At 28.6% G+C, this 57,671-nt stretch carries 53 protein-coding genes (2 of these 53 cut by a window edge); 41 read left to right on the forward strand and 12 right to left on the reverse strand.

The features are described 5' to 3' along the window. The 10 genes from Q3287_RS08545 to Q3287_RS08590 form a co-directional block, all read left to right on the forward strand. Positions 1-2,419: the 3' portion of a sigma-54-dependent transcriptional regulator gene (locus Q3287_RS08545; protein ID WP_407963873.1), read on the forward strand. 149 nt of this gene lie to the left of the window's left edge; the window shows 2,419 of its 2,568 coding nt (coding positions 150-2,568); its start codon lies beyond the left edge, outside the window; the stop codon is at positions 2,417-2,419. A gap of 181 nt (positions 2,420-2,600) precedes the next feature. Next, complete coding sequence (locus Q3287_RS08550) at positions 2,601-3,053, forward strand: PTS sugar transporter subunit IIA (RefSeq protein WP_222153459.1); 453 nt, start codon at positions 2,601-2,603, stop codon at positions 3,051-3,053. A gap of 23 nt (positions 3,054-3,076) precedes the next feature. Then, the gene (locus Q3287_RS08555) at positions 3,077-3,574 is read left to right on the forward strand and encodes a PTS sugar transporter subunit IIB (protein WP_054268946.1); all 498 of its coding nucleotides are present in this window, start codon (positions 3,077-3,079) and stop codon (positions 3,572-3,574) included. Positions 3,575-3,576: 2 nt separating this feature from the next. Next, positions 3,577-3,978, forward strand: coding sequence for a PTS mannose transporter subunit IIC (locus Q3287_RS08560; protein WP_407963874.1), 402 nt, complete (start codon positions 3,577-3,579; stop codon positions 3,976-3,978). 17 nt (positions 3,979-3,995) lie between these two features. Beyond that, positions 3,996-4,484, forward strand: a complete 489-nt coding sequence (locus Q3287_RS08565; RefSeq protein ID WP_054268948.1) for a PTS sugar transporter subunit IIB — start codon at positions 3,996-3,998, stop codon at positions 4,482-4,484. 26 nt (positions 4,485-4,510) lie between these two features. Further along, positions 4,511-5,266: a PTS sugar transporter subunit IIC gene (locus tag Q3287_RS08570; protein WP_021383017.1), complete on the forward strand. Its 756-nt coding sequence runs from the start codon at positions 4,511-4,513 to the stop codon at positions 5,264-5,266. Continuing rightward, a complete protein-coding gene (locus Q3287_RS08575; RefSeq protein WP_054268950.1) occupies positions 5,266-6,114 on the forward strand; it encodes a PTS system mannose/fructose/sorbose family transporter subunit IID in 849 nt (282 codons plus the stop codon). The genes Q3287_RS08570 and Q3287_RS08575 overlap by 1 nt, the downstream gene beginning before the upstream one ends. Positions 6,115-6,160: 46 nt before the next feature. Beyond that, positions 6,161-6,640 (forward strand): L-2-amino-thiazoline-4-carboxylic acid hydrolase, encoded by a 480-nt coding sequence (locus Q3287_RS08580; RefSeq protein ID WP_054268951.1) that lies wholly within the window; start codon positions 6,161-6,163, stop codon positions 6,638-6,640. A gap of 62 nt (positions 6,641-6,702) precedes the next feature. Further along, positions 6,703-8,010 (forward strand): M20 family metallopeptidase, encoded by a 1,308-nt coding sequence (locus tag Q3287_RS08585; RefSeq protein WP_223152939.1) that lies wholly within the window; start codon positions 6,703-6,705, stop codon positions 8,008-8,010. A gap of 16 nt (positions 8,011-8,026) precedes the next feature. Further along, positions 8,027-8,350 carry a hypothetical protein gene (locus Q3287_RS08590; RefSeq protein WP_167639809.1) on the forward strand — a complete coding sequence of 108 codons (324 nt, stop codon included), beginning with the start codon at positions 8,027-8,029 and terminating at the stop codon, positions 8,348-8,350. A gap of 199 nt (positions 8,351-8,549) precedes the next feature. Here Q3287_RS08590 and Q3287_RS08595 read toward each other — a convergent pair whose 3' ends face one another. Continuing rightward, the gene (locus tag Q3287_RS08595) at positions 8,550-9,371 is read right to left on the reverse strand and encodes an MBL fold metallo-hydrolase (protein ID WP_054268954.1); all 822 of its coding nucleotides are present in this window, start codon (positions 9,369-9,371) and stop codon (positions 8,550-8,552) included. 277 nt (positions 9,372-9,648) lie between these two features. On the opposite strand from Q3287_RS08595, the gene Q3287_RS08600 reads away from it, so the two are divergent. The 10 genes from Q3287_RS08600 to Q3287_RS08645 all read left to right on the forward strand — a co-directional run bounded on the left by Q3287_RS08600 (position 9,649) and on the right by Q3287_RS08645 (position 21,250). Next, positions 9,649-11,022 (forward strand): sigma 54-interacting transcriptional regulator, encoded by a 1,374-nt coding sequence (locus tag Q3287_RS08600; RefSeq protein WP_167639825.1) that lies wholly within the window; start codon positions 9,649-9,651, stop codon positions 11,020-11,022. A gap of 229 nt (positions 11,023-11,251) precedes the next feature. Further along, positions 11,252-12,319, forward strand: a complete 1,068-nt coding sequence (ord, locus tag Q3287_RS08605; RefSeq protein WP_407963875.1) for a 2,4-diaminopentanoate dehydrogenase — start codon at positions 11,252-11,254, stop codon at positions 12,317-12,319. Positions 12,320-12,353: 34 nt separating this feature from the next. Next, on the forward strand, positions 12,354-12,662 hold the full coding sequence (gene ortA / locus Q3287_RS08610) for a 2-amino-4-oxopentanoate thiolase subunit OrtA (protein WP_407963876.1): 309 nt from the start codon (positions 12,354-12,356) through the stop codon (positions 12,660-12,662). Then, a complete protein-coding gene (gene ortB, locus Q3287_RS08615; RefSeq protein ID WP_407963877.1) occupies positions 12,655-14,085 on the forward strand; it encodes a 2-amino-4-oxopentanoate thiolase subunit OrtB in 1,431 nt (476 codons plus the stop codon). The genes ortA and ortB overlap by 8 nt, the downstream gene beginning before the upstream one ends. A gap of 77 nt (positions 14,086-14,162) precedes the next feature. Next, positions 14,163-14,537, forward strand: a complete 375-nt coding sequence (locus Q3287_RS08620; protein ID WP_021382945.1) for an ornithine aminomutase subunit alpha — start codon at positions 14,163-14,165, stop codon at positions 14,535-14,537. Then, positions 14,531-16,738 carry a D-ornithine 4,5-aminomutase subunit OraE gene (gene oraE / locus Q3287_RS08625; protein WP_407963878.1) on the forward strand — a complete coding sequence of 736 codons (2,208 nt, stop codon included), beginning with the start codon at positions 14,531-14,533 and terminating at the stop codon, positions 16,736-16,738. Before Q3287_RS08620 ends, oraE begins: the two co-directional genes overlap by 7 nt. Further along, positions 16,728-18,137 carry a GlmL-related ornithine degradation protein gene (locus tag Q3287_RS08630; RefSeq protein WP_167639805.1) on the forward strand — a complete coding sequence of 470 codons (1,410 nt, stop codon included), beginning with the start codon at positions 16,728-16,730 and terminating at the stop codon, positions 18,135-18,137. Before oraE ends, Q3287_RS08630 begins: the two co-directional genes overlap by 11 nt. Then, on the forward strand, positions 18,122-19,186 hold the full coding sequence (gene orr, locus Q3287_RS08635; protein ID WP_407963879.1) for an ornithine racemase Orr: 1,065 nt from the start codon (positions 18,122-18,124) through the stop codon (positions 19,184-19,186). The genes Q3287_RS08630 and orr overlap by 16 nt, the downstream gene beginning before the upstream one ends. Positions 19,187-19,215: 29 nt before the next feature. Continuing rightward, positions 19,216-20,637 carry a Na+/H+ antiporter NhaC gene (nhaC, locus tag Q3287_RS08640; RefSeq protein ID WP_054268962.1) on the forward strand — a complete coding sequence of 474 codons (1,422 nt, stop codon included), beginning with the start codon at positions 19,216-19,218 and terminating at the stop codon, positions 20,635-20,637. Positions 20,638-20,893: 256 nt separating this feature from the next. Continuing rightward, positions 20,894-21,250 (forward strand): VOC family protein, encoded by a 357-nt coding sequence (locus tag Q3287_RS08645; protein ID WP_219673834.1) that lies wholly within the window; start codon positions 20,894-20,896, stop codon positions 21,248-21,250. Between the two features lie 64 nt (positions 21,251-21,314). Here Q3287_RS08645 and Q3287_RS08650 read toward each other — a convergent pair whose 3' ends face one another. Then, positions 21,315-22,637: an MATE family efflux transporter gene (locus Q3287_RS08650; protein WP_054268969.1), complete on the reverse strand. Its 1,323-nt coding sequence runs from the start codon at positions 22,635-22,637 to the stop codon at positions 21,315-21,317. Positions 22,638-22,757: 120 nt separating this feature from the next. On the opposite strand from Q3287_RS08650, the gene Q3287_RS08655 reads away from it, so the two are divergent. The 3 genes from Q3287_RS08655 to Q3287_RS08665 all read left to right on the forward strand — a co-directional run bounded on the left by Q3287_RS08655 (position 22,758) and on the right by Q3287_RS08665 (position 26,927). Beyond that, positions 22,758-23,654, forward strand: a complete 897-nt coding sequence (locus Q3287_RS08655; protein WP_054268970.1) for a LysR family transcriptional regulator — start codon at positions 22,758-22,760, stop codon at positions 23,652-23,654. A gap of 225 nt (positions 23,655-23,879) precedes the next feature. Beyond that, on the forward strand, positions 23,880-24,734 hold the full coding sequence (locus Q3287_RS08660; RefSeq protein WP_054268971.1) for a helix-turn-helix transcriptional regulator: 855 nt from the start codon (positions 23,880-23,882) through the stop codon (positions 24,732-24,734). 78 nt (positions 24,735-24,812) lie between these two features. Next, entirely contained in the window at positions 24,813-26,927 is a 2,115-nt protein-coding gene (locus tag Q3287_RS08665) for a HelD family protein (RefSeq protein ID WP_407963880.1), read from the forward strand. Between the two features lie 261 nt (positions 26,928-27,188). On the opposite strand, the gene Q3287_RS08670 is transcribed toward Q3287_RS08665, so the two are convergent. After that, positions 27,189-29,432, reverse strand: a complete 2,244-nt coding sequence (locus Q3287_RS08670; protein WP_407963881.1) for an ATP-binding cassette domain-containing protein — start codon at positions 29,430-29,432, stop codon at positions 27,189-27,191. 331 nt (positions 29,433-29,763) lie between these two features. Here Q3287_RS08670 and Q3287_RS08675 point away from each other — a divergent pair, with 331 nt between their 5' ends. The 5 genes from Q3287_RS08675 (at position 29,764) to Q3287_RS08695 (ending at position 35,732) form a co-directional block, all read left to right on the forward strand. Further along, complete coding sequence (locus tag Q3287_RS08675; RefSeq protein WP_054268973.1) at positions 29,764-30,480, forward strand: hypothetical protein; 717 nt, start codon at positions 29,764-29,766, stop codon at positions 30,478-30,480. A gap of 27 nt (positions 30,481-30,507) precedes the next feature. After that, positions 30,508-31,446 carry a CDD family class D beta-lactamase gene (gene blaCDD, locus Q3287_RS08680; protein WP_407963882.1) on the forward strand — a complete coding sequence of 313 codons (939 nt, stop codon included), beginning with the start codon at positions 30,508-30,510 and terminating at the stop codon, positions 31,444-31,446. 291 nt (positions 31,447-31,737) lie between these two features. Next, positions 31,738-32,244, forward strand: a complete 507-nt coding sequence (locus tag Q3287_RS08685; protein WP_054268975.1) for a GNAT family N-acetyltransferase — start codon at positions 31,738-31,740, stop codon at positions 32,242-32,244. Positions 32,245-32,391: 147 nt separating this feature from the next. Then, positions 32,392-33,075: an ABC transporter ATP-binding protein gene (locus Q3287_RS08690; protein WP_054275778.1), complete on the forward strand. Its 684-nt coding sequence runs from the start codon at positions 32,392-32,394 to the stop codon at positions 33,073-33,075. Further along, a complete protein-coding gene (locus Q3287_RS08695) occupies positions 33,072-35,732 on the forward strand; it encodes an ABC transporter permease (protein WP_407963883.1) in 2,661 nt (886 codons plus the stop codon). Before Q3287_RS08690 ends, Q3287_RS08695 begins: the two co-directional genes overlap by 4 nt. Before the next feature lie 193 nt (positions 35,733-35,925). Here the strand turns inward: Q3287_RS08695 and Q3287_RS08700 are convergent, their stop codons facing one another. The 3 genes from Q3287_RS08700 to Q3287_RS08710 all read right to left on the reverse strand — a co-directional run bounded on the left by Q3287_RS08700 (position 35,926) and on the right by Q3287_RS08710 (position 38,524). Next, entirely contained in the window at positions 35,926-37,107 is a 1,182-nt protein-coding gene (locus tag Q3287_RS08700; protein WP_407963884.1) for a sensor histidine kinase, read from the reverse strand. Next, positions 37,107-37,769, reverse strand: a complete 663-nt coding sequence (locus tag Q3287_RS08705) for a response regulator transcription factor (protein WP_407963885.1) — start codon at positions 37,767-37,769, stop codon at positions 37,107-37,109. The genes Q3287_RS08700 and Q3287_RS08705 overlap by 1 nt, the downstream gene beginning before the upstream one ends. A 116-nt stretch (positions 37,770-37,885) precedes the next feature. Then, positions 37,886-38,524, reverse strand: a complete 639-nt coding sequence (locus Q3287_RS08710) for a TetR/AcrR family transcriptional regulator (RefSeq protein WP_054268980.1) — start codon at positions 38,522-38,524, stop codon at positions 37,886-37,888. Positions 38,525-38,703: 179 nt separating this feature from the next. Here Q3287_RS08710 and Q3287_RS08715 point away from each other — a divergent pair, with 179 nt between their 5' ends. The 5 genes from Q3287_RS08715 to Q3287_RS08735 all read left to right on the forward strand — a co-directional run bounded on the left by Q3287_RS08715 (position 38,704) and on the right by Q3287_RS08735 (position 42,790). Beyond that, positions 38,704-39,309, forward strand: coding sequence for an MBL fold metallo-hydrolase (locus Q3287_RS08715; protein ID WP_407963886.1), 606 nt, complete (start codon positions 38,704-38,706; stop codon positions 39,307-39,309). A gap of 103 nt (positions 39,310-39,412) precedes the next feature. Continuing rightward, the gene (locus tag Q3287_RS08720) at positions 39,413-40,138 is read left to right on the forward strand and encodes a PadR family transcriptional regulator (protein ID WP_054268982.1); all 726 of its coding nucleotides are present in this window, start codon (positions 39,413-39,415) and stop codon (positions 40,136-40,138) included. A 99-nt stretch (positions 40,139-40,237) separates the two neighbouring features. Then, entirely contained in the window at positions 40,238-40,996 is a 759-nt protein-coding gene (locus tag Q3287_RS08725; protein ID WP_407963887.1) for an ABC transporter ATP-binding protein, read from the forward strand. A gap of 4 nt (positions 40,997-41,000) precedes the next feature. Next, on the forward strand, positions 41,001-41,741 hold the full coding sequence (locus Q3287_RS08730) for an ABC transporter permease (protein ID WP_054275785.1): 741 nt from the start codon (positions 41,001-41,003) through the stop codon (positions 41,739-41,741). Continuing rightward, a complete protein-coding gene (locus Q3287_RS08735; RefSeq protein WP_407963888.1) occupies positions 41,741-42,790 on the forward strand; it encodes an ABC transporter permease in 1,050 nt (349 codons plus the stop codon). The genes Q3287_RS08730 and Q3287_RS08735 overlap by 1 nt, the downstream gene beginning before the upstream one ends. Before the next feature lie 118 nt (positions 42,791-42,908). Here the strand turns inward: Q3287_RS08735 and Q3287_RS08740 are convergent, their stop codons facing one another. After that, the gene (locus Q3287_RS08740) at positions 42,909-43,568 is read right to left on the reverse strand and encodes a CatA-like O-acetyltransferase (RefSeq protein WP_407963889.1); all 660 of its coding nucleotides are present in this window, start codon (positions 43,566-43,568) and stop codon (positions 42,909-42,911) included. Further along, positions 43,561-44,139: a TetR/AcrR family transcriptional regulator gene (locus Q3287_RS08745; protein WP_407963890.1), complete on the reverse strand. Its 579-nt coding sequence runs from the start codon at positions 44,137-44,139 to the stop codon at positions 43,561-43,563. Before Q3287_RS08745 ends, Q3287_RS08740 begins: the two co-directional genes overlap by 8 nt. A 372-nt stretch (positions 44,140-44,511) precedes the next feature. Between Q3287_RS08745 and Q3287_RS08750 the strand changes: the two genes are divergently transcribed. Next, positions 44,512-46,560 carry a penicillin-binding transpeptidase domain-containing protein gene (locus Q3287_RS08750; protein WP_407963891.1) on the forward strand — a complete coding sequence of 683 codons (2,049 nt, stop codon included), beginning with the start codon at positions 44,512-44,514 and terminating at the stop codon, positions 46,558-46,560. Positions 46,561-47,533: 973 nt separating this feature from the next. Continuing rightward, positions 47,534-49,750, forward strand: a complete 2,217-nt coding sequence (locus Q3287_RS08755) for an EAL domain-containing protein (protein ID WP_407963892.1) — start codon at positions 47,534-47,536, stop codon at positions 49,748-49,750. Positions 49,751-50,176: 426 nt separating this feature from the next. On the opposite strand, the gene Q3287_RS08760 is transcribed toward Q3287_RS08755, so the two are convergent. Both Q3287_RS08760 and Q3287_RS08765 read right to left on the reverse strand, forming a co-directional pair. After that, positions 50,177-51,976: a BlaR1 family beta-lactam sensor/signal transducer gene (locus Q3287_RS08760; RefSeq protein ID WP_167639790.1), complete on the reverse strand. Its 1,800-nt coding sequence runs from the start codon at positions 51,974-51,976 to the stop codon at positions 50,177-50,179. Between the two features lie 2 nt (positions 51,977-51,978). Beyond that, positions 51,979-52,365, reverse strand: a complete 387-nt coding sequence (locus tag Q3287_RS08765) for a BlaI/MecI/CopY family transcriptional regulator (RefSeq protein WP_054269009.1) — start codon at positions 52,363-52,365, stop codon at positions 51,979-51,981. A 236-nt stretch (positions 52,366-52,601) separates the two neighbouring features. Between Q3287_RS08765 and Q3287_RS08770 the strand changes: the two genes are divergently transcribed. From Q3287_RS08770 to Q3287_RS08780, 3 genes are all read left to right on the forward strand, one after another. Next, positions 52,602-53,279, forward strand: a complete 678-nt coding sequence (locus Q3287_RS08770) for a flavodoxin family protein (protein WP_407963893.1) — start codon at positions 52,602-52,604, stop codon at positions 53,277-53,279. 11 nt (positions 53,280-53,290) lie between these two features. Next, positions 53,291-53,716: a MarR family transcriptional regulator gene (locus tag Q3287_RS08775; protein ID WP_074179993.1), complete on the forward strand. Its 426-nt coding sequence runs from the start codon at positions 53,291-53,293 to the stop codon at positions 53,714-53,716. 68 nt (positions 53,717-53,784) lie between these two features. Continuing rightward, positions 53,785-54,564 carry an EFR1 family ferrodoxin gene (locus Q3287_RS08780; protein WP_407963894.1) on the forward strand — a complete coding sequence of 260 codons (780 nt, stop codon included), beginning with the start codon at positions 53,785-53,787 and terminating at the stop codon, positions 54,562-54,564. 231 nt (positions 54,565-54,795) lie between these two features. Here Q3287_RS08780 and Q3287_RS08785 read toward each other — a convergent pair whose 3' ends face one another. After that, entirely contained in the window at positions 54,796-55,419 is a 624-nt protein-coding gene (locus Q3287_RS08785; RefSeq protein ID WP_207713573.1) for a uracil-DNA glycosylase family protein, read from the reverse strand. Between the two features lie 119 nt (positions 55,420-55,538). Next, positions 55,539-55,796 (reverse strand): hypothetical protein, encoded by a 258-nt coding sequence (locus Q3287_RS08790; protein WP_407963895.1) that lies wholly within the window; start codon positions 55,794-55,796, stop codon positions 55,539-55,541. 204 nt (positions 55,797-56,000) lie between these two features. Here Q3287_RS08790 and Q3287_RS08795 point away from each other — a divergent pair, with 204 nt between their 5' ends. The 3 genes from Q3287_RS08795 to Q3287_RS08805 all read left to right on the forward strand — a co-directional run. Further along, positions 56,001-56,513 carry a hypothetical protein gene (locus Q3287_RS08795; protein WP_407963896.1) on the forward strand — a complete coding sequence of 171 codons (513 nt, stop codon included), beginning with the start codon at positions 56,001-56,003 and terminating at the stop codon, positions 56,511-56,513. A gap of 258 nt (positions 56,514-56,771) precedes the next feature. Beyond that, positions 56,772-57,476 carry a lantibiotic protection ABC transporter ATP-binding protein gene (locus tag Q3287_RS08800; RefSeq protein ID WP_407963897.1) on the forward strand — a complete coding sequence of 235 codons (705 nt, stop codon included), beginning with the start codon at positions 56,772-56,774 and terminating at the stop codon, positions 57,474-57,476. After that, on the forward strand, positions 57,473-57,671 hold the start of the coding sequence (locus tag Q3287_RS08805; protein WP_054275800.1) for a lantibiotic immunity ABC transporter MutE/EpiE family permease subunit. The gene runs 572 nt beyond the window's last position; 199 of the gene's 771 nt are visible here — the first part of the coding sequence; it begins with the start codon at positions 57,473-57,475; its stop codon lies beyond the right edge, outside the window. The genes Q3287_RS08800 and Q3287_RS08805 overlap by 4 nt, the downstream gene beginning before the upstream one ends.

Genomic DNA, 57,671 nt, shown 5'->3' on the forward strand with positions numbered 1-57,671 from the left:
TAGTAAGGAATTAAATCAATTAATAAAGGAAAGTATTATTATAAAGATAAAAGGAAAACCTGTTCAGTACTTATATAAAGAAAGTATTGAGAGTATTTTAGGAAAGACACTAAATAAAGGGATATTTGATAATATTAACTCTATAAACGAATATAGTGAGAATGATTCTATCAAAGATGAGTATATTGTAGATAGCATAAAAAAAGAGGACAATATTTTTAATTTAATAGGGTATGATGGAAGTTTAAAGTCCCAGATAGAGCAAGCTAAAGCAGCAGTAATATATCCACCTAAGGGTTTGAGTACATTAATAATAGGACCTACAGGAGTTGGTAAATCTATATTTGCAGAATATATGTATAAGTATAGCTTAACTATAAAAGAAGATAGTGATAATGCACCATTTATCATATTTAACTGTGCTGATTATTCTGATAATCAGCAATTATTATTAGCGCAACTTTTTGGATATGTAAAAGGGGCATTTACTGGAGCTGATAAAGATAAGTATGGTATTGTACATGAAGCTAATAATGGGATATTGTTTTTAGATGAAGTTCATAGGTTATCTGCAGAGGGACAAGAAATGCTATTTCTGCTTATGGATAAAGGTATATATAGAAGGTTAGGAGAGACTAATAAGGTACATGAGTGTAGGGTTATGATAATTGCAGCTACTACAGAAGATCCACAAACAGCAATGTTGGAAACGTTTTTAAGAAGAATACCTGTAACTATAAAGATTCCGTCTTTAGAGGAAAGAGGCTTTCAGGAGAGAATGAGGCTTATATGTTATTTTTTTAAAGAAGAAAGTATTAGGATTGGTGTTAAGTTAAAGGTTTCAAAAGAAGTTATTAAGGCATTTATTTTATATAAGTGTAAGGGAAATATAGGACAATTAAAAAGCGACATACAATTAATTTGTGCAAGAGCTTTTTTAGACTATATGACCTATAAAATGGAATGTGTATATGTAAGACTTTCTCTTCTACCAAACAATATTAGAGAGTCATTGTATGGAAATAACAGAAAAGAGGAGTTTGTACAGAATTTCAGTTTTATTGGGAAAGATGATATTATTTTTTTACCAGAAGAAAAGAATTTTGAAAGTGAAAATTTATTAATAGAAAATAAAAAATATGATTTAGATTTCTATGGAATGATAAAAGAAACTTGGGATAAACTTCAACAAGAAGGCATTAAAGAGTCACAAATTAGAAGCTTTATAGATGAAGATATACAGAAGTATTCCTATAATTTAATGAATACTTTTATATATAATAGTAGTAATCAAACAGCTTATAACAATATTGTTAATGATTCAATTGCAACTACTGTGAAGTATATTTTACAAAAGCATGATAAATGGAGTAGAAAAGAAGGATTAGATAAATTAATAAAAGCTATAGCCTTACACATTCAGAATTTAATTGAAAGAATAAAGATTGGGAACATAGTAAAACATCCTAATAAAGATGAAATTATGAAGGAAAGAGCATATGAATATGACATAGCAAAAGAAATATTATCTAACATGTCATTAATGTATGGGGTTGAGTTTCCAGAAGATGAAGCAATTTTTTTAGCAACGTTTCTTTATTTATCTTATGTGGGATTAAATGAGGAAAGTATAGCAATATTAGTTATAATGCATGGTGAATCTACAGCATCTAGCATGGTGAATGTAGCTAATACTTTACTGGATTGTAACCATGCAGTGGCAATCAATATGGGGCTAGAAGATAGAGTTCAGGATATTTTAGTCCAAGCTGTAGAAATAGCTAATGAAATTGATAAAGGAAAGGGAGTTTTAATTTTAACTGATATGGGATCTATTTTAACATTTGCTAAAGTTATTCATGATGCTACTGGAAAAGAAGTAAAAGCAATAGATATGGTAAGTACACCTATTGTAATAGAAGCAACTAGAAAGGCTCTAACTCCTGAAATGACATTAGAGAAATTATATTTTAATATTATAGAATCTATAAAGAAACATTATGGAGATATGGAAATTACATATGCTGAAAAAGATAATGGTGGTAGATATTTTGATAGATTACTAATTGACAATATTAGCAAGACTTTGACCTTTTTAAATGGGGAAAAAGCTTATTTTATATTAAAAGAAGTAATTAATAGGATTAGTGAACATTATTCTTTAGTAATTCAAGATGAGCTTTTAGTAAAGTTTATATTTCATTGTTCATGTATGATTGAAAGAATAATAATAAAAGAGTCTTTAGTTTATAAATCATACGAAGAAAGAATTAGTAGAAGTAAAGAATTATATTTAGTTATAAAAGAAAATTTTAAGCTTGTAGAAGAGACATTCGATATAATTATTTCAGATATGGAATATGCAAATATATTAGATATATTTGAATCACAATATGATACAGATAAATTTAAAAGTTGATACAAAATTTAAAAATAGCCAAAAGGCTATCTTTTTTTTACTTTTTTTGATACAGATTTGATACAGGTCTGAAAAACATTTTGATACATATTGAAAGAATAAGTTTTTTTAATAAATTAAGCAAAAAGGGTTGGTTAAATCTTGCAGAATAGCCACTTGTTATTGATACACATACGTTGGCATGGCAATTGCTTATATAAAAAGTGACAAAAAAAGTGAGGTGAGATTGGTGATAGGTATAATAGTTATGACTCATGGGAGTTTTAGTGAAGAAATTATAAAAAGCTGTGAACTTATTGCAGGACCAGCAGAAAGAACAGCAGCAATTAAACTAAATAGGAATGATAATATTGAAGACTTAAATAGAAATTTTGTAGAAAAGTTAAATGAATTAGATGAAGGTGACGGAGTTTTAGTATTAGCTGACCTATTAGGAGGTTCGCCAAGTAATGTCGCAAGTTTAAACCTTAAAAAAGGTGGAGACTTTCATGCACTTACTGGAGTAAACCTTCCAATGCTACTTGAAGCTTTAATTAATAGAGAAGGAAAAAATCTAGAGGAGTTAGCAGATGCATGTATTGAAGCTGGAAAAACTGGTATAAACAATATTAATAAAGTTCTTAGCTCAATGTAATATAAAAAGGAGTTCGATTAAAAATGTCTTTAGTGGAATATTGCAGATGTGATGATAGATTAATACATGGTCAAGTGATATATAAATGGGTTAGGCATCTAGGTGTTAAAAAAATAGTAGTGGTAGATGATGAAACAACCAATGATGTTATTTCTAAAGGTTTAATAAAAATGGCAGCACCAAAGAATATTGATTTATCAATATTAACTGTAAGTGAATCAAGGAGGTATTTTTATAATAACCAAGCTGATGATAACGTTTTTGTATTAATTAAAAACTTAGATACTGCAAATAGAATGATAGAGGAAGGAATCGATATTAAAAAACTTATTATTGGAAGAATACCTACAGGGATAGGAAAAAAGAAAATATCTCAAAATGTATACATTAATAAAAAAGAGTTTCTTTTAATATATGAATTTATTAAAAAAAATATTAATGTATCAATTCAAATGGTACCTGATGATGATGAAGTAGAATTAAATCACAGTATTAATCGCTATAAAGGAGAGTTTGTTTAGTAATGAATAGATATAAGGCAATCATACTCTGCCATGGAACTTGGGGAGAGGTATTAGTAGAAGAAGCGAATGAAAATTTTGGATTGTCAAATCAATACGAAGTTTTATCACTAAGCTCTGAAAAAGATGTTTCTGTATTCATGAAAGAGGTTGAAGAAGTAGTAGATAAAGAAGATGTGAAAATTATAATATCAGATCTGTATGGGGGTTCTACATCAAGTGTTGCAATAGCTGTTGCTATAAGAAGAGGAATAGATGCCATAAATGGACTTAGCTTACAGACAATTTTAATCGTAGATGAAGAATTAAGCAAAGAAGACAAAGTACATACATTACCAGAAAGAATTGTGAAAAAAAATAATAACCTTTGTGTAGATTTGATTAAAGAATTTAAAAAAATATAAATTATGAGGTGGATATAATGTCAAAAATAACATTAGTAAGAGTAGATCACAGATTAATTCATGGACAAGTTATAACAAAATGGGTGAAAATCGCTCAAGCTCAAAAAATAATAATAGTTGATGACTTCTTAGGTCAAGATGAATTTATGGCTGATATATATAGAATGGCAGCACCATCAGGAGTAGAAGTATCTATTTTAACAGCAGAAGATGCAGGACAAGCATTCCAAAACAATACTTTAGGAGATAAAAATATATTTATTCTATTTAAGAACGTTGATATGGCAAGTAAAGCGTATAAGGCCGGACTTAAATATGAAAAGATTCAATTAGGAGGCATTCCAAATGAAGCAGGAAAGAAGATGGTATTTACAGCTGTTTCATTAGGAAATGAAGATGTAGAACAACTAAATGAACTTAATGAAGAGGGGGTTGAAATAGTTCTACAAGTTATACCAGAGGAATCATCTATGACATATGAAAATGCATTAAAGAAATTTAAATAGAAATTATAAATAAGGAGGAATTATAAATGGAATCTGTTTTGATGTTGGCAATTGTAACAGGATTATGGTATTGGTTTGCAGCAGGTCTTGCAGGATATACTCTTTTCTCAACACTAAAGTCACCTTTATTTATAGGTTTTAGCCTTGGATTACTTTGGGGTGATGTAACAACTGGTATGATTGTTGGTGCAAGTATAGAAATGGTTTATCTAGGAATGGTTGCAGCAGGAGGAAATATTCCATCTGATAAATGTTTAGCTGCTCTTATTGCAATACCAGTAGCACTTCAAACTGGTGTTAATGCAGAAGTTGCAGTATCTATTGCAGTACCTTTAGGTGTTATAGGAGTATTAGTTAATAACTTAAGAAGAACTGGTAATGCTGTATTAGTTCATAAGGCAGATAAGTATGCTGAAGTAGGTAATACAAAAGGTATCTGGAGATGTGCAACACTTTACTCTTTAATATTTGGATTTTTTTTGAGATTTCCAATAGTTTTTGTATGTAACTTTTTTGGAGCAGATTTAGTTCAATCATTATTAGATGTTATACCACAATGGTTAATGAATGGATTAACAGTAATGGGTGGTATATTACCTGCATTAGGTTTTGCAACAACAATATTTACTATAGGTAAAAATAAATTCTTACCAATGTTTATTATAGGATTTTTTATGGTTCAATATTTTAAAATATCAATTACTGCAGCTGCAATATTTGGTGTTTGTATAGCTCTTTTAGTTACATTTATGAAAGAAGATAAAAGGGTAGGTGAAGTATAATGCAAGATATTAAAAATGAACAAGGTACAACTGAAGTTAATAAGATAAGAGTACTTACGAAAAAAGATGTAACAAAAACATATCTAAGATGGTGGTGGACAGCAGAATTATCTAACTCTTTTGAAAGAATGCAAGCATTAGCAGTTTGTGCAAGTTTCACTCCAGCTTTAGAAAAGTTGTATAAGAAAAAAGAAGATTTAGTAGATGCATTAAAGAGACACTTACAATTTTTTAATACTCAAGCTATATGGGGAGGGTTAATTCATGGTACAGTTTTAGCTATGGAAGAAGAAAAAGCTACTGAAGGAAAAATCCCAGGAGAAGTTATTTCAGGTGTTAAGAATGGTCTTATGGGACCTTTGGCTGGAATTGGAGATACTTTAGATTTTGGTACATTTCAAACAATATTCCTAGCTTTAGGTGCTTCATTTGGTGCAGAAGGAAGTGTTATAGGTGCATTTTTCCCAATAATGTTTAGTATATTACTATTTTGTGAAGGCTATTATTTATTCCATTTAGGATATTCTTTAGGTAGAGATTCAATTAAGAAAATTCTATCAGGTGGTATTGTCAATAAGATAATTGATGGTGCTTCAATTCTAGGAATGTTTATGATGGGAGCATTATCTGCAACTACAGTTAAGCTTTCAACACCATTATCATTTAATATTGGTGGTAAAGCAATTGTTGTTCAAGATACATTAAATATGATTGCTCCAGGCTTATTACCACTTGGTGTTGTATTCTTTGTATATTGGGGAATGAAATACAAGAAGTGGACAATAACTAAGCTGTTAGTAATTTTAGTTGTAGTAGCATTAGTAGGATCATTCATTGGAATATTCTAATTTACAATGATTAAAATATAGAATTTAATTTTAGGAGGAGAAAGAAATGTCAGAAAAAATGTATACAGAAAAGGAATATTTAGAAGGAATTAGGGGAGCAACAGGAGAAAGAGCAGTATGGTTCTATCTTCTTATGAAAGAAGCTGAAAAATTAGGAGTTAATCCAGATGATATATGTAAAGAAGCAATATACGGATTTGGTAAAATGAGAGGTCAAAAATATAACGTAGCAGATACTCCAGGAAAAATGGCGGAAATGTTATATAATAGTAAAGGACAAAAAGTGTTTGAAATGGAATTAGTAGAAAATACAGATGAAAATGGAGTTTTAAAATTCCATCACTGTCCATTAGATGCTGCTTGGAAAGAATATGGATTAAATAAAGAAGAAAGAAAAGAAATTTGTAGATTAGCTTGCTATGGTGATTATGGAAGAGTTGATTGTGCACGAGGTGTTAGATTAGAGTTTGCTCAAAAATGTGCTCATGATGATGAAGTTTGCGAGTTAGTATTTACAAGAAAATAGTTTTTAATGTAAAAGCCTGTCCTTATGGACAGGCTTTAAAAAAACAGAAAGTAGGTTGATTTATGGATATAAGCAGAAGTGTAGATAATAGCTTAAATAGAACAGTAGAATTCCTAAAAGAATTAATAAAAATTGATACACAACAAGGTGAACCTATTTCACAATGTCCTTTTGGTATAGGACCTAAAAAATCTTTAGAAAAAACTTTAGATTACTGCGCTAGTTTGGGTTTTAGCGTTAAAAATATTGATAATTATATTGGATATGCAGAAATTGGAGAAGGAGAAGAATTAATAGGAATTCCAATGCATTTAGATGTAGTTCCACCAGGAGATGGGTGGAGTGTAGATCCATTTTCGGGAACAGTAATTGACAATATTATTTATGGAAGAGGTGCCATAGATAATAAGGGCGCTGTATCTATGCTTATACATGTATTGAAAAACATAGAGGATGTGTACCCTACAATTAATAAAAGAATAAGATTAATTTTTGGTACAAATGAGGAAACAGGTATGGAGTGTATCAAATATTATCTAGATAAAGGTGAAGAAATTCCAAGTATGGGCTTTACTCCAGATGCTATGTATCCAGTGGTTAATGGAGAAAAAGGAAGAGTTCATATAAGGATAGAAAAAGAGATTAAAATTGATATAAGTAAACCTTACATAATAGTGAGGGGAGGAACTAAAGAAAATGTTGTTCCATCTTATTGTACTGCAAAAATTATTAATGGAATTATTTCAGAGTTGACTACTAAAGGAGTAGCTACGCATGCAAGTAATCCTGAAAAGGGAGAAAATGCTATATCTAAAATGGTAATAAAGATAGTTGAAGATAATATGGATTTTCAGTATAGAGAAGATATAGAATTAATTTCAAAATACCTTTGTAGTGACTATTATGGAGATGCATTGGGAATTAATCAATATGATGAGGTATTCAAAAGCACTACTTTAAATTTAGGAATATTAAAAGCAAATGAGGAAAAAATCATATGTGAACTAGATATAAGGTATGGCAAAAATATAGATTTAAACAATATAATACATAGATTCAAAAAGTTTTTTTGTAATGGTTGGAAAATAAAGATTATTACTCATAAGGACTTACATTATGTGGATGAGAATAATTTAGTACTTAAAAAGTTATTAGAAGCATATGAAGAAATAACAGATGAAAATGGATATACAATTGCTATGGGTGGTGGTACATATGCAAGTTGGTTTAAAGATATGGTGGCGTTTGGACCTAAGTTCTTAGCGTATAAAACTGGCGGTCATGGAGCAGATGAAAGAGTATCGATAGAGCATATACGAAAGAATATGGAGATATATACCTTGGCTTTAATAAAACTATTAGAATTGTAAAAGGATAAGAGATATTATGTGCAAATATATAGATATCTTAAAAATAGAGGTTGTTTCTGCAGAAGGGTGTACTGAACCAATAGCTATAGTATATGCAATTTTCCGTGCTTTAGGACAGATAAAAGGAGAGATAAAACAAATTCAACTTTATTTAAGTACGAACATAATTAAGGATGCATTAGAGGTAAGTATACCTGGAACTGGGAAAATAGGAATAGAAATAGCAGCAACACTTAGTAAAATTATTAAAAAATCAGAAAAAAAGTTAGAGATATTATCTAATTTTACTAAAGATAAATTAGATAAGGCTAATGAAATAGTTGATAATAAAATTATGTAAAATTGTATCTTATTATTAATTTTGTAATATAATAAAAGCAAGAAGAACTACAATCTGTTTAGCAAATGTAATTTGTTTCCAAAATATTTGTAACTAGGAACAAGTTTATTAAAAGCTGTGACACTTTGAAATCACAGCTTTTGACTACAATGCTAAATTGAAATTTACCAACTATTCATTATGCTTATTACTTGATACTTTAAACTATAATCTCCATACCATCATAAGCAAAGAAAATATTATCAAGCTCCTTCTCTAATTCACTATAATAACCATAGGATTTCCCCCACATTTCATCAATATGTGTAACTATAACCTTTTTAATTCTGTAATAGTTTTTAATTTCTATAACTTCATCCAAAGTAAATATTTCATCTTTGAATGGTGCATCTTTAAGTTCTGTTCCATCATTTAATATGCCATCATCAGAAACTAAACTGATTATTAAAACATCTGCATCGAAGTACATATCATTATGAGTAAATGGTTTTGGATTACAACAAGCATATATGACTTTTTTATCATTCTCTCTGATAACATAGAACGTTATATTCCTATCTCGGTTGTTGTTAAACAAATCAATATCAAAATTATCTATCTTTATATGAGAAGTTTCATTAACAGAAATGCAGTGTAGAACATCCCCATAATATTTAAGACAATCAAGGTTCATTCGATTTATATCTTCAATCACTTCAGGCAATGCATAAAATTCAATAGGAGTATTTTTATCTGCAATAAAATCATAGCCAATTTTTTCAACGATTCTAATGCCTTTAACGTGGTCTGGGTCATGGTGAGAAATCGAAAGGTGCTTTACTTGTGATATTTTTTGCCTGTTGCAAGCCACTGCAATATCTTCAGGTGTGTCTATCAACATTTTTATATCATCAATATATAGGCTTGGGCCTAAGCGTTCATATCTTCCACCTTTTTTCCTAGCTTCTTCACATATTTTGCATTTACAAAATGAACTTGGAATAATTGACATACCACCACTACCAATAATTTTTAATTTCAAAGTTATCATACCTCCTTATTAAAATATTAGATTATATAAATAATCTACAATTAAAACTACTTAACAAAATTTTTATTTAGTAGATTATATCATGTATAAATATGAAATAACAGAAATATATGAATGGACTTAAAAATATATTAATACAATGTGCATAAAAAATATCATAAATATATGATAATATAAATACAGTAATACCATTTTATTAATTTTTTGGGTTTTTATATATTTAAGTATTGGGGTGATATAGTTGAACCAAGAGATATTTTTTAAAATAATGAATGAAATATTAGAAAATATTGACGAAGGGGTCCATTTTGTTAACAAAGAAGGGAAAACTATAATCTACAATGATTCTGTACAAAAAATGGAAAAAATGAACAGACAAGATATTTTAACGAATTCATTTTTTGATATAGTCAGCAAAATGAAAATAAATAGAAGTACACTAGTAGAAGTTTTGGAAAAAAGGAAAATTATCAAAGACAATGTTCAAAAATATCTAGATAAAAACGGGAAAGAAATAACAGCAATCAATACTACAATACCAATTGATATTAAAGGGGAATTTGTAGGGGCACTTGAAATATCAAAAAATATGACAACTATAGAAACTTTATTAAACAGAAACTATAAAAAAAATTTAATCAACAAAGTCAATAATCAACAAAAGAAAGGTTATGACTTTGATGATATTTTAGGGGAAAGTAATCTAATTAAAGAGGCAATAACAAAATCTAAGAAAGCCTGTAAGTCTGACGCTTCAGTATTTATATATGGAGAAACTGGAACGGGTAAAGAGTTATTTAGTCAGTCCATTCATTATGGAAGTAATAGAAAAAATTATCCGTTTATAGCACAAAATTGTGCAGCTCTACCAGAGTCACTATTTGAAGGAATACTATTTGGGACTAGCAAGGGAGGATTTACAGGAGCAGTAGATAGACCAGGTTTGTTTGAACAAGCTAACAAAGGAACTTTATTATTAGATGAAATAAATTCTATGCCTATTATGTTACAAGCTAAATTACTAAGGGTTTTGCAAGAAGGTTATGTAAGAAGAATTGGTGGAACTAAGGATATACCTGTTGATGTAAGAATTATTGCAACAACAAATGAAAGTCCAAAAGTTATTTTGAAAGAGAATAAAATAAGAAAAGATTTATATTATAGACTTAACATAATTCATATAAAAATTCCTCCTCTTAGAGATAGAAAAGAAGATATATCTTTGTTATGCAAAAAATTTATTTCAAAGTATAACAAAAAATTAAATAAAAAAGTGGTAGGAATTTCAGAGGAAGCTATCCAAACCTTAAAAAATTATGACTGGCAAGGTAACATAAGAGAACTAGAAAACATAATTTATTGTACTATGAGTATGATGGAGGACGAGGTACAAATAGAAACAAGTATGATTAATATAAATGACTATTACAATCTTAAAGAGAATAAAGAGAGTAACGATTATTCTTTAAATGATTTGGAGGACAAGACACTTAATAATATTATTAGCGAGATAGAAGAAAAGTATATATGTGAATCATTAGAAAAAACATCGTACAATATAACTAAAGCAGCATCAATCTTAGGTATGAATAGGCAAAACTTACAATATAAAATAAAAAAATATAATATTAAAATCTTATAAATAAAAAAGAAAAAAGAAAAATAAAGGAGCAAAATTATTATAAAAGAGCAAAATTTTTTGCTCTTTTTTTTATGTTTCAAAATAGATATAATTTTTTATTTATGAAAACACATAACAAAATAATTATAGTTTCAACGTTTCAAGAAATATTTGCTTTAATTTTGAAGTTGGCATGATTTATGCTTTAACTATTTATTGAGAATATATAAATTTTTAGGAGGGTGTATATATGAGAAAAGTAAGAGTTGGAATATGGGGATTTGGAGCTATGGGAATAGGTATGGCTAATATGATTCTAAAAAAAGAAGGTATGGAAATAGTATCTGTTTGTAGTAGAAGTACTTCAGGGAAAAGTATGTATGACATCTTAGAAATTGAAAGAGGAGAAAGACCAGAAGTTATTATCAACGGAAATTATGAAGAAGTTTTTAAAGAAAAAAGTGTAGATGTTGTTTTATTAGCAACTGATTCATTTACTAAAAAGGCTTTTGATAAAATAATGTTCTTGTTAAATAGAAAAATAAATGTTATATCAACAGCAGAGCAAATGGCATATCCACAAGCTGATGATGCAGATTTAGCTAAAAAAATGGATGAAGTTGCAAAGGATAATGGAGTAAGTATACTTGGAACAGGAATAAATCCAGGATTTGTGTTGGATTTACTAGTATTAGCACTTTCAGGAACTTGTGAGGAAGTTGCTAGTATAAAAGCTAAGAGAGTAAATGATTTATCTCCTTTTGGAAAATCTGTTATGGTAGAACAAGGTGTAGGAGTAACAAGAGAGGAATTTATAAAAGGTGTAGAAAATAATGCTATAGCAGGTCATGTAGGATTTGTAGAATCAATAAATATGATAGCTGATGGATTAGGATGGAAACTAGATAAGATAGAACAAACAAAAGAACCAATAATGACTACAGTAGATAGAAAATCTAAGTATGGAGAGGCATTGGCTGGAAATGTTGCTGGTTGTAGACAATGTGGATATGGATATGTAAATGGAGATATTTTGATTGAAATGGAGCATCCACAACAGATAATACCTGAAGCAGAAGGTATTAAAACAGGAGATTATGTATCAATAAAAGGTATACCAAACATTGATTTACAAATAAATCCTGAGATACCTGGAGGAGTGGGCACTTATGCAATGATAGTAAACTCTATTCCATTAATAATAAATGCTAGACCAGGTCTTAAAACTATGTTAGATATACCAGTACCTAGAGCAATAATGGGAGATGTAAGAAATCAGATTGAAGTTGAATTAGAGGAAGAATCAAAGGCCAATTAATAAAATAATAGCTGGTTAATAAGGAGATGAAAAAATGGATGCTAAAGTTAATGATTGGGTTATTATACACAACATAGTACTGACTCCAGAAGAAAGAGCTCCACAAGTTCCAGAGGATACTAAGAAAGTATCCTTAGAAATGTGGGTTAAAGGATTTATACAAAAGGATGCTTCTATAGGTGATTTAGTAGAAATTAAAACAATTACAGGTAGACTTGTAAAAGGTAATTTGCTTAAAGTAAATCCATATTATACTCATGATTATGGTAAATGTATACCAGAATTACTCCAAATAGGAATACAGGCTAAAGAAATATTATTTGGAGGTGTATATAATGAATAATACAGCATCAATGAAAGATATGAGTTATAAAGCTGTTATGGGAAGAAATAATGAAATAATGAAAAATGCGATTGGATTGGATTACTCTTCTTTTGAACAAGAAGGAATAGGATTTGATTATGAAAAAATGATGGGTGAAACAGGATATACATTACAGGATATTGAAGTAATTCAGTCACAATATGCTGTTGGGAATACTCCCATAATAGAACTTAAAAATTTAACTAAATTAGCTAGAAAATGTGCTCCAGAGGGTAAAGGAGCTAGAATATTTGTAAAAGATGAAGCAATGAATGCATCTGGTAGCTTTAAAGCAAGAAGAGCAGCTACTGCTGTATATCATGCTAAAAAAATGGGATATAAAGGCGTAATAGCAGCTACTAGTGGGAACTATGGTGCAGCTGTAGCATCTCAAGCAGCTATGCAGGGTCTAAAATGTATAATAGTTCAAGAGTGTTATGATTCTAATGGTATAGGTCAACCTGAAATTATAGAAAAAGCTAGAAAATGTGAGGCATATGGAGCAGAAGTTATTCAATTAACTGTTGGACCAGAATTATTTTATACATTCTTAGTTTTATTAGAAGAAACAGGCTATTTTAATGCATCATTATATTCACCATTTGGAATTGCAGGTGTAGAGACTTTAGGGTATGAGTTGGCTATTCAATTTAGAGAAAAATATAAAAAAGACCCTGATGTAGTTGTTTGTACAAATGCAGGTGGAGGTAATCTCACTGGAACTGCAAGAGGATTGATAAAAGCGGGTTCTCTTAATACTAAAGTAGTAGGAGCAAGTGTTGACTTAAAAGGATTACACATGGCTAGTGATAATCAATTTAATAAAAAATCATTTACAACGGGGCATACAGGTTTTGGTATACCATTTTGTACGTGGCCTGATAGGTCAGATGTACCTAGGTCTGCAGCTAGGCCACTTAGATATATGGATAGATATGTATTAGTAAAACAAGGAGAAGTTTTTTATACAACTGAATTATTGGCACAACTAGAAGGAATAGAAAGAGGCCCTGCAGGAAATACATCTTTAGCAGCAGCATTCTCTTTAGCTCAAGAATTGGATGAAGATAAAGTTATAGTAGTACAAGAAACAGAGTATACAGGAGCAGGTAAACATATATGTCCACAACTTACCTTTGCAAGAGAAAATGGAATAGATATAAAATTTGGAAATCCAAGAGAAGAGATTGCAGGAGTAAACTTAATATTACCAGAAAGGCCAGAATTATTAAAATGTGTTGACATTGATATGAATAAAATAAGAAAATCGTTTATAAAAAATTGTATATCCAACAATAACATTGAGAATGTTGATAATTTAAGTAATCAAGATATAGAGTATTTAATGGAAGAAGTAAAAAGTTCGAGAGATTTTGTTGTTGATATATTAAATAATTTATAATAATTACTAATTTTTAATTTAATACGAAATAAATAGTCGGAAAATTCAATTAAAATTATACGGATGGGGGAATGTTCATGAAAAAAAGAGAGGATGATTTTGAAGTTAGAAGAAAACATCTTCAAGAACTAAGTGATGATGAGTTAAAAGAAAGGTTTTGGAGTTTAGCTACCCAAATAGTAGAGCCAATGATAGACCTTGGCAAAAAGAACACAACACCGTCAATAGAAAGGTCTGTTTTGTTAAGAATGGGATTTTCTTCTCTTGAAGTAAAACCTATTTTAGAAGGTGTTATGGAAAGAGGTCTTATAGGTAAAGGGGCAGGGCATGTAGTTTATAAGTTGGCTAAATCTAAAAATATAACAGTTAGAGAAGCTGGTTTATTATTAGTTAATGGTGAATACTGGGATGAAGTTACATGTTTATTTAGAGAAGGGGTAGAATCATGTTAAAGGAAAATAAAAAACTAGATATAGACTATATATTAAAAGATTTGGATAAATATAAACCAAAGAGAAGAGGTTGGGTTTGGAGAGAACATCTGGAAAATCTTGAAATGGGACCTTTTGAATATAAAGACTGTACAAAACCTTTAAAGAAGAGTGTAGGGTTACCATCATCTAAATATTTCAATAATATCGACCCTCAACCAAGCCCCATTATTACTACTGAAATAGCTTCTGGTAGATTTGAAGATGATATAAGAAGAATGAGGATGGCAGCTCATCATGGTGCTGACCATTTAATGGTTATTAGAACCGCTGGGCAATCCCATTTTGACGGACTTATAGAAGGTACTCCTCAAGGTATAGGTGGAGTTCCAATAACAAGAAAACAAGTAAGAGCTCAAAGAAAAGCTCTTGATTTTATAGAAGAAGAAGTTGGCAGACCTATTAATTACCATTCATATGTAAGTGGTGTTGCTGGTCCTGAAGTAGCAGTAATGTTTGCTGAAGAAGGAGTCAATGGAGCACACCAAGACCCACAATACAATGTTCTATATAGAAATATAAATATGATAAGGTCTTTTGTAGATGCTTGTGAAGCTAAAAAAATAATGGCTTTTGCGAATATAGCTCAAATAGATGGAGCACATAATGCTAATGCTACTGCTAGAGAAGCGTGGAAGGTAATGCCTGAACTTATGGTTCAACATGCTTTAAACTCTATATTCTCTGAGAAAATAGGGATAGATAAAAGTAATATATGTTTATCAACGGTGCCACCAACAGCTCCTCCAGCACCATGCTTAAGAATAGACTTACCTTATGCTGTTGCACTTAGAGAATTATTTAGTGATTATAAGATGAGAGCCCAAATGAACACTAAATATATGGAATCATCAACTAGAGAAGCAACAGTTACTCATGTATTAAATTTATTAACATCAGTGTTAACTAGAGCTGACATACAATCAACTATAACACCTGACGAAGGTAGAAATGTACCTTGGCATATATACAACATAGAAGCATGTGATACAGCAAAACAAGCTTTAGTTGGTATGGATGGCCTTATGGATATGATAGAACTTAAAGATGTTGGTGAATTAAGAGATAAAGCAAGAGAGCTTAAAGAAAGAGCTGTACTATATATGGAAGAAATATTTGAAGTTGGTGGATATTTTGAGTCTGTAGAGCAAGGATTTTTCGTTGATTCTGGAAATTATCCAGAAAGAAATGGTGATGGTATATCTAGAAAAATAAAAGGCGGAGTTGGAGAAGGTACTGTTTATGAAAGAGAAGAAGATTATCTAGCACCTGTAACTGCTCACTTTGGATACAACAATGTAGCTCAGTATGATGAAAATGCTATAGATAATCCATCAATATTAATAGACGGATGCACATTTGAAAATCCAGATAAAATCATATATATTGATGAGCTTGATGATTTTGACAATGTGGAAAACAGACTAAAAGAATCAGAAGAATACAGAAATGGAGATAAAATCAAGCCTGAAATGGAATGGTGTGCAGATGGAATTGTAATGATAACTATGATGCTACCTACTGATAAAAGAACAGCCGAGTTTGCAGCTTTGGAATTTGTAAAGAAAATGAACTTGCAAGAAGTTGAAGTTATAAGTAGAGAAGTGATGCATGAATCTGAAGGTACTAGAATAGAAGTGAAAGGAAGAGTTCCATTCGATATAGATTTAAACAATTTAGTAATACCAGAAGAGCCTAAAGTACTGACTGATGAAGAAATAAGAGCTGATATAGAAGAAAGACCTATGAAAATAGTTTCAGCTACAGTTGGAGAAGATGAACACTCAGTTGGTTTAAGGGAAATAATAGATATAAAACATGGTGGTATTGAAAAGTATGGTATAGAATGTCATTATCTAGGAACTTCTGTGCCTGTAGAAAAATTGGTAGATGCAGCAATTGAACTAAATGCAGATGCAATACTTGCATCTACAATAATAAGTCATGATGATATTCACTATAAAAACATGAAGAAATTACATGATTATTGTGTAGAAAAAGGTATAAGAGATAAAGTAATGATAGCATGTGGAGGAACACAAGTAACACCTGAAATAGCCGTTGAACAAGGAATAGATGCTGGATTTGGAAGAAACAGTAAAGGTATTCATGTAGCCACTTTCTTAGTTGAAAAAAGAAGAGAAATGAATAATGGAAAATAAAAAAATTTCTTTGAAAATAGATGTGTTGGTAGCTGAAATTGGAAGTACTACCACTGTAGTAAATGCTTTCCATAATATTGATACTGAGAATCCTGTATTTTTAGGTCAAGGTCAAGCTCCAACAACAGTGTTTGAAGGTGGAGATGTAAGAAATGGCTTGTCAGGTGCTATTAAGGATTTAGCTAATAAATTATCTGTAGAGGATATAAAGTATAATGATATGTTTGCAACTTCTAGTGCAGCTGGTGGGTTAAAAATGACTGTACATGGTTTAGTATATGATATGACAGTAAAAGCAGCTAAAGAAGCTGCTCTAGGAGCTGGAGCTGTTATTCGTCAAGTAACATCAGGTAGAATTAAAAGAACTGATTTAAATAAAATAAAAGAAATAAATCCAAACATAATTTTAATAGCTGGTGGAGTTGATTATGGAGAAAGAGATACAGCTATTTATAATGCAGAAATGATAGCTTCTATGAATTTAGATATACCAGTTATATATGCTGGAAATATTGAAAATCAAGATGAAGTAAAATTAATATTCGAAGATACAAACTATAAGCTATATATAACAGAAAATGTATATCCTAAAATAGATTTATTGAATATAGAACCTACAAGAAAAATTATTCAAGGTGTATTTGAAGACCACATAACTACAGCACCAGGAATGAAGTATATTAAAGAAATGGTTAATGAAAATATTACTCCAACACCAGGCGCTGTAATGGAAGCATCTAAATTATTATATAAAAATATTGGGGATTTATTAACTTTAGATGTAGGTGGAGCAACTACTGATGTACACTCTGTTACAGATGGAAGTGACTATATCAATAAAATCTTAGTTAATCCTGAACCTATAGCAAAGAGAAGTGTTGAGGGGGATTTAGGTGTATATGTAAATATGAAAAATATAGTAGAAGTTATAGGTAAAGAAAACTTACAAAATGAATTATCTATAGACATTGATTCAATAATAGATAATTATCCACCAATACCAAAATCAAAAGAAGAAATCCTATTTGTTGAGAGACTGACAACAGAAGCTGTTATCAAAGCTATGTTAAGACACTCTGGAAAAATAAGAAATATTTATGGAACAACTGGAAAAGTCAAAATTGCAGAAGGAAAAGATTTAACAGAAGTAAGATATATAGTTGGTACAGGGGGAGCACTTACTAGGCTCCCTAGTAGAATTAAAATATTAAACAGTATGCTTAAATACAATAAAAATAAAGAATTACTATTTCCAAAAGAGAAAACAAAGATATTGATAGATAATGACTATATTATGGCATCTATGGGTGTTTTATCTAAAAAATATGAAGAAGCATCTCTTAAGCTCCTACTAAAAAGTTTAAACTTCAAGGAGGAAAGATTATGTACCCTAGATTAGAAATAGATATAGAAAAGTTAAAACATAATGTCAAAATAATTTCACAGAAGTGTCATGAAAAAAATATTAAGGTATCTTTTGTAACTAAATCATTTTGTGCACAAAAAGAGGTAGTAGAATCAGTATGTTGTGAAGGAATAGACCATATAGCAGATTCAAGGATACAGAACTTAAAAAAATTACAAAATATAAATTTGCCTAAAATGCTGATTAGAATACCCATGATAAGTGAACTAGAAGAAGTTATCAATTATTGTGATATTAGCCTTAACTCAGAACTGGAAACCATAAAGAAATTAAATGAATTGTGTAAAAGTAAAAATATTATTCATAAGATAGTTCTTATGTTTGACCTAGGGGATTTACGAGAAGGATACTTTTATGAAGAAGATTTTTTTAATAGTGTAAGAGAGATAGTAAGATTAAAAAATATTAAAATAATTGGTATAGCTACAAACTTAACTTGTTATGGAGCTGTTATACCATCTAGAGAAAATACAAGCAGATTAGTAAGTATAGCACGAAAGATGGAAGAAGAATTTGGTATAAATGTAGAAATAGTATCTGGAGGAAATTCAAGTTCTATGCATCTAATTATAAGTAATACTATGCCAGAGGGTATTACTAATTTAAGAATAGGAGAATCTATTATACTTGGTAGAGAAACAGCATACGGTAAAAATATACATGGAGCATATCAAGATGTATTTAAATTGGTATGCCAAATAATTGAATGTAAGGAAAAACCATCAGTTCCTATTGGAGAAATAGGGGTTGATGCTTTTAGAAATAAACCTGTTTATGAAGATAAAGGAATCTTAAAAAGGGCAATTATAGCTATAGGTAAACAGGATATAAATATTGACTCTTTAATTCCAATAGACACTTATATAAAAATATTAGGAGCAAGTTCAGACCACATGATATTAGATGTAAGTAACACAAAACATGATTATAAAGTAGGTGATAATGTGGAATTCTTATTAACTTATGGAGGTATCATGTCATCTAGTACAAGTGAATACGTTTCAAAAAAAATTATAGTGTAGTGTTCAAATAATTAGGAGGAAATTACTTTATGAAAGAGCGAGAATGTAGAAAAGCAAGTCTGTTTGATGCAATGATACCAATTACTTGTTTGATATTATTTTTAAGCCTAGGAGTATTAGTATATGGTTCATCACCTCATGTGCCACTAATAGGAGCTGCAGCAGTAGCAGGACTTGTAGCTGTATATAGACTTGGATTTAAATGGAAAGACTTAGAGTTAAGTATGTTTAATAGTATAAAGATGGCAATGCAAGCAATCTTGATTATAATTATAATAGGCGTACTTATAGGAACTTGGATAGTAAGTGGAGTAGTTCCATGTATGATTTATTGGGGACTAAAAATTTTATCACCAAATATTTTTTTAGTGGCATCAACATTAGTCTGTGCAATCGTATCTCTTGCAACTGGTTCATCTTGGAGTACAATGGGGACAGTGGGTGTAGCACTTTTAGGAATTGGTCAAAGTTTAGGGATGCCAGTTGGATTAATAGTAGGTTCTATAATATCTGGAGCTTACTTTGGAGATAAACTATCACCTTTATCTGAAACGACTAACTTAGCTCCAGCAATGGCAGGAACAGACTTGTTTACACATATAAAATATATGCTATATTCAACTATACCATCATTATTAATTTGTTTAGTAATTTATGGTGTAATTGGAATGAAGTATTCAGGTCAAGCATTAGATATAAAACAGATAGAACTAATTAGGTCTACATTAGATTCTACATTTAATACTTTATCACCAGTATTATTATTAGCTCCAGTAATAGTAATTGGATTGGTTGTATTTAAAGTCCCTGCTATACCAGGACTTATAGTAGGTGCTGTATTAGGAGTACTGTTTGCAGTAGTTTTCCAAGGAGAATCTATGAAGACAATATTAGATGCGGCACAAAATGGATATATTTCATCGACACAAATAGAAGAAGTAGATGCTTTATTGTCTAAAGGTGGGATTATGAATATGATGTCTACAGTATCTTTAACAATATGCGCTCTATCTCTTGGAGGTATTTTAGAAAAAACAGGTATGCTTGAAGTGGTAGCATCTTCTTTACTAAGATTAGCGAAGGGTGTATTTGGAACAGTATTATGTACAATGGTAACTTGTACAGTTACTAACATAATAGCAGGAGAACAATACTTATCTATAGTTATACCAGGAAGAATGTATAATAAGGAATATAAAAAAAGAGGTATACACCCTAAAATGTTATCAAGGGCTTTAGAAGATAGTGGGACTTTAACTTCTCCATTAGTGCCATGGAATACATGTGGGGCATATATAACAGCTACATTAGGTGTATCAGCATTAACATATGGTCCATATGCATTATTAAATATTATAAATCCATTGGTATCTCTAGTTTTAATTGCATGTAAATTTAAAATAGCAAAAATAGAAGATGAACCTGAAACTTGTTTAAATTTTGATGTATGACGTTAATAAGTTTAACTTTGCAGTTTTTATATTAACTTATTCTTTTAATATTAAAATTATTTGTATAAATTTTTCATAAAAAGGAGATTTATTTTCAGACTTGCCTTAAAATTAGGCAAGTCTTTTAAACATATATTAGTTAGAAGAGTATTGTGTACTTGATATGGTAAAGATATAATATTTAACTTATTGTTATACAATTTATAGAGTGATATAATTTAGGACAAATAAGATAAGTAGATACAGGGGGAAACACATGGAAATATATGATATATTAACACGTTTTTATATTCAAGATATAGAGAAAGCAATATCTTTTTATGAGAATGTTTTAAAAGAAAAATGTTCTCTACGTTTTTCTTATAAAGAAGTTGGATTGGAACTAGCACAGGTAGGAAATGTCTTACTATTATCTGGTTCTGATGATGCTCTCAAACCATTTATAGAAACAAAATCTACTTTTATGGTTGACTCTGTTGATGAATGGAGAAGTTATCTATTAAAGAATGGAGCAGTTGTGGTAAGAGATAAGAAAAAAGTTCCTACAGGATATAATATGACAGTAAAACATCCAGATGGCACAATTGTAGAGTATGTTCAACATACAAAATAAGATTAGTTAAAAATAGAATAGAAGATTATTACGTAAAGGTGAACTTTGTATAGTGTTCACCTTTTTATTCTTTTGACATATAGAAAACAATGTATTGAAATAATACAACAGAAACCCAACCTATTCCAGTAGCAAATGCTACAGACTTTAGACCAAATCTTTGAATAAGCAAATAAGAAAGAATTACACGAATTGATATATGTAAGATAGTTCCAATTACAGGGATGTTTACTTTACCACTTCCTCGGTACCAGCCAACAAAGGCGCTTCCTATAAAACATAAGACATAAAAAATAGAAATAGTTTTCATATATTCTACACCATTTATCATAATGTCATTATTTGTATTGCTCATCATAAGTCCAACAGTAGTTTCTGAAAAAAAGTACATTATTAAAGATAATCCAATTCCTAGACACACCAGAATAATCAATCCTGTATAAAATCCTTGCTTTGCTCTTTTTCTGTCCTTATTTCCAGTATTTTGTGCAACAAATATAGATATGGCCTCAGCTCCACTATCTCCAAAAGAATTAGCAAACCCTTCAATTCTTGTTGTAGCAGTATATGATGTAATCATATCTGTTCCCATTATATTTACAGCACCTTGTACTAGTAGTTTTCCAATATACAGACTAGATTGGTGGAGAGCAGAGATTAGACTATAAGAGATAGTTAATTTTAATAATTTCCATTCAAACTTCATATCCTCTCTTTTAAATAAAAGAAATGAGATATTTTTTCTTATATAAACGAAACAAAGAAGTGATGCGAGTGTCTGTGATAATACCGTTGCAAAGGCTGCTCCTTGAATTCCAAAATTACATACTGCAACAAAAACTAAATCTAAAACAGTATTCATTATCATTGAAAACATTAAGATAATAAGGGCCGATTTGGTATTACCAACAGCTCTCAAAGTTGCTGATAACAGATTATAAAAATATGTTGCAATGAGTCCACAAAAAATAATATTTAAGTAAGATTTTGCTATACTTGCAACCTCATGTGGAGTATTAATTATGTTTAATAGTGGAGATAGTATAAATATTGAGCATATACTTAATACAAAAGTCAATGTAGCTCCAAAAATAGTTGCTAAAAAAGATTCTCTTCTAAATGAAGACAAGTCATTGGCACCATAAAAATGTGCAAAGATAATTGAAATACCTGTGCAACTACCACTTAATATAAATATAAAAAGATTCATAATAGTACCTGCTACACCTACAGCAGCAAAGGCAGTTTGGCTTACAAATCTACCAACTATAATAGCATCAATAGTATTGTAAAGTTGTTGAAGTATATTTCCTAAAAGCAATGGTAACATAAGTATAAACAATTCTCTTTTTATATTTCCCTCTGTTAAGTTAGTTGTATATTTCATAATAGCACCTCGTTAAATTTTAAGATATAATTAGTTTACAGTCATATCAAATAATTGTAAAATGCCGTTTTTAGCCATATAATATAAATAAATATTTATATTATGAATTGAGGTAAGGTTATGACAGAACTTGAGATACAAGCATTTTTGACTGTTATAAAGTTAGGTAGTATTTCTGCTGCTGCTGAAAGTTTGTATGTTACTCAGCCAGCATTAAGTAGAAGAATAAATGCATTAGAAACAGAACTAGGATATAAGTTAATTAGAAGAAAAAAAGGTATACGAATATCAGAGTTGACAGAAGAGGGAAAAGCATTTGTACCAATTGCAGAAAAATATAAAATTCTTTTACAAGAAGCCAAGTCTATAACTAAAATGGATAGAAGTAAAATTCTAAACATATCCTCTATAGGGAGTGTAAGTTCATATATACTTCCAGATGTATTTTCATGCTTTATGAACACATATCCAGAATATAATATAAACTTTTACAATTATCATTCTTATGAAGCATATGATTACATTTCAAAGGGAGAAGTAGATATAGCACTTATTTCTGATGATATGTTTTTTAATAATATAGAGACAATACCAATATTTAAAGAAGCTATGTTACTAGTAACAAGTTATGGTTCAAAATATAAAAGTGAGTTACATCCTTCTATCTTAGATGTTGCTGATGAGATAAGGCTTCCGTGGAATCCTGAATATGATTTATGGCACAATTTTTGGTTTCGTTCAACTCTTCAACCTAAAGTATTTCTAGACCAGATGTCACTTTTGGAGTACTTTATGAGGCAAGAAAATGTGTGGGCTATTGTGCCAGTGTCAGTAGCATACCATCTTAAAGAAATATCAAATATCGAAATACATTATATAAAAGATGCACCTCCAGATAGATTTATTTATTACTTAATTAAGGAATCTAGTAAGAAAGAAATAATAAATAATTTTTTAGATTTACTAAATGAAAAATTATTGAAAATTAAAGGGTTAGAGTCTTTAATTAAAAAGTAAAAGTTATATTAAACTATTGAACTAAGAATTTATTATGAGGTTAAGACATTATTTTGGAAACAATTATTATTAGGATTGGAAAACATATAAGGAAATTATTAAGTATACTATAGTAAATATAAAGTACATATAAAAATAAATTTGTTTACAAAAGAGCAAGATTCATTAAATCTGATTAAGTGATGATTGATATAATGTTGCGTGGATAAAAGGAGGAGAGCTGCAATGTCTTATAAAGTAATTAATGTCATAACAGCTATTGACTATATAGAGGAGCATTTATCAGATAAGCTGGATTTAGATATAGTTGCTAATGCTGTTCATTATTCAAAATATCACTTACATAGAACTTTCACATCTTCTGTTGGCTTGACGATGCATGATTATATAAAGCGAAGAAAATTAACAGAAGCAGCAAAACTATTGGTATTTTCAAAGAAACCAATAATTGAAATTGCATTGATAGCTGGATATGAAAGTCAACAAGCATTCACTTCTATATTTAAAGCTATGTACAAAAAATCTCCAAATAAATATCGAAAAGAACAAGAATTTTATCCTTTGCAGCTAAGATTTGTTTTGAAAAAAGACGATTTATTTTCAAAAAACGTGTTAGAGTTGGAAAAAGAAATTAAACTTGCAAATATGTCTGATATACCATTGTGGATGAATTTAGTGCGATTAGTCATAGATGGATTTCCAAATTTGCAAGAGGAAGAATATATTTCTCAATTGGAACAGTATATTTTAGAAGAAAGAGCCTTGATATTAAAGCTTAATAATATTGCTATTGCAAATATGATATTTAATAGAGAAACTAGAAGTATTGATTTTTTTGGTATACATCCACAATATCGTAATTCAGATATTGCACAAGTGTTTTTGAAGAAAGTTATTGAAGATTTCTTAATAGATACAGATATCTCAATTACTACCTTTCGAGAGGGTGACAAAGCCGATACAGGGCATAGAGATATGATAAAGAAGTTGGGATTTGCAGAAGCAGAGTTGCTTGTGGAATTTGGATATCCTACTCAAAAATTTGTCATGACTTCTGTAGATAAAAAGAACAATAAATAGCAATAATGATTAAAAACTCCAAAATATAATTAAGTATAATGATTCAATATAAGTACTTAATTAACAAGGAGGATTTAAATGTCTGAAGATAAACAGGTAGTAAATTTTGATTCTATTGTATCTGATTGTGAACATAACATATATGAACATGATACAGAGCTATTAACTTCTTTTCCAGATGAGATTGTACATCTAATAGATATAAACAATAAGATAGAAGATGCTTTTAATAAAGCTGAAAATCTTGTTGGAAAACTTGAGAGAGATTATATGGAAGCCAAAATCTATATGGTAAAAAATCGGGGCGAAATAGACCCACATGAAATGTTTCAAAATGAACAATCACTAAAACAAATAGATAACTATGGAGCTTTTATGGTGAAAGTTCGAGATAAGATTGATAAAACTAAAGATTCTCCATACTTTGCTAGAATAGATTTTAGATTGAAAGATGTGGATGATGAATATAAGTACTATATAGGTAGATTTGCATTTGATTATGAAGATGAACTGTTAATACTTGATTGGCGTTCTCCAATTGCTAGTATGTTTTATGATTATGAAATAGGAGTAGCAGGATATAATGCGCCAATAGGATGGGTAGATGGAGAAATAACAAGAAAGCGACAATTTAAAATCAAAAATGGGAAATTGGAATACGCATTAGAAAGTTCTATCAATATACAAGATGATATTCTTCAAAAAGAACTTAGTCATACTTCAGACGAAAAAATGAAGTCAATTATTTCAACAATACAAAAAGAACAAAATCAAATTATCAGAAATGATAAAGCTGATACATTGATTATTCAAGGGGTAGCTGGTTCTGGTAAAACATCTATAGCATTACATAGAATTGCTTTTCTTCTTTATAGATTTAAAGATAAAATATCAGCAAATAATGTAATTATCCTATCACCTAATAAAGTTTTTGGAGACTATATTTCCAATGTTCTACCAGAACTTGGAGAAGAACCATTATGTGAATTAAGCTTTGAAAATATAGCAGAAGTACAATTAGAGAGAATAATTAACTTTGAAAGTGAGAGAAACCCATTAGAAACAAATGATGCTAAATGGAGTGAAAGAGTGCGTTTTAAATCTACACTTGATTTTGTAAAACTTATGGATAGTTATATAAAACAAATGCCTAATAAGATTTTTATTCCACAAGATTATATTTTTGGAGACTTCATAGCTAAAAGTGATTGGATACAGAGTAGATTTGATGCATATAATAAATATCCAGTTAAGAGAAGACTTGAAAAGGTAGCTGAAGATATTCGTTATAGATTCGAAACAGATAATATTATGGAAGAAGATTTACCAAGAGTAAAAAGCATACTTAAGAACTTAAATGGAATGTTGAAAATAAAAAATACCCTTTTGCTGTATAAGGATTTCTTTAAGCAAATGAATATATCAAACATGTTTGTGATGCCAGAAAAGAAAACACTTGAATGGTCAGATGTATATCCATTTATATATATCCATGCTGCATATGAAGGATTACAAGAAGATAAGGTTATAAGACATATTGTTATTGACGAAATGCAGGATTATACACCTATTCAATATGCTGTAATAAACTTGCTTTTTAAGTGTAAAAAGACTATTCTTGGAGATTTTGGACAATTAGTTAATCCCAATCACACTCACACACTAGATGATATGAAACAACTATATGATGATGGGGAACTAGTTATGTTGAACAAGAGTTACCGTTCTACTTTTGAGATTATTAATTTCACAAAAAAGATTCAAGACATATCTTCATTAGAGCCTATTGAGCGACATGGCGAAGAACCAGCTTTATTAAAATGTAATAACGAACAAGATGAGATAAATAAGATAAAAATAGAAATTGAAGAATTTAAAAAGAGTGATAATGCTACTCTTGGTATTATATTAAAGACAGATAATGACGCTAAAGCTATATATGATATGTTAAGAGAAGAATATAGTGTGCACTTAATATCTTCTGAAAGTTCTAGCTTTACAAAAGGAGTCTCCATAACTTCTATTAAAATGTCAAAAGGTCTAGAGTTTGATGAAGTTATTGTACCTTCAGTAAATAATAAAACATATTATAGTGATTATGACCGCAGTTTGTTGTATATTGCTTGTACACGAGCTATGCACAAACTTAAGTTAACATATGTTGGTACATTAACTCAACTTATAAGCATGTAGATTATATTTTATATGCATTTATTATCATAAATGAGAATTGGGGCAAAGATTCATCAATAAATCAATAAAAAATAATACTTATAAACAAATAAAAAATAAAAGCTATAAATTACATTTGAAATTTAATAAAATTTTATGATTTATAGCTTTTATAATGTTAATTTCTTTTAAAATAAAGTTAAACTTTAAATTTATGAACTAAAACAAAGTAGTAATATATATGTAATAGTTCTTAATCTCTTAATAGTAGTATTATATTATCTATACCTTTATTGATTTTCTAAGGAAATCTGATGTTATAGTGCAACCTCTTTTAAACATTTCTAGTGGTGTACCTTCAAATACGACCTGACCACCATTTTTGCCACCATCAGGACCAATATCAATCACCCAATCAGCTTGTTTCAATACATCCAAATTATGTTCAATTATAATTATAGTATTACCTTTATCGACTATATGCTCAAAAATCAACATAAGTTTTTCAATATCAGAACCATGAAGCCCTGTAGTCGGCTCATCTAAAATATAGATAGTACCTTTTTTGTTGAGGTTTTTAGCTAACTTAATTCGTTGACGTTCTCCTCCAGATAGTGTGCTAAGCGGTTGACCTAAGGTCATATAAGATAAGCCAACATCTTTCATGGTTTGTAAGATTTTACAAAGCTTCTTTTCTGTAAAAAATTCAAGAGCTTCATCGACTGTCATGGATAGTACATCAACTATATGTTTGCCTTTATATAATTTTGCCAAAACTTCTTTACTATATCTAGTACCTTTGCAAGCTTCACATGTATTAATAATAGGGTCCATGAATACAAGTTCTGTAACAAGTACTCCTTTACCATCGCAAACAGGACAAGCCCCCTTTGAATTAAAGCTGAATAAACCTTCTTCAACATTATTTTCTTTAGCAAATACTTTTCTTATCTCATCAAAGAAACCAAGAAATGTAGCAGGCATAGAACGGTTTGTAGCTGTAATACGGCTTTGGTCGATTTTGATAACATCTTTTTCGTACTTTTGCGCAAAAACATGAGAGATTAAAGTACTCTTGCCAGAACCTGCTACTCCAGTAACAACAGTCATAATTCCCACTGGTAAATCTACATCAACATGTTTTAGATTATTTATACAAGCATCTCTAATTGGAAGGGTACCTTTTGGCTGACGAGAATTAGTTTTTATAGGTAATGATAGATTCATTGCATTTGAAGTAAGAGTATTTGCTAAAAGTAATTTGTCATAAGAACCTTGGAATACAACATGTCCACCATGCATACCAGCACTCGGTCCAATATCTATAACTTCATCTGCTATGGAGATAACGTCTTTATCATGCTCTACCACAAGGACAGTGTTTCCTCTATCTCTAAGTTTTTTTAATAACTGATTCATACGATGTACATCTCGTGAGTGCATACCAGTGCTAGGTTCATCGAAAATATAAGTCATACCTGTGAGGCTACTTCCCATATAGCGTACAAGTTTTAATCTTTGAGCTTCTCCTCCAGATAGAGATGATGATTCTCTATTTAGATGTAGGTAAGGAAGTCCAATATCAATCATTCTTTTTAAACCATCAGCAAGAGTCTTTATTACAGTTTCAACTCTTTTATCTTTTATTTGTAACAATAAATCATAAAGGTCAGTAAGTTCCATATCACACATATCTGCAATCGAATATCCTAAGATAGTGCAGTTAAGAGTTTCTTTATTTAATCTTTTTCCGTGGCAGATAGGACATTCTTTATCTGTTATAAGTCTTTCTGATTTTTCTTTTGTGTGTTTACTCATATTGCTAATATCTCGATTTAGATATGTTTGATTATATTTGTTAAAAATACCTTCTATTTTTGGATTTTCCTGTTTGCCATCTTTATTTTTTGAGCCATAAAGCAATAAATTATATTCTTCTAAAGAATAATCCTTTATAGGTTTATCTAAGTCAAAAAGTCCAGACTCTGCATACTGCTTCCAGTACCATGAATTAGGTTTAAATAAAGAGTCATTTATACATCCTGTATTCCATGAATTTTCAGGATTTATAATAGATTCAATATTGATTACTTTAACTCTACCAATCCCAGAACAATTTTTACACATACCATTTGGGTCATTAAAAGAAAAATGTGAAGTTGTTCCTATGTAAGGTTCTCCAATTCTAGAAAATAATAATCTTAGTGATGAATACAAATCACTTATAGTACCAACTGTGGAACGTGCATTACCACCAAGAGGAGTTTGGTCTACGATTACAGAAGCAGTTAAATTATCAATCAGCTCTACCTGAGGTTTTCTATACTTAGGTAGTCTATTTCTGATAAATGAAGAATATGTTTCATTCATCTGTCTTTGTGATTCTGCTGCGATTGTATCAAATACGATACTGGATTTTCCAGAGCCAGAAACACCAGTAAAAACAACAATTTTATTTTTAGGAATTTTAAATGATATATTTTTTAGGTTATTTTGTGTAAGTCCTTTTATTATAATATTTGACATGAATGTTAAATCCTTTCTGAGTACATTTTAGTAAAGCAATTATATTATGTAACCATATTATAATAAAATTAAAAGCTACTTTCTTGATATATTCTGCTATGTTATAGGACGTATTTCTAAGTTTAATCAGTCTCACACAATCTGAATAAATGCTAGTTGATAATAGATAAAAAAGTACATAATAGATACTCGTAATTTGATAAATATAAAGATAATTATACAATTAAAACGACTTGACATTTAAAACTTACTATTGTAATATTTAAATATTACAATAGTAAGTTTTAAATAAAGAACAAATAATTACCTCACTGACTGAAAGGAGGACATAATGATACTAATAGTTATATTAAGTATCTTCATCATAGCTTCAATCAATATAATTATATTAGGTAAAGAAAATATAAGAGACATAGTTATCCCTTTAATTCTATTTATTGTAAGTGATTTTTTATTTTTGTGTGGAAATATCATATATAGGGGAGGAGTAATTCTACTATTTATAGGCTTATTTGCAATACCATTGATGTTAATTGCATTTATATGGATTTTAGTACATATGATTAAGCTTTACTATAAAAAAGATTTAAATAAAAGAAAAATGATTGGATGTATATTTGGTATCTTTATAAGTATAGGCACTATATTTATTCCTAGTCCAAGTGAAAGTTTTAGATTTAAACTTTACGAAGAAGATTATAGTGTAGTAGCTAAAGCTATTTTGAAAGTTTATGATGAAAAAAAGTTAAGCTCTGAATGTACCTTTTATATTAAATCTGATAAAAACGAATTGGAGAAGATATTTTCTAAAGAAGTAATAAAAAAAATGAAAAAATTAAACAGAAATTTAGATGTAGTTAAAATTTCTGGAGATAGAAATTTAGTCTATTTTTTATTTGGAGCTGAATTACAGTCTATTGATGGTATTGTAATTTTTAAAGACCTAAAAGATGTTAAACCAAAGTTAGATTTTATAAACAGAAGTATCCAAGCTCCTAGATTGGAGTATATTACAAATAATGTCTATTATTTTAAAGGTGGATTATAAGCTTATGTAGAGGAGATGATATAAAGTATGAAAAGAAAAAATGATTTTATTTGGATAGTTATTCTCCTAATTGTCATAGCTATGGGAGTATATTATGTAGGAAAAAAGCATAACGATACAAAACAAAAGTATGATAAGAATTATATAAACTCTGAATTAAATAACTCCAAAACTGAAAACAAGGATAAAAATAAAAAAGAAAAAATTAATATAGTTGATTATAGTGATTGTTTTAAAAATATTAGTGGAGGAGCTGTTTTTTATAATACTAAAAATAAAGAATATAATATATATAACAAAGAATTAATCGAAACAAGAAGGTCACCATGTTCTACTTTTAAAATAGTTTCAACTCTAATTGGTCTAGAAAAAGGAGTAATAAACTCGAAAGAATCAGTTATGGGATATGATGGAACAATTTATAAAAATAAAAATTGGAATAGAAATCTTAATTTGGAAGAGGCATTTAAGCAATCTTGTGTTTGGTACTATAAAAAATTATTAAATAAAGTTGACTCTAATTCTGTTCAAAAAATTCTAGATGATTTAAAATATGGAAACTGCGATATTAGTGAATGGGAAGGCGATTTAAAAAATGGAATGGGACATTTAAATGGATTTTGGTTAGAATCTTCATTACAAATATCTCCAAAAGAGCAAGCAGAAACAGTAGCAAAGATATTTGAAGGAGATACAAGCTTTAAAAAAGAGCATATTAATATTTTAAAAGATATTATGAAAATAGATGTAAATGACAAAAACATAAATTTGTATGGAAAAACTGGAACAGGATATGATGGAAAAAATCAACATGTAGATGCTTGGTTTGTTGGTATGGTAGAGATTAAAGATGATACTTATTATTTTGCTATTAAATCAGATGATTCCAATAAAGAAGTTACAGGTCCAAAGGTAAAAGAGATTGCAGTTAATATAATTAAGAAATACTATAATATCACAAAATAAGCTTAATTTTATTTGCATGTATAAGCTATTTAGTCATTAAATAATTTTACTAAGTTAAGTATAGATTATGTCTAAATCTTATAGTACATAAAATATTTGTTATTGAGTAATAAAATAAATCATAATACATATTAAAATAAATGTTAATAGCTCTTAGAGACTATGCAATATATTAAAAGTATAAATAAAATATGTTGCATAGTTTTTATTTTACATTATAATCTTAAATAATATATAAAAATATATAAAGGTAATTAAAGAATAAAATAATATTTTAAGGAGCTGAAGGTTATGGATAGACTACTGTATATCAGACCTGTATATGATGAAGATGTCAAATTGATAGAAAACTGGATTAACCAAGAATATATACTTAAATGGTTTAAAAGTTCTGAAGAATGGATAAAAGAAATTAAAGCTAGATTTGGGGAATTTAGTTTTATAAAACATTTTATTGTTATGTATGATAATATGCCAATTGGGTTTTGCCAATATTATGACTGTCTTAGTGCAAATGAAATCTTTCACCCTGAAATACTAATTATAGGTACGTTTAGTATAGATTATTTAATTGGAGAGGAAGAGTATTTAAGGAAAGGTATTGGAAAAGCAATCATTAAATTGCTTATACATAAAATATTTAATGAAACAGAAGCTGAAAGAATAGTAGTTAAACCAGAAAAAGAAAATCTTGCTTCTTGTAACTCTTTAAGAACGAATAATTTTGAATACGATGAAGAAAATGATTTATATCACTTAAGTAAGAGTGATTTTTTGAGTAAAAGTGACTTAGACTAATTAAAAATAATTAAAATATAAATGTGTTTATAAAATATAATTTGCCTAATTAAAGCAGGTATTTTAATAGTTGTTTATATTTAGATTTGTGTCACTATAATGTCATTTTAGGTTGATAAAATTTAACCATAAAGGAGATGATTGTATATGGAAATACTAAAATGTGAAAATCTCACAAAAATATATGGTTCAAATCAAACTAGGGTGACAGCCTTAAATAATGTGAATTTATCAGTTCAAAAAGGAGATTTTGTATCCATTGTAGGAGCATCTGGTTCTGGTAAATCAACATTATTACACATGCTTGGAGGAGTAGACAGACCAACATCTGGGAAAATTTATATTGAAGATACAGAAATAGCAAGTTTAAAAGAAGAAGCTCTAGCAGTTTTTCGACGTAGAAAAGTGGGTCTTATCTATCAATTTTATAATCTTATACCAACTCTTGATGTCAGAAAAAATATATTATTACCAATGTTACTTGATAAAAGAAAAGTGGATGAAGAGAGATTTTCTGAAATTGTATCAATACTAGGATTATCTGATAGATTAAATCATCTTCCAAGTCAACTTTCAGGTGGACAACAACAAAGAGTATCTATAGCTAGAAGTTTAATCTATAGACCAGCTATTTTATTAGCAGATGAGCCAACAGGTAATCTTGATAGAAAAAATTCAGAAGAAATTGTAGACTTACTGAATATATCAAATAAACGATTTAATCAGACAATACTTCTTATTACTCATGATGAGAAAATAGCACTAGAAGCAAATCGTATTGTAACTATGGAAGATGGTGTGATTGTCTCTGAAAAGGTGGTGAAGAAATGAATATTCTTCAAGAATACACCTTAGACTTTGTACGTCGCAATAAACGCAGTAGTATAGCCATAATGTTAGCCATATTACTTACTACAACAATGATGTCTTCTTTATGTGGGCTATTGTATACGATGTGGAGTGATTTCGTAAGACTTTCAATAGAGAAAGAAGGTAACTGGCATGGTGAACTATTTTATACTACCTATGGAAGTGACCTATCATTAATTGAAAATTTTTCTTCTGTTGATGATGTAATGGTGAAAGGACAATGGTATGTAGGGAAAATTAGTAATGACAAAAGAGATTATATAATTTATAGAAATGCTACATCAGAATACTGGAACTCCATGCCAGAAAAAGACACTATACTAGAAGGTCGTCAACCAAAGAATGCTAATGAAATTGCACTTTCAAAACAGTACTTTGAAAGTAATCCAAGTACAAAGATTGGTGATAAGATTACTATTCCAATAGGTTATAGAACTTTAAATGGAAATTCTCTTGAACCTGTAGCTCCAAAATCAAAAAGTGAGAGTTTTAAAAAAACTTCAGAAATAACATTAACAATAGTAGGAAAAATGGATGTTACAACATCATCAGTTGTACCTGCATACACAGCTTTAGGATATTTGGACAAAAAAAGTATAAAACCCAATGATAATATAACTGTGTACTTACGATTTAAAAATATACGAGATACATATAAAGAACTCCCAAAGCTTGCTAAGTCATTGGGGTGGAAAACTAACGAATATGGAAAATACAATCTTAAATACAATAGTAATTATCTTTTAAAGATGTTAGTATTTTCTCCAGAACAGAAAGCATCTATGAATAGTATAGAAAAATTTGCAACTCCAATTATGTACTTTACAATAGCAATTTTTACAGTAGCAGTATTTGTAATGGTGATTTACAATGCATTTTCATTATCAGCAAATGCTAGACTTACTCAATTAGGGATATTATCTAGCATTGGTGCATCACCAAAACAAATTAGGAAATCTGTGCTATTTGAAGGCTTTTTATTAACTATTATACCTCTGCCAATTGGTTTATTTTTAGGCTGGTTATTGTGTGATAGACTCATAATTTATATTAATTCAATCAATTCTTCTACAGGTACTCAAAGTGTGGTATATACTTATGGTATTCCTGCTTTTTTACCAGCAGTTTTACTTACAATAATAACAGTCTGGATTTCTGCACTTATACCAGCACGAAAAGTATCAAAGATATCTCCTATAGAAGCAATACGACAAGGAGATAGTATTAAGATAAAAAAATCGCATAAATATTCACTAGGAAAGATATTTGGTATAGAAGGAGAACTTGCAATGAATGCACTTCATGCACGTAAAAAATCCTATCGTACTGCAACAATATCTTTAACACTATCTTTTCTATTGCTTACAGGTTTTTTGCATATAATCGCAAACCAAGAAGGAGCAGAAGCTGTCTATGGAAGTGACGCTTATGAAAAACAAAGGGATATATCAATCCATTTAGCAAATGGAGAATCTGTAGAGCCTGCTTTTATTGAAAAACTAAGTAAGACAGAAGGTGTAAAGAGTTCATTATGTTATCTTAAAATGTCTGCTGCTACTTGGTTAACTGAAAAAGATGCCTCGAAAGAACTTGCAGAAAATGGTGGATTTAAAGGTGTAGTTTCATCTAAAAAATACTCTCCTATAGAATGTAATGGTAAATTTCGTATATACTCAGCTATAATTGGACTTGATGATAAGAGTTTTACAGAATATTGCAGACAAATTTCTGTAGACCCGAAGATATTCTACAATACAGAAAACCTAACTTCAATTGTATATAATAAAGAGGAAGATATTAATCGTAGTACACGAAGAGATAAAGTATATATAGATTATTTAAATCTTTCAATAGGAGACAATCTTAAATTAAATGAAAGAATATCTGATGAAGGTAAAGGCGATTATACTTTTAATATGAAAGTGGGAGCTATTACAAATAAGCTTCCTCAAATAATAAATACTAATTCAAGATATACATTAATTCAAATAGTACCAATGTCTATAGTGCAGGAAATATCTAAAAATTATAATGAAGAAGGTAGACTACGTTCAAATAATATGATGGGATTATTTAAAGTAGATAATCATGAAGATATTCCAAAAGTAAAAGAAAAATTAGAGTCTATTTATAATAAAGCTTACGGGTCTGGAGATTATAGTATTGAGGATGTTGTAGAAAATGAAGAAAAAGATGCTAGTGGAAGAAAGACTATGAATTTAATAGTGAGCTTCATTACAGGATTGTTGGCTATGATTGGATTATCTAATGTATTGGCCACAGTGTCAGGGAATCTTAGAAGCAGAAGACAAGAGTTTGCCATGTTACGTTCTGTTGGATTATCACCAGATGGTATAAAAAAGATGCTTGCCTTAGAAGGATTATTTTTAGGAATTACACCATTATTACTCAGTATTCCTGTACAAATAGCAATAGTGTATATTTTTCTACGTATAAATGAAATACACTTTATAGAGTATTTACCATTTGCACCTTTATCTACAATAATAGGTTTTACTGTATTGATACTTTTTATTGTAATATCATCATATATGATAGGATATAAGCAATTAAAGAATGAAAATATAGTAGAATCTATAAAAAATGAAACAATATAAATAAAAGTTATCTGAATTAATTTAAGAATAACACCTTAAGACTATTGATAAGTATAGGTATGGTTCTATTATTTATTTAATAAAATTTGATTTATTTAATAAAGTATGAAATATAAATAGAAATATATTGTTTAAATAATAGATAGGATATAAATATGACTGGATTATAGGATTTTACCTATAATCCAGTCTTTTATGTGTAAAATTTAATTATGAACCTTGCACCACCATTATGACAATTTTCTGCATGCAGAGTTCCATTTTGACGTTCTATAATAGACCTTGATAGAGCAAGTCCTATACCAATACTATCCTTATTAGCATTTTTACCACGATAAAATCTATTAAAAATATATGGGAGTTCTTCCTGAGAAAATCCATTACCATTATCCTCTATAATAATTTCAGTATATAGAGGATTTTTGTTGTAGTAAGCAATAATATGTCCACCATTTTCTATATGTTCACTACAATTTTTGAAAATATTCAAAAGAGCTTCTAAAGTCCAATTAATATCAACTTCAAATTCTACTGAATCGCAACTTTCTATAGAAAGTGTTTGATGTTTTTCTTTTAAAGAATCTTCTATAGGCTCAACTGCATAAGTGAGTAGAGAATGTACATCTATAAGTTTTCTTTCAAATATTAAAGTACTTGCATCCAATTTTGATAATATAAGTAAAGATGAAACTAATCTCTCAAGTCTTGAGATTTGATTTGTAAGTCTATGAATATAATTTATTTCCTCATCAGAGCAACTTTCTGAAAGTAGTTGTGCCATAAGTGACATAGAAGTAATTGGAGTCTTAAGCTGATGTGCAATATCTGCAAGATTATCAGAAAGGGCCTGCCTTTCTTTTAAAGCAAATTCCTTTGAACAACGAAGCTCTCCTACTGTTTTGTATATCTCATCTTCAAGGTGAGAAAATTCATCTTCACATCGTAAAAGCACAGACTCTTTTCCTGAGTTTACTTTTTCTAAGTATCTAGTAAGATTGTTTATTCTATTCATTTTTTGTATATTTTGTTTATGTTTAAGTATATATACAACTAGAGCTATTGTTGAAATTATAATAAACGAAACCACTAAAAAGTAAAAAAAGTTTTTACTCCAAAATGTACCTTTAGAGTATCCATGCTTTAATAAAATCTCATTTCCAATGTTAAGGTTATTATCACCTGAATCTTTTAGAGATTTTAGTATATGTTCTGTAGACTTAGGATTGAACTGATATGATGCACCAATAACTTTAGACATCATTTTATATTCATCAAAAGAAGTTATAGTTGTTAGAATTACACTTAACAAAACAGTTATAGCGAAACAGAATAATATAAACACAGCTGTATTATTGATGTCTCTTGGAGTTTTCACTAATTATCCTCCATTCTATATCCTATGCCTCTCAATGTTTTTATACAAGGTGGATTTTTTAATTTTTCCCTAAGACGTTTTATTGTAACAGTAAGGGTATTGTCATTGACAAAGTTGCCATCTACGTCCCACAGCATTTCTAATAACTTTGTGCGAGTCATAGCTTTATTCTTATTTTCCATCAAGCTTAAAAGGAGCTTATATTCTCCTGCTGTCAAAAGTACTTCAACATTATCTAAATATACTTTAACTTCAACTTTATTCAATTTTATATTTTTGCATGTAATAGTATTGTTAATATCAGGATGAGTTCTTCTAAGAACTGCATTAATTCTAGATTGGAGTACTGAAAGTAAAAATGGCTTAACCACATAGTCATCTGCACCCATATCTAATCCATGTATAATGTCTTTTTCATCATCACGAACAGTCAAAAATATTACTGGAGTATCTTCTATACTTTTAACATATTGACAAAATTCATATCCAATACCATCAGGTAAATTTAAGTCAAGTAGAGCCAAATCAATAGTTTTATCAAAGTTTTTCTTCGCTTCAGCAATAGTATTATAACAACACACTGTGTGATTTTTCTTTTCAAGAGAAGTTTTTATCCCAAATGTAATTGTATCATCATCTTCCAGAAGTAGTATTTTAGCCATTTACTTTTAATCCTTTCATCAGTTTAAATTTTTAATTTTAGATTTAATATTTTTTCATATTAAAGATAGGAAAAGTATCATTTAAGTAATATAAAGTTTAATTTATAAACTTAAGTCTAAACTTTAAGTGAATTTATCAAAAGAGAAAGTGTTGTTTCAATAAATTTCTCTTCATCTATATTAAAATTATCTAGGTACGATTTTCCTGTTAAAGATAATAAATTAAAAAATCCTGTGAGGGTAAATATTGATGAATACATAAGAGTAGGTATTTCAATATCATATCTAATACTTCCATCATTTTTTCCAACTTCAAACATTGCTTGGATTTCGTCAAACATAAATTTGTTAAAAGAAAAAAACTTATTCTTAAATGGTATCTCTGTATCTGAGTTTCTCGATTGTACAGCACCAATCATCCCCATAAGAGATAGAAGTGAGGGATTAGTACAATAAAATTTATAAAATGCAAAGTATGAAAATTTTATTTTTTCAAATCCTGTTTTACCCTTTACATTTTCTATTTCAATACTATTCCAAAGTCTCTCATATCCTCTTAAAACGACAGCAAAAAATAAATCCTCTTTACATGAGAAATATTTATATATAGTACGTTTAGTATATTCAACTTCTTTTGCCAATTCATTCATAGTTGTATTATCAAAGCCATTAAGGCAAAATAATATTTCTGCCTTATCAATAATCTCGTTTTCTTTTTGTAATTTTTCTTTATCTCTTCTTGATAATTCTGACATATAAATTATTCCTTTCTATTGATAACAATGTATACCAGTGGTATACTTGTATAATTATAATATATTTATATACTGAGGGTATACTTTTATGAAAATAAAATTGATATTAAGTCTTATAGATATTTATAACTTCACTAATTAATTATATAGGCAAAAGACTAAATAGGGGGAATTTATTTATGAAAATAACAGAAAATGTATTAATGTTAGATAGCACTCGTGGTTCAAATTGTTTTATTGTGTTTGATAAAGAGCTTACTCTTATAGACACAGGACTTCCTTTTATGGGGAAGAGCATAATTAAAGAATTAAAAACACTTGGAATTAAACTTACAGATATTAAGCATATTTTACTGACACATCATGATGTTGACCATATATCTAATGTTAAGTTGCTAAAAGAACAGACAAGAGCGAAAGTGTGGGCTCATATAGAAGATATACCTTTTATTATAGGAGAGAAGGATAGACCTGGATTCAAAAAGTTTATAGGAAAGACAATTTCGAGAAGGATTATTAAGGATATTGAACCTTATGGAGAAAATATGAAGATTGGAAATATACAAATTATCCATACTCCAGGTCATACTCCAGGGCATGTGTGTATGGTTTTTGAAGATGTATTATTTGCAGGAGATTTAGTTAAAAATAAGAATGGGAATATAATTCCTTATCCTAATCTTTGGAATTGGGATTCTGAAAAGATGATGAAATCTATAAAAGAATTAAATAATTTTAAATATGAATGGATATGTATGTCTCATGGAACTCCTTGCATTAAGTAACAAAAATAATAATCTATGATAGGTATATCCTATATTGTCTATTGACTATATACAATATTGGTGATAATATAATATCCAAGATTGAGTATAGGTGGTGAATTTTATGATACGCACTTTAATTTTATATTATCTAAATATTAAACCAACACATGGGTATGAAATTCAGAAGTTTCTACAGGTATCTGGTGCAGATAGATGGACTAAAATACAGTCTGGGTCAATATATTATGCGTTGACAAAACTAGAAAAAGATGGAGCAGTTAGGGTTTTAAGAGAAGAAAAAACTGGTGCTAGAATTCGTAAAATCTATGAGATTACCCAAAGTGGCAAATTAGAGTTAAAGGAAGAAATACAAAAAGAACTTCAGACGCCAATAGTACCAACAGGTTCAAATAAATTCCTATTACATAATATTTTGGATGTCTTACCTAAGGATATTTTACAAAAGAATCTTGAAAAGCATATAAAATATTTGATAGAACAGAAGAAGTATTGGGAAAATTGGAAAGAGATTAAAAAAATTGATAAAAAGAGTCTTGCAACAGAAAAGATTGCATTTGATATGACAATAGATAATCTAAATTATCAAATTCTATGGCATGAAGAAATATTAAATAATCTTGATAAGTATATATCTGTCGGTTGTGAGACGCAAAATATAATTAAATCTATAGATTTTTCAAATATAGAAGATGATTTTTTATTTACGTCTGAGACAACAAATGAATTACTAGAAGTCCAGAGACTTAGAGATGAAATAATTGATAACCCAGATAAAGCTATAGAGAACATAGATAAAATAATATTAAAATTAAAAAATAAGCATTAAATTTTATTATAATAACACGAGTAAAATACTCGTGTTTTAAAAAATAATATATACAATGTTGGATATATAATATTGGTTAAATACTTGGGAGGTTTATAAATGAGTAATGTATTATTGGAGATTGAAAATATATCTAAAAAGTATAAGGACAAGGAAGTTATATCAGGAGAAAGCTTCAAGGTATTCGAAGGAGATATTTTAGGTTTTATCGGACCAAATGGAGCAGGAAAAAGCACATCTATAAATATGTTTACAACGATTGTGTCACCTGATGCTGGAAACATATATTATGAAGGAAAAAGTATATATAATCAAAAAAATGATTTTAAGCGTTCACTTGGTGTCGTACCACAGGAATTAGCTATATATGAAGATTTAAGTGCATATGATAATGTTAAATTTTTTTGTTCATTATATGGATTTAGAGGTAGAGAACTTAAAAATAGAACTAAAGAAGCTTTAGAGTTTGTTGGACTTTGGGAGAGACATAAGGAGTTTCCTTTAAAATTTTCAGGAGGGATGAAACGTAGGCTCAACATAGCCTGTGCAATTTCACATAGCCCTAAAATCCTTATTATGGATGAGCCAACAGTAGGTATTGACCCTCAATCAAGAAACAAAATTATGGAGGCAATTAAAGACATTAATGCTAATGGTACAACAGTTATATATACTAGTCACTATATGGAAGAAATTGAAATCTTATGCAATAGAATTGTTTTAATAGACAAAGGAGTGATTATAGAAGATTTAGATAAGAACGTATATAAAAGTAAATATTTTAAATTTGGTTGTAAGACATTAGAAGATATTTTTTTACATATTACAGGTACAGACTTAAGAGATTTGGAGGAATAAATAGATGAGATATTTTTTACCATTGTTCAAATTAGGAGTGAAACGAAGAAGTAAAGATTTTTTTATTTTATCTTATAATATTGTTTTTCCAGTAATCATCATCATACTATTAGGATATTTAACATCAAAATCTTATGGAGAGGAATTTACATCATACAATTATTATACCATTGTTACAATACCATTTTGTGTTTTTATGGGAATCATTAGTATTTCATATGCAGCACAGGATGAAAAAGGTTCAAATACATCATATCGTTATATGATTTCTCCTATTTCAGTAACAGACTTAGTTCTTTCAAAACTCTTCTCTTGTACAATAATACTTTCACTATGTAATTTGATAACTTTATTTTTGTTAAGAGGTATTTTTCATATGAGTTTTGGTGGAAAATTTTTAGCTGTTATTTTTCTTTTGACATGTGAATCAATTGTAGTATCATCCATTGGATTGTTTTTGGGATTTGTTTGTAAAAATTTAGATATGTTACGTAATATCATTAATATACCAATAGTGATTTTTGGCTTTTTAGGAGGAGTATTTTTTCCAGTTAGCTCATTAAATTCAACTATTTCATTAATAATAAATATATCACCATTAACATGGATTAATAGAGCTATAGTTGCTTGTATATATGATAATAACTTGCATCTCCTTTTTAATATATCATGCATATTTATAGTCACAAGTATATTTATAACAATACTTACAATTAAATTTTTCAAAAAGGAGGTTTTTATATAGTGAATTTAATAAACATTTTTAATAATAATTTAAAAAGAAGTATGAATAAGAGATTAGTTTTCTTAGTTACAATCTTATTCCCTATAATTGTAGTAATACTTGGGATATTGGCAAATTACATAAGTAAACCATCTTTCAATATTGGTATTTTAAATGATTACAAAAACGAACAACTCCTAAGCGAATCTGAAAAAAGAATATATGATAATACAATAATAGCTTTAAAAAATACTCAAGGAATCAATGTAGAGATTGCAGACCTTAAAACAGTTAAAACTGATATTATAACTGGGAAGTATTCAGCTGTTATACATTTTAATAAGAGTGATTTTAAGTTATATTCTGTAAAAGATAAAAATACGAATGATATATTAAAGTATTTAATAGAAAGATATAAAAAAGACCCAACTCCTATAGATATAAGTGAACTAGAAGAAAATACCTTAGGTATATTACAAAGAATAATTGCATTTATCGTATTATTTCTGATGATAACATCCACTGTAACAGCATCAATGATTATCAAAGATAAAAACTCAGGTACATTTACAAGAGTACTATATTCTCCACAAAATATAAAAGGATATGTGTTAGGAAATATGTTATATAATTTTACAATAACATATTTTCAGTACTTAGTTTCAATATCTATAATTAAGTTATTTAATGTTGATATTGGCATGGATTATATAGACTTGGTTTGTTTAGGAATTTTGGTATCAGCTTTAGCAACTTCTTTTGGAACATTTGTATCTTCTTTATTCAATAAAGAAATGTATGCAAATTTATTTTCTACATGTATAGCCCTTATAGTATCACTTATTGGTGGTTCATTTATTCCAATTGAGAAAATGCCAACAATGTTACAAAATATTAGCATTATAAGTCCAATACGATGGTTTATTAGTTTTGTTACTTATGTGGAAGAGAGAAAAGGAAGTTTTTTTAATATGGGTTATATTTTCATTTTAATAGCCATGACATTAGTTTTATCTTTATTAGCTATGAAGTTTATTCAAAGAAGCAAATACTTGAGTCATAATAATTGACTAATATAAAACTTTGTATAATGCAAAAGAGCCAATAATCTCTAATTTTCAAAGGTTATTGGCTTTTATTATTGTATCTAATCATTTTACTGACATTTTAAATCCAAAATATAAATTTTTAGTATAACCATTCCTTAGTATCAAAGCACATTTTTTGTATGTCATCAATAAAGCAACTTACATGGTATCCATCAGTAGATGCATGATGAACTGTTATAGAAAGAGGGAGAAGTATTTTTTCATCTTTTTGATAGTATTTACCTGCTTCAATCGTAGGGAAAGAATAATTTTCAAGACCATGATTATGCACAGTAAAACTCTTAAAACTAATCCATGGAATACAAGAAACAGTATAACAGTTTTTTGGTGGATTTGGTTTTGCTAGAAAACCATAATTTTTTCCATATTCTTTAATATCAGCTAAATAATTTTCATAGAATATCGAGAAATCTTTATCATATTCTGTCCATATTGATGAGAAAGTCTTATCATCATCATGAAAGATTGCATAGAATGGTGTTAATGTACTCCAATAACCAAGTTCATCTTCATCATATGCAATTTTTAATTCTTTATATTGATTTAAGCAAGTCGTTATTATGTATAAATATGCTGGGTAAAATTTAATATTTCTTTCTTTCGTTTCCTTAATTAAATTAGTAATGTCTATTTCTATAGTTAAATCAAATCCTACATTTGTCATTTTTGAAAAATAGTAAAAATGTGTATATCGTTCCCAGTTTTGTAAGTCAATTTTATGGAATTCTCGTTTACTCATATGAAATCACCATATCCTTTATAATACTTATTTGATTATCAATATCTTCATTTGTAATCTTTAAAACAGGAGAAGATGTTTTCATACTATCAAATAAAAACATTATGTGTATTGCAATTGTTTTAGAGTCGCATTTTTTAAATTCACATTTAGATTGTCCATAGTCGATTAAATTTGAAAGCATTGTGATAGCTGAATTATATCTTTTATTCATATAATCACGTTGGTCCTTTTCTACAAAAGCAAATTCATGTATTGCAAAATTCAAACCACAATATTTACTTTTTATATCATTTTTTTGTTGCTGTAAAAAATATTCTAGCATATGTTTAGCTGATATATTTTCCTTGATACCCTTATCTAATAAATTTTGAGAGTCGTCTTTATGAGTATTTAGTATATTAATAAAAATTTCTTTTGTTGAATTAAAGTGTCTATACAGTCCACCACGACTTAAATTACATGCTTCACAGATATCTTTCATTGTTACATCACTATATCCTTTATCAGCAAATAACCTTATTGATGTATCAATAATAAATTGTCTAGTTTGTTCTCCTTTTGTTGGCATATGCTTTAACCTCCTTATTAACGACATGAGTGTCACTTTAATTATGAGACACATGTGTCGTTTTGTCAAGCCGAATTTATTCTCTATAAAGTGAATGTACAATAAAATAATATTAATTTATAAAATGATTGGACAATACAAGAAGCATGATTTATTTTTAAATTGATATGAAGAGTAATTAAATAGTAATAATATTATTGACTTTTAAAACTTACGTGTGTAATATATAAGTTACTATCAATTATATATTTACCTACATATTTTTAGGATATACTTAAAAACATAACAAAAGTATAGAGTAGTTATGTTCATAAGATTCCTTTAAACATAAAACTTACATATGTAATATATAAAATAATAAGGGTGGTTTGTATGAGAAAAAATAAAAAAACAAGAAAAATGATAATTTTTGGTTTTCTAATTTGTTTACTTGTAGTTATTGTTGGTTTTTTAGCTAAATTCATATTAGAGGGACTCAATAAAAGCAAACCAGATGAAGTATTTAAGCAATATATGTCTTTTGCAAATGAAAGACAATATGAAAAGATGTACGACTTGTTAGATGAAAAGAGTAAATCAGAAATTAAAAAAGAAAAATTTATTTTAAGAAATAAAAAAATATATGAAGGAATTAATTCACGTAATATAAGTGTAAAGATTAATGAAGTTAAAAAAGAAAAAGATAGTGACAAAATAATAAAATACGATTCGAAGATGGATACCTTAGCAGGAGAAATTTCATTTTCAAATGAAGTGCCATTAAATAGAGATAAAGATGGAGATTATAGAATAAGATGGAAGTCAGATGTTATATTTCCAGAACTTGAAGAAGATAATACTATAAGAATATCAAAGCTTAAAGCCAAAAGAGGAAATATTTTAGACCGAAATGGAGTAATGATTGCAGGACAAGGCCTTGCATCAATGATAGGTCTAGTTCCTGAAAAAATGAGTGATAATACAGAAGACTTAAAAAAATTATCTACTTTATTAAATATACCAGTTGAACAAATTCAAAAGAAATTAAATGCATCTTGGGTAAAAGACAATTCAATGGTACCTATAAAAACTATCGAAAAAATAGAAGACAAAGCATTACAAGACTCACTTCTTAGTATCCCAGGAGTTAAGATATCTAATACAGAGGTTAGACAGTATCCATTAGGTGAAAAAGCTGGGCATCTAACTGGATATGTTCAAAATGTAAATGCAGAGATATTAAAGGAAAAAGAAGGTAAGAGATATAATTCTAATAGCATAATTGGTAAGATTGGTTTAGAGAGTTTACTGGAAGACAGGATACGTGGTATTGATGGATATGAGATTATTATAGCTGATAGATATGGAGACAAGAAAAAAACTCTAGTAACTGAGCCTAAAATAGATGGAGAAGATGTAAAATTAACTATAGATTCAAAACTACAAAGTAAATTATATGAACAAATGAAAAATGATAAAGGATGTGCAGTAGTTATGAATCCTAAAACAGGAGAAATCTTATCCCTTGTAAGTAGCCCATCATACAATCCAAATGAATTTATACTAGGGATGTCAGAAGATAGATGGAAGGAAGTCAATGAAAATGAAAACAAACCAATGTACAATAGATTTAAAGCACGATTATGTCCTGGGTCTTCTTTTAAACCAATCACTGCTGGTATTGGTTTAACGACAGGAAAGCTTAATTCAAATGAAAACTTTGGACACAGTGGTCTTAGTTGGCAAAAAGATTCTAGTTGGGGGAGCTATAAGGTAACTACATTAAAAGATTATGGTAACACTGTAAATATGAAGAATGCATTAATTTATTCTGATAATATTTATTTTGCTAAAGCAGCATTAAAAATAGGTGAAGATACATTATCAAAAGAGTTGTTAAAGCTTGGTTTTGAGGAAAGTATGCCGTTTGAATTTGGAATATCTTCTTCAAAATTTGGTACTGACAATAAATTTGACACTGAAATACAATTAGCAGATAGTGGATATGGTCAGGGGAAGGTTCTAGTAAATCCAGTACATATGGCATCAATGTATTCAACTTTTGTAAATAATGGAGATATGATAAAGCCATACCTTGAATTTAAAGATAATTCACATGCTGAATTTTGGAAGAAAGGTGTATTTTCCAAACAGTCTGTAAAAATTATTCGTGATGATTTGATTCAAGTTGTTGAAAATCCTAATGGTACGGGTCATAGTGCTATGACTAAGGGAATTACTATTGCTGGTAAAACTGGTACAGCAGAAATTAAAGCATCTAAAGATGATATTACAGGGACAGAACTTGGATGGTTCAATGCTTTTACTGTAGATGAAAATAGTGATAAACAGTATCTGGCAATTGCTATGATTGAAGATGTAAAGAATCGTGGAGGAAGCCATTATGTTATACCTATTGTTAAATCAATATTTGAAGATTAATTTTTCTTAATTTTAGGATTAATCTCATTCACTTGAAGATTGTATTTTATATGTTATTTTTTATTACCTATTTTTTAATATTTAAAAAATTTTATTAAAAGAAATAAAGTATATGTATTAAAAAAATTCATTAGATAGATTTACTTAAAAATTTAATCGTAAGTGAAATCATAAATTGTGATACTTGGGATATTTGACCTTAGAGATATAAGTAAAATAGCTAATAAATTATGAGAAAATCTTAATTATTTCCATATAATTACAAATATATAATATTATATTATTAAAAAAATCTTAAAATAAGAGAGGTATTTATTGTTGAAGAAAGCCAAATAGAGGAGTATAATGGACAAAGATAACTAATTTTAGTAGTACTTATACAAAGTAATTATATTTATTTAATAAATACTTCAAAGTTACCAATAAATTAGAGATTAGTTTTTATTCCTAAATGAAATTGAAAGGGGACTGTATGAGAAGAAAAAGATTTCTAATCACTTTAAGTATAGGGCTTCTTTTTTCCAGCCTACTATCTATTTACTTAGTCTACAATTTGCAAGGAAATGCCAAAGTAATTAATTATACTGGGATTATACGTGGAGCAACACAACGTCTGATTAAGCAAGAATTGAATCATAAGCCAAATGATAAATTAATAAAAAGAGTAGATAATATTATTCATGAGCTTCAAGGTAGAAGTGGTGTGTATAATATTGCTTATGTAGATGACCATGACTTTCAAACTAACATGATTCAAATGGAAAGAGATTGGAAACGTTTAAAGCAAGAAATATATATTGTTCGTGATGGTGGAAAAAGTGATACACTCTATAAAGAAAGTGAAGATTTTTTTGATTTAGCAGACAAAACAGTTTTATCTGCTGAAAAATTTAGTGAGAACAAAGTTTCTTCAGCTGAAAATGTTTTGATTTTTTTAAATCTTTCATTTGCCTTATTAGTTATTTTTATTTATATGTATGATACCAAACAAGATATTTTGCAAAAGAAACTTGAACTAGCAGAAGAGGATAATCAGAGAAAAAGAGAACGTCTTATTCAATTGGCTGAAGACTTACAGGCTCCAATGAATGATATTTCAGAGCTTTTATATATCAGTGATTTAGAGACCTATGATTTATTATTTTTAAATAAAGCAGGTATTGAAAGTTTTAAGGTTGACCAAATAAAAGGGCAAAAATGTTATAAAGTACTACAGAAAAAAGATGAACCTTGTGAGTTTTGTACAAATTCTTATTTAAAAGAAAGTGAAAACTATACTTGGGAATTTACAAATCCAGTAACAGGTCGTCATTATCTGTTAAAAGACCGTTTAATTGAATGGGAAGGTAAGCCAGCAAGAATGGAGATTGCGTTTGATACCACAAAATCAGAAGAAGAGAAAATAAAATTACGATTTACACTTGAGGCTGAAAAAATAATTACAGAGTGTGTAGATATTTTATATAGAGATAGTGACATTAAAAAAGCAACTATGTCTGTGCTTGAAAAGTTAGGTCGTTTTTTATCTGCTGACCGTTCATATATTATTTATATTCGAGACGGTCTGATGTATAATGATTATGAATGGTGTGAGGAACATATCTTGTCGCAGAGAAACTATCTACAAGACCTTCCACTATCTACTATTGAGCGATGGATTCCATATTTTAATAATAAGGAATGTATAGTTATAAAAGATTTAGAAGAGATTAAATCTACATCACCAGGGGAATACCAAATATTACATAATCAATCTATTACCAGTCTTGTTGTAGCCCCATTAGAACATAATGGAGAACTTATCGGTTATTTAGGAGTTGATAATCCACCTCCAGATAAAATTATGAATATTGCATCATTACTTCAAACACTTTGCTACTTTATTTCCCTTGCTAGCCAACATTCTAAAACTCAGGAGCAATTATCAAAACTAAGTTATATTGATAAACTTACTTCTTTCTATAACAGAAATCGATTTATAGAAGATTCACAATCACTTACAAAAGTTGATATTTCTATAGGAATTATTTATTTAGATGTGAATGGTTTAAAGGATATCAATGATAAATATGGGCATGAAATGGGAGATAAGTTATTAATAGAATGTGCGAGACGAATGAAATTGGTATTTCATTATTCTGATTTTTACCGTTTAGGTGGAGATGAATTTGTAATTATTTGTCGTGAAATTGAAGAAGACGTTTTTAGTAAGAAAATAATAGAACTAAAAGGCGAATTTAGAAAAAGACCTACTTGCCAAGTTGCGATAGGGTCATATTGGGCGAATACAGTTGATGATATAGGAGAAATCATAAAAAATGCGGATGCAGAAATGTATGAAGATAAAAAAGCTTTTTATCGTAAACACTCTGTTTCTCAGAGATATCGCCATCATAGTGATGAAATGTTACATTTAAGCAAAGCTGAGGTTCTTGAAAGAGAAATACAAAATAATCGTTTTCTCGTTTATTTACAACCTCAGATTTCTTTCTCAGACCGCTCAGTTGTGGGTGCAGAAGCACTTATACGTTATTTGGATAATTCTAATTCACTTGTAGCTCCAAATAATTTTCTTCCTATATTAGAAGCATCTGGACTATTAAGTAAAATAGACTTCTATGTATTTGAATCTATTTGTAAGAAATTTAGCAATTGGATTGATAATGATGTTCCAATCGTTCCAATATCTATAAATTTTTCAGAAGAATCACTAGAAACACCAGAATTTGTGAATTGTTTAGTGTCAATTTGTCACACTTATAATGTCCCTACCAAATACATAAAAATTGAAATAACAGAAAGAGTACATGATGAGAAGCATCTTGATGTGAAAAAAATCATATCAGATTTAAGAGATGTTGGTTTTGCTATTGCAATTGATGATTTCGGAACTGAGAATGCAAATTTAGCACTACTCTCTGAAGTTGAGTTTGATATATTGAAATTAGATAAGAGCCTAATTGATAATATTGTATCGAATCCTAGAACAAAGGTGATTATGGAATATATCACAGGAATATGTCGTAAATTAAATATTTATATGGTTGCTGAAGGAATTGAAACTGAGGAACAATTTTCTACGCTATTACAATGTAGAGTAGAGACAGCACAAGGATATTTATTTAGCAAGCCTATACCAATCGACGAATTTGAAAATAATTATCTAATAAAAAGTCATCTATTGAGCTAGATGACTTTTTTTATTGTGAATGTGTATTTTCATGTTATTGATAAAATTGATGGACAAGTTTTAGATAAAAAATCAGGTTAATTATAATAAAATCAAGTAGAACACATTAATCAAAATAAAAGCTAGCAAATTGAATAAATAATTAGCAAGAAAAGATTATAATAATATGGTTTTTCTGAATGGATACGATATTGATTTTTCTGTTGATTTTTTTATATATCTTATATGTTATCATACAAAAAATTAAAATAGTGGCAACAATTGAGGATGTGAGGGAGAGTTGCCACTATTTCATATAGGGTATTATATTATGTTTTTAAGCTAGTTTTACTATCTTCTATGTTTACATAATAACTCTTGTATGTGAATTTAATAGATAATTCATATGAAAATTATGTGAAGTTTTTAGGTTTTATAGTAAATATGTTAGAAATTATAGATTTCTTTGTCATTTAATATAGATAATGTTATTTTAGCTGCTAAACTACCATTAGAATAATCTTTACTTTGGATATTTGTAGCAAAGAAATAAGTATTTTCATTTTTTTCTACATAACCTATAAACCAACCATTTACATCTTTCCCATTTATAGTAGCAGTGCCTGTTTTGCCAGAAAGTGAGACACCATCCTTTTTTGATACTATCAATGAATCTTTTACAGCTTCTATATTTTTATCTTTAAAATTAAACTTATTTGTATAGAAATCTCTAAGTAATTTTACCTGTTCAATAGGTGAAATTTTTAATGAGGATTCTAGCCAAAAACGTGAGATACCTCCTGAAATATCACAATTACCATACTTAATCTGTTTAAGATAAGTTTGTATATCTTTTATCCCTGTTTTTTTATCTAGATAATGAAAGTACCAGTTTACAGAGTTCTCCATAGCAGAAAATAAGTCTTGGTCTTTATTCCAAGAGTTAATAGGATGAAGTTTTCCATCCCAAGGGATGTATGAATTATTTTTTGTTATAATCCCATTTTCTAATCCCAATAAAGCACTATAAATTTTATAAGTAGAATTTGGAGAAATTCTTTTTTTACTTTTTTCCTCATTGTAAATATGATATTGATTGGATTTTAAATCATACATAACAAAACTTCCATCAAAACCTTTAAAGTATTTGCTTAGGTCTTCATACATAGTTTGACTATTTGTAGGTTTATATTCTTCATTAACATCCGCCATAATAGATAATGTAGGGCTATTTCCAAATACAATTAAAGCAATCAATGTAAAAATTAAAAGGCTTTTTAGTTTTAAAAATTTTGACTCAGTATGAAAATTTGTTATCTTTAATAATCGCCTTTTAATTTGTTGTTTTGACCCACCAATATCTGATGTAAGTGTGAGATTAGAGGGTTTTGAAATATTATCTACAAAGTTTATTAGTGTTTGTCCATATTCTATATAATCATCTTTATCAAGTTTCTTTAGAACTGAAATATCACATGCAATTTCACGGTCTACTCGCATTTCTTTAAGAGCATACCATACAAGAGGGTTAAACCAGTATAATATTTGGAAAAAGCACATTATATAATTTATCAATATGTCTCTATTTTTAGAATGTTGTAATTCATGAAGTAAAATATATTTTATATCTTTTAAAGATAATTTAGATATAGACTTATCTGGTAATATAATATGTGGTTTAAAGTATCCAAATGTAATAGGTGTATTTATGATGCAGGATTTACATAATATAAAATCTTTATTTATACCAATATCTTTTTTACATTGTTCAGATAGTAGAACTATCTCATCATCATCTAAAATATGTGCAGATTTTTTCATATTTCTTATTTTAAAATTACAATGAATCGTGATAACCATCATAATTGAAATACCAATCATCCATAATGTTAATAATAAAATATTTAAACTATCAAAATTAGATTGATTCAGAGATACTGAAAAATCCTTTAATGTATTTGAGTGATTAATAATACTATTTGAGCTATTTTTTATTATATAAGTATTAGCAGTATTATTTTCAATTTGAGTAAAACCATATAGATAGTTAAGCATATTTCCAAGATTAATGTATTTAAGAGGGATAAATGGAATTATTAATGTTATAAGCAATATAAATCCAATATTATAGTGGCATTTTGCAGAAATGTGCTTATTAAATATCTTTTTAATAAATAAAACTGCAACAATTAATAATGATAGGGTTAATGTACTGAATAAGAATCGTATAAAGAATGGAGCATACATATTTACTTATCCTCCTTAGTCACCCTTTTGTTTAAAATCTCTTTCAATTCCTCAATATCATCTTCAGATAGTTTATCGTTTTCCAAAAAGTTTAGCACCATAGAATTAAGAGCACCATTATAGAAACGATTTAAGAAAGAACGACTTTCTGTAGCTACATATTCTTCTTCTTTAACAAGTGGAGTATAAACGAAAACTCTACTATTTTTTTCATATGTTAAAGCTCCTTTTTTAACTAATCGCAATAGCATTGTTTGAATAGTTTTAGGACTCCATGTACTTGTTTCTACTAATTTTTCAATTACTTCATTAGTGCTAATAGGAGCATATTTCCAAACAATCTTCATAACTTGATACTCTGCTTCTGAAATTTGTGGTACTTTTTTCATGATTATACCTCCTTATACTTACATTTGTAATATATAAAGTATATTATCATTAATTTAGTTTGTCAATTAGTAAAAATAGCTCATTTATAACTCCTAAATAACTAGATATAATTAAATGTAATTCTTAATTGAGTTGTGTAAGTATAGCTTTAAGTTAAATAAATGTGTATATTGACAGCTGAAAATATAGTTGATATACTTATTGTTGATATAGCAACTAAAAAGGGGGTATAGAAATGATAATCACGATTATAAATGGAAGTCCTAGAAAAAATGGGGCTACATCGAAGGTTTTGACTTGTTTGTGCAAAGATATTGAAAGATTAATTCCAACAGTAGAAATTAATTATTTTGATTTAAGTGAAGTCAATCCATCGTATTGTATTGGTTGTTTAAATTGTTATAAAATGGGGAAGTGTATTAATCAAAGTGATAAAGTAGAGTACATTCATGATATAATTACTAAGAGTGATGGTGTTATATTTGGTAGTCCTACTTATGGAAGTAGTGTAACTGGGCTTTTCAAGGTATTTACAGATAGAGCACATATGATGTTGGAAAGATTATTGTATCGTAAGCCATGTATAGCAGTTACTACATATGAAAATGCTCGTGGTTCAAAAGCAATTTCTTTTATGAAATCAATGATATTAGATTCTGGGGGTTACACTTGTGGTAATTTATCTATAAAAACTGGATTTAATCAGAATCCTATAACTGAAAGAGTAGAATTAAAGATACAAAAAGTATCTAAAAAATTTATTTATTGCATAGAGGAAAATAAAAATCCGCCTGTGTTTTCTCAAATCTATAACTTTATTGCTATGAATGTTGTTTTAAAGCCAATGGCTTTTAAAAATATTGAGCAATATAAAGGAATAATTGATAGATGGGAGGCGCAAGGGATTATCTAAATGGAGGTAAAATGAAAGATTTTGAGGAACTATATGAAGTTACAACTAAGCTAGTAAGTACTTCATTGAAGGTAAAAGATGATTTGAAAAAAATGTTTAAACAAAATGGATATGATATAACAGCTGATCATTATGCGTTATTAAGATTTCTATGGGAACAAGATGGAATTTCTCAGATAGATTTATGTGAAAAATCATGTAAGGATAAATCCAATACTACAAGAATCTTAGATGTTATGAAAAATAAAGGATTGATTGTACGTAAAGTAGATGCTAAAGATAGACGTAAGTTTCAAATATTCTTAACAGATTTAGGTAGAGAATTAGAAGAACCATTAAATAAAATTGCAAGTATGTATGCAGTAGAGACATTTAAATCTATTTCTGATGAAGAGTTACCCTTGTTTGCTAAGATTTTAGATAGAATTGGAAAGTAGATACAAACTCTATTTTAAGAAGTCTTTTTAACTATTAATGATACAAAATGATAGAAAGAGGGATAAGAATGAGTTCTAAGATTTATTATTTTTCTGGTACAGGGAACTCTTTAGTAGTTTCAAAGGCTTTAAAAGAGATGTTAAATGAAAATAAGGAAGTAATACCATTAGCTATACATAGAAAAAAGCAAACTATAGATATAAATGAAGATATACTAATAATCGTTTTTCCTGTGTATTTTGCTAATGCTCCTGATATAGTGAAATATTTTGTAGATAAATTAAATTTTAATAGTAATACTCATATATATGCTATTGCTACTTGTAATGGAGTAGCTGGACATAGTTTGTTTACTATAGATAAGTTGCTTAAGAAAAAGGGCAAAAAATTATCAGCTGGTTTTATAATTGATATGCCTGGCAACGCTTTGACAACACCTTTAGATGTTGAAGAAGAGAGATTAAGAAATTTAACTAATAGAGTATCTGAAATTGCAAAGTATATCAATAATTCTGAAAATGGAAGTATAGAAGGAAAGAATAATTTAAAGTCATATATAGATAGTGTTATGCTTCGTTTAGTAGGGAAGAATATGCAAATTGCAACTACTAAATTTTTTGCAGAGAGTAAATGTAATGGATGTGGGACATGTAAAAAGGTTTGTCCTGTAGACAATATAAGTATAGTTTATAAAAAGCCAAAATGGGGTAATGAGTGTGAAAGATGTTTAGCTTGTTTTCACTGGTGTCCAAAAGAGGCTATAAATATAAAAAAATCGTTTTTAACAGATAGAAAGAAGTATCATCATCCAGATGTTACTGTTAAGGAGATGTTTTTAGATAAGTAGATATATTTAACTTGTATTAATAACTATCTTATTAAATAAAAATTTTAGAGTAATAAAGAGAAAAATACAGTAATCTTATGAGAGGATTATAAATAGTAATATGTAATCGTATAATATAGTAGAGATTAAAAAGAATGATATATAAATATATAAGATTATTAACATGAAAATAAAAGCGCCTCATAAATAAAAGTTTTTGAGGCGCTTATTGTTTATTTAAATTGGTATCTATTATTTTATAATCTCAACCATTTTTTTTATATCCTCTGATGCCATTTCAAACTTTGACTTTTCAATCAATATGTTTCCACCAGTCATGATATAGGATGGAAATATTCTTAATTTATCATAATAAAGTTCATTGTTACGAAGTTTATATGTTGAGATAGAAGGGATAGCATTCTTTTTTGTATGTTTTTTAGTAATCATGTTAAAAGATTTTTTTGCAACATCTCCCATCAACATCACTACTTCTAAATTATCGAATAATTTAATTTCCTCTTCTAAAATAGGCATGTGTAATTTAACTGTGTCACTAGTTATTGTATACTCTGATTTAGGGAGTTTTACTGCATTGGTTATATAGATACCCATATCTAAAATATCATTTATATTAGATACTTCTATACCTGCATTGTTGAATAAAGGGATAGTGGTTTTTAAGTAATCAGCATCTTCATCTATACTATAAAAATCGTCATTAGGGTTATTTGGTACAACTTCATTAATCATGATAGTTTTTATGGTATCTGTGTCTATTGTTATATTAGGAAGATATGATGTTATTTTGTCGTTATCAAAAAGATTATTCTGCTTAATAAATTCATTTAAAGTTGATTTTATATTTATTTTCATATAATGTATCTCCTTAGTCTAAAACTTTAAATACTATAAAAATAGTTTTAAAGTATATAATTTTAAAATATAATAACATATCAAATACGACAACAGAATGTCATGTTTAATTAATAACCTTATCTAAATTTAGAATTTATTAGAGCATTTGCTTGTTCATAGTCATCTTTATGTACATAAATTGAGTACTCATAAGAAAAATATTCTTTTTGCCCTAAATTTCCAAGAATCATTTTATTTGAAAAAGACCCTTTAGAGTAAGTATTGTTCCTTACTTTATACTTATATTTAATTTTATTTACTGACAATATACTGCATATCTCATTAAATCTATCTAAAGAATATCCTCGGAAAAGCTCAATTCTATTTAAAATCATAAAGAAAACCTCCTTATAAAAGTAAGTTATTGAAAATAGTTGAGAAATGGACTATAAGTTGTTATAAATAAAAGGTAGCAAAATTAAATTGATTTGTAAAGTTTTTAAGAGTATTATACTAGTAACAAAATGAATAAGTTACAGATATATAATTTTAAATAAAATATGTAAATGTGATTACATAGACTCAAAGGAGAAATTTTAATGAAAAAAATATCACAAGAAAAAGTAAGTACATATACTAAAGAAGTATCTCAAGAAAAGATTGAACAATGGAAATCGGTATATGAAAAATATAAAGATACTTTAAAAGTAAATTCTAAACCTATTTCAGAAGTAATAGAGTTTTTAAAACAAAAACATACTGTAAAGGAAGAAAGTTCAGAAGAGTTTAAGGATGTAATTATCAATAATATTAAATTAAATAAGCCTTTCTCAGAAAAGATTACCAATAATGCAGAATTAAAGCCTATTGTATTTACAATTCAAAATGAAGGGAATGCAAAAAAATTATACGATGCACAAGAAGAAATTTATAGTGGTTGTACAATTACAGTGGGTATGGAATTTGAAACAGGATGTGTATTTGTAGAGGGTAGTGATGAGCTTAATGATGAGATAACTGCCTTTAGAGGATTAGATAAATATGATATAAATAATTATTATCTAGTAGCAAACTATGTTAGATGTCTAAAGAAATATGAATTAATAGATTAGTACATGATTTAAAAATTATAGAATAAATTTAAGGCTAGTATAATTATAAGGAATAAGTTTAAGTCTAATACAATTAAGTTTAAATCTAATATAAATGTTAAACATAAATTTAGATAGAGTTGTCAAAATAAAATTGGCAACTCTATTTTTTTATTTAAAATTTATTAAAACTGATAGCTGTTATAGAATTGTTATTTTTTCATGTTAGTATTCTCTTAGTAACAGAAATTCATGAATTACAAGAAAGGAGAAATAAATATGAAAGATTTAATTCTTGAAACAAAAAATTTATCAAAAAGATATGGGGAACAAATGGCAGTTAACAATGTTTCTTTGCAAATTGAGCGAAACAGTATCTATGGTCTTTTAGGTCCAAATGGTGCAGGGAAGTCTACCACACTTAAAATGCTTGTTGGTCTTCTTCGTCCAACAGATGGACGTATTATTTTTGATAGGAAACTTTGGAAGCGAGAATCTCTTGCAAAAATTGGTGCCTTAATAGAAGCCCCTTCTTTGTATGGGAATCTTACAGCAGAGGAAAATTTATTAGTACATACGAAAATTTTGGGAATTCCTAAAGATAAAATTTATGAGGTATTAGAAATAGTAAACTTGAAAAACACAGGGAAGAAGAGAGCGTCACAATTTTCTATGGGGATGAAACAAAGGTTAGGAATAGCTATTGCACTTTTGAGTGACCCAGAACTGTTAATACTAGATGAACCAACTAATGGGCTTGACCCTTTTGGAATTCAAGAACTTCGTGAGTTGATTGCTTCTTTTCCAAAAAAAGGTATAACTGTAATTCTCTCTAGCCATATTCTCTCAGAGGTTGCTCAAGTTGTAGATAATATAGGAATTATAAATGGAGGACGATTACTATTTCAAGGAATACCTGACCCTAATGAAAATCTAGAAGAATTTTTTACAGATGTTATTCTTAAAGGAGGACAAAACAGATGAATGCTTTACAATCAGAACTTTTAAAGTATAAAAGAACATTTATGGGAAAACTTATTATTTTTTTCCCAGTATCTTTTGCAGCGTATGCACTTATAATGCAATCAACACTTATGCAAAATCCATTATCTCAATCAAATTCTTGGGCGTGGCAAAGTCTTTTAGCATTAATTTTTAATTGGTGGTCATTTATGTTTC

Origin of the sequence: Clostridioides sp. GD02404 (genome assembly GCF_045898275.1) — a bacterium.
Lineage (GTDB): Bacteria > Bacillota > Clostridia > Peptostreptococcales > Peptostreptococcaceae > Clostridioides > Clostridioides difficile_A.

Excerpts from the sequence above, each read along its gene's own strand:
- Q3287_RS08550 (WP_222153459.1), top strand. The coding sequence starts at position 2,601 with ATGGCAATTGCTTATATAAAAAGTGACAAAAAAAGTGAGGTGAGATTG.
- Q3287_RS08555 (WP_054268946.1), top strand. The coding sequence starts at position 3,077 with ATGTCTTTAGTGGAATATTGCAGATGTGATGATAGATTAATACATGGT.
- Q3287_RS08560 (WP_407963874.1), top strand. The coding sequence starts at position 3,577 with ATGAATAGATATAAGGCAATCATACTCTGCCATGGAACTTGGGGAGAG.
- Q3287_RS08565 (WP_054268948.1), top strand. The coding sequence starts at position 3,996 with ATGTCAAAAATAACATTAGTAAGAGTAGATCACAGATTAATTCATGGA.
- Q3287_RS08570 (WP_021383017.1), top strand. The coding sequence starts at position 4,511 with ATGGAATCTGTTTTGATGTTGGCAATTGTAACAGGATTATGGTATTGG.
- Q3287_RS08575 (WP_054268950.1), top strand. The coding sequence starts at position 5,266 with ATGCAAGATATTAAAAATGAACAAGGTACAACTGAAGTTAATAAGATA.
- Q3287_RS08580 (WP_054268951.1), top strand. The coding sequence starts at position 6,161 with ATGTCAGAAAAAATGTATACAGAAAAGGAATATTTAGAAGGAATTAGG.
- Q3287_RS08585 (WP_223152939.1), top strand. The coding sequence starts at position 6,703 with ATGGATATAAGCAGAAGTGTAGATAATAGCTTAAATAGAACAGTAGAA.
- Q3287_RS08590 (WP_167639809.1), top strand. The coding sequence starts at position 8,027 with ATGTGCAAATATATAGATATCTTAAAAATAGAGGTTGTTTCTGCAGAA.
- Q3287_RS08600 (WP_167639825.1), top strand. The coding sequence starts at position 9,649 with ATGAATGAAATATTAGAAAATATTGACGAAGGGGTCCATTTTGTTAAC.
- ord (WP_407963875.1), top strand. The coding sequence starts at position 11,252 with ATGAGAAAAGTAAGAGTTGGAATATGGGGATTTGGAGCTATGGGAATA.
- ortA (WP_407963876.1), top strand. The coding sequence starts at position 12,354 with ATGGATGCTAAAGTTAATGATTGGGTTATTATACACAACATAGTACTG.
- ortB (WP_407963877.1), top strand. The coding sequence starts at position 12,655 with ATGAATAATACAGCATCAATGAAAGATATGAGTTATAAAGCTGTTATG.
- Q3287_RS08620 (WP_021382945.1), top strand. The coding sequence starts at position 14,163 with ATGAAAAAAAGAGAGGATGATTTTGAAGTTAGAAGAAAACATCTTCAA.
- oraE (WP_407963878.1), top strand. The coding sequence starts at position 14,531 with ATGTTAAAGGAAAATAAAAAACTAGATATAGACTATATATTAAAAGAT.
- Q3287_RS08630 (WP_167639805.1), top strand. The coding sequence starts at position 16,728 with ATGGAAAATAAAAAAATTTCTTTGAAAATAGATGTGTTGGTAGCTGAA.
- orr (WP_407963879.1), top strand. The coding sequence starts at position 18,122 with ATGTACCCTAGATTAGAAATAGATATAGAAAAGTTAAAACATAATGTC.
- nhaC (WP_054268962.1), top strand. The coding sequence starts at position 19,216 with ATGAAAGAGCGAGAATGTAGAAAAGCAAGTCTGTTTGATGCAATGATA.
- Q3287_RS08645 (WP_219673834.1), top strand. The coding sequence starts at position 20,894 with ATGGAAATATATGATATATTAACACGTTTTTATATTCAAGATATAGAG.
- Q3287_RS08650 (WP_054268969.1), bottom strand. The coding sequence starts at position 22,637 with ATGAAATATACAACTAACTTAACAGAGGGAAATATAAAAAGAGAATTG.
- Q3287_RS08655 (WP_054268970.1), top strand. The coding sequence starts at position 22,758 with ATGACAGAACTTGAGATACAAGCATTTTTGACTGTTATAAAGTTAGGT.
- Q3287_RS08660 (WP_054268971.1), top strand. The coding sequence starts at position 23,880 with ATGTCTTATAAAGTAATTAATGTCATAACAGCTATTGACTATATAGAG.
- Q3287_RS08665 (WP_407963880.1), top strand. The coding sequence starts at position 24,813 with ATGTCTGAAGATAAACAGGTAGTAAATTTTGATTCTATTGTATCTGAT.
- Q3287_RS08670 (WP_407963881.1), bottom strand. The coding sequence starts at position 29,432 with ATGTCAAATATTATAATAAAAGGACTTACACAAAATAACCTAAAAAAT.
- Q3287_RS08675 (WP_054268973.1), top strand. The coding sequence starts at position 29,764 with ATGATACTAATAGTTATATTAAGTATCTTCATCATAGCTTCAATCAAT.
- blaCDD (WP_407963882.1), top strand. The coding sequence starts at position 30,508 with ATGAAAAGAAAAAATGATTTTATTTGGATAGTTATTCTCCTAATTGTC.
- Q3287_RS08685 (WP_054268975.1), top strand. The coding sequence starts at position 31,738 with ATGGATAGACTACTGTATATCAGACCTGTATATGATGAAGATGTCAAA.
- Q3287_RS08690 (WP_054275778.1), top strand. The coding sequence starts at position 32,392 with ATGGAAATACTAAAATGTGAAAATCTCACAAAAATATATGGTTCAAAT.
- Q3287_RS08695 (WP_407963883.1), top strand. The coding sequence starts at position 33,072 with ATGAATATTCTTCAAGAATACACCTTAGACTTTGTACGTCGCAATAAA.
- Q3287_RS08705 (WP_407963885.1), bottom strand. The coding sequence starts at position 37,769 with ATGGCTAAAATACTACTTCTGGAAGATGATGATACAATTACATTTGGG.
- Q3287_RS08710 (WP_054268980.1), bottom strand. The coding sequence starts at position 38,524 with ATGTCAGAATTATCAAGAAGAGATAAAGAAAAATTACAAAAAGAAAAC.
- Q3287_RS08715 (WP_407963886.1), top strand. The coding sequence starts at position 38,704 with ATGAAAATAACAGAAAATGTATTAATGTTAGATAGCACTCGTGGTTCA.
- Q3287_RS08720 (WP_054268982.1), top strand. The coding sequence starts at position 39,413 with ATGATACGCACTTTAATTTTATATTATCTAAATATTAAACCAACACAT.
- Q3287_RS08725 (WP_407963887.1), top strand. The coding sequence starts at position 40,238 with ATGAGTAATGTATTATTGGAGATTGAAAATATATCTAAAAAGTATAAG.
- Q3287_RS08730 (WP_054275785.1), top strand. The coding sequence starts at position 41,001 with ATGAGATATTTTTTACCATTGTTCAAATTAGGAGTGAAACGAAGAAGT.
- Q3287_RS08740 (WP_407963889.1), bottom strand. The coding sequence starts at position 43,568 with ATGAGTAAACGAGAATTCCATAAAATTGACTTACAAAACTGGGAACGA.
- Q3287_RS08745 (WP_407963890.1), bottom strand. The coding sequence starts at position 44,139 with ATGCCAACAAAAGGAGAACAAACTAGACAATTTATTATTGATACATCA.
- Q3287_RS08750 (WP_407963891.1), top strand. The coding sequence starts at position 44,512 with ATGAGAAAAAATAAAAAAACAAGAAAAATGATAATTTTTGGTTTTCTA.
- Q3287_RS08755 (WP_407963892.1), top strand. The coding sequence starts at position 47,534 with ATGTATGATACCAAACAAGATATTTTGCAAAAGAAACTTGAACTAGCA.
- Q3287_RS08760 (WP_167639790.1), bottom strand. The coding sequence starts at position 51,976 with ATGTATGCTCCATTCTTTATACGATTCTTATTCAGTACATTAACCCTA.
- Q3287_RS08765 (WP_054269009.1), bottom strand. The coding sequence starts at position 52,365 with ATGAAAAAAGTACCACAAATTTCAGAAGCAGAGTATCAAGTTATGAAG.
- Q3287_RS08770 (WP_407963893.1), top strand. The coding sequence starts at position 52,602 with ATGATAATCACGATTATAAATGGAAGTCCTAGAAAAAATGGGGCTACA.
- Q3287_RS08775 (WP_074179993.1), top strand. The coding sequence starts at position 53,291 with ATGAAAGATTTTGAGGAACTATATGAAGTTACAACTAAGCTAGTAAGT.
- Q3287_RS08780 (WP_407963894.1), top strand. The coding sequence starts at position 53,785 with ATGAGTTCTAAGATTTATTATTTTTCTGGTACAGGGAACTCTTTAGTA.
- Q3287_RS08785 (WP_207713573.1), bottom strand. The coding sequence starts at position 55,419 with ATGAAAATAAATATAAAATCAACTTTAAATGAATTTATTAAGCAGAAT.
- Q3287_RS08790 (WP_407963895.1), bottom strand. The coding sequence starts at position 55,796 with ATGATTTTAAATAGAATTGAGCTTTTCCGAGGATATTCTTTAGATAGA.
- Q3287_RS08795 (WP_407963896.1), top strand. The coding sequence starts at position 56,001 with ATGAAAAAAATATCACAAGAAAAAGTAAGTACATATACTAAAGAAGTA.
- Q3287_RS08800 (WP_407963897.1), top strand. The coding sequence starts at position 56,772 with ATGAAAGATTTAATTCTTGAAACAAAAAATTTATCAAAAAGATATGGG.